The following is a 56485-nucleotide window of genomic DNA, read 5'->3' as shown; positions in this document are numbered from 1 at the left end:
AAGCAGTGGAACATGCCAGTAAAATTGAAGATGAAACCACCAAAAAATTCATCATCAGCATTATTGACGAAGTTTATGCTTTGCCTGAAGCATCAATTAAAGGCGATGTAGAAGCGTCCCGTGAAAAAATCCGCAGCGAATTTACGGAAAAGTGCATAGCGACGCCGCATGATCAAATGCCGGATTACAAACCGTTCTAAGGAACGGTTTTTTTTGCCTGATTAAAAAAATAGCCTAAGCAGTCTTTAAAATACACCTTGTGACAAATCTGTTAATCTTAAATATAGAAAAGCTTATCTTTTTATTGAATAATGAGTGCAGAACAATAGAAGAAGAGAGGAGCAGCAAATGGATGTTGTCGGCTATCTGCATCATGCAGATTTACTCTTGGAAGATGATCAGGGCCTGATCATTATCGGTGGCGGAAATTACGTTTTGAGCATAGGGGATCGCGTATATTTAAAACGTCAGGTCGATGGCATGCCGAATCGGTATATTATCGAAATTTCATTTGCCAGCAACCAGTACCAAGGCTTATTTGAAGACCAGTGCCAGATGAAGTTCAGCGGCAATCGTGCAGAATTAAATCAATATTTAACAGCCACGACTGTCCACTAAGGTGGAATATATTTTTTGATACAAAGAAGGCAGCATGAAGTTGCCTTTTTTATGGTGAGAATTCAGTTAAAAGTTAAAAACTTTCCAAAAATAAGTACTGTAAGCTCAGGATTTGATTATCGATTAATCAAAAAACCATCATTTAGTTGCTAAATAATGGACATCATGAAGAAACACTTTACTTGCATTAACTTTTAACTGGAATTTTAGTAAAATTAAGCAGTCCATATTATTTGCGAAGCCTGAGAATGGCTGGAATTCGCAGGTAATTTTTTAAAAAAGAGGAATAAACCGTGCTAGAAGCTTACCGCCAACACGTTGCAGAACGTGCCGCACTCGGAGTCCCGCCGAAGCCACTTGATGATGTTCAAACAGCAGCATTAGTTGAGTTATTAAAAAATCCACCAGCTGGCGAAGAAGCATTCTTAGTTGATTTGCTTGAAAACCGCGTTCCAGCGGGCGTTGACCAAGCTGCTTATGTTAAAGCTGCATTCTTAGCTGCTTTGGCTAAAGGCGAGGCGGCTTCACCATTAGTTTCTAAAGAACGTGCGGTTTACTTACTGGGCACTATGCTTGGTGGTTATAACGTTGCTCCTTTAGTTGCTCTTCTTGATGATGCAGAGCTTGCTGAATTAGCTGCTGAAGCGCTGAAAAAAACGCTTCTGGTATTTGATGCGTTCCATGACGTTGCTGATAAAGCAAAAGCGGGCAATGCAAATGCACAAGCAGTTATGCAATCTTGGGCTGATGCTGAATGGTTCACTAGCCGTAAAGACGTTCCGGAAGAAATCAAGCTTACTGTTTTCAAAGTAACTGGCGAAACCAATACAGACGACTTGTCACCTGCACAAGACGCATGGAGCCGTCCAGACATTCCATTGCACGCAAATGCAATGCTGAAAAACGTACGTGACGGGATCAACCCAGAAGTTCCTGGTGAAGTTGGTCCGCTTAGCCAAATTAAAGAACTTGTTGCGAAAGGCAACCAAGTTGCTTACGTTGGTGACGTTGTTGGTACGGGTTCATCTCGTAAATCTGCAACAAACTCTGTACTTTGGTTCTTCGGCGACGACATTCCGCACATCCCGAACAAAAAAGACGGCGGTTACTGCTTAGGTTCGAAAATCGCTCCGATTTTCTTCAACACAATGGAAGATGCTGGCGCGCTGCCAATTGAAATCGATGTTCAAAACATGAACATGGGTGACGAAATCGTTCTTAACATTGATCACGCTGCTGCAAAAGTAACTGCATCTAAAGATGGTGCTGTGATTGCTGAAGCTGAACTGAAAACTCCAGTTCTTCTTGACGAAGTTCGCGCAGGCGGCCGTATCAACTTGATCGTTGGCCGTGGTTTGACGACTAAAGCGCGTGAAGCTTTAGGTCTTGCTCCATCGACTTTATTCCGTACTCCAGTTCAACCTGCTGCTACTGGCAAAGGTTTCACTCAAGCACAGAAAATGGTTGGCCGCGCATGTGGTCTTCCTGAAGGTCAAGGTGTACTTCCAGGTACTTACTGCGAACCTAAGATGACAACTGTTGGTTCGCAAGATACAACTGGTCCAATGACTCGTGACGAATTGAAAGACTTAGCTTGCCTAGGCTTCTCTGCTGACCTTGTTATGCAATCTTTCTGTCACACAGCTGCGTATCCAAAACCAGTTGACGTTCAAATGCAGCACACGCTTCCTGATTTCATCATGAACCGTGGCGGTGTATCTTTACGCCCAGGTGACGGTATTATTCACTCTTGGTTAAACCGTATGCTTCTTCCAGATACAGTTGGTACTGGCGGTGACTCGCATACTCGTTTCCCAATCGGTATTTCATTCCCAGCGGGTTCTGGCCTTGTAGCGTTTGCTGCAGCAACTGGTGTTATGCCGCTTGATATGCCTGAATCTGTTCTTGTTAAGTTCAAAGGTAAAATGCAGCCTGGTATCACTCTACGTGACCTAGTGCATGCGATTCCTTACGTTGCGATTCAGCAAGGTGACTTAACTGTAGAGAAGAAAGGTAAGAAAAACATCTTCTCCGGTCGTATCCTTGAGATCGATCTTACAGAAATGGAAACTGACCTGACTGTTGAGCAAGCATTTGAACTTTCTGATGCTTCTGCTGAACGTTCTGCAGCAGGCTGTTCTATTACGCTTTCTGAAGAGAAAGTTGCTGAATACCTGAAATCAAACATCACTATGCTTAAGTGGATGATTTCTGAAGGTTATGGCGATGCTCGTACAATGGCTCGCCGTGTTGAGAACATGGAAAAATGGTTAGCGAACCCATCACTTCTTAAAGCTGATGCTGACGCTGAATACACGAAAGTGTATGAAATTGACCTTGCGACAATTACTGAACCAGTTCTTTGCTGCCCGAATGACCCAGATGATGCGAAATTGCTTTCTGACGTTCAAGGCGTGAAAATTGACGAAGTATTCGTTGGTTCATGTATGACTAACATCGGTCACTTCCGTGCAACTGGTAAGTTACTTGAAAAAGTTCCTGGTGGCGTACTTTCAACTCGTTTGTGGATTGCTCCGCCTACGCGTATGGACGAACGTCAATTGATGGAAGAAGGTTTCTACAATACTTATGGTAAAGCTGGCGCTCGTACAGAAATGCCAGGCTGTTCATTATGTATGGGTAACCAAGCGCGTGTAGCGCCGAACACGACTTGTGTATCGACTTCTACTCGTAACTTCCCGAACCGTTTAGGTCAAGGTGCTAACGTTTACTTAGCTTCTGCTGAACTTGCATCTGTTGCAGCTGTACTTGGTAAATTACCAACTCCAGAAGAATACCAACAGTATGCCGCTCAAATTGATAGCATGTCTGCTGACATCTACCAATACTTAAGCTTCGATAAAATGGGCGACTATACTGACGCTGCTGCGAATGTCGATACCAAGAAAATTGCTGCCGCTCAATTGACTTAATGAGCTAGGATTAAGAGAAGCCGAAAGGCTTTTCCCTAGCGCAAGAGCAAATCTATGATTTGCTTGGAAATTAAGCAATAATTGGTATAAAATAAGGGCTGATTAATCAGCCCTTATTTTATATGAAAAAAACAGAAGCATTTTTGAAGTGGCAAAAAATACACAGGAAATTTTTGATTTTAGTGTTTTAGTACATTACGCAGTTCCTACTTTAAAACAACAAATTTCTTTAGTCGAAAAAAGTGTTGTAACGCAATTATGTAGACCTGATTATTATAGAAGTAATAAAGAAAACTATTATTCCTCACCAAATTTGTTGGATAGTATTAAAAGAAGAACGGCAGGTTATAAATCCCATGTATCGGACTATTTATTGTTATCTTTATTTAGCTACTTTGAAGCATTCGTTATAGATGTGATACAAGAATTTTTAAACTTTCATGGGGGTATTTCTGAATTTCAAAATTTTGCAATCAGAAAATCTAAAAACTCTATGGAAATTTTAAGTAATCAGTCAGAAATACGAAAACATAAGAATAAGCTAAAGCCTACTGATGCAAAAAATCAACCTGACCGAAAACATGCAACACGTGAGTTGAAAAAAACTCAATTTAGATTTCCTAGTGATCATTTCGCATCTTATGGAATATTTATGTTAGGTAAGAAAATTGATGATTTGAAGGCACGAGAAATTCCTGAAGTACTTATAAATGTCTTACTAATAGATTTAAACACAGAAGAAGTTAGAAACTTTCATAATATTAGGGATATACGAAATAAAATAGCTCATGGGCAGATTGTTCATCTTGATATTGAAGCAGTTACAAAACACAATAATATTTTGATGGCTCTTGCTAATAAGGTGAATAAGCATGTTTGTGAATTTTTTAAAATTTACGAAAATAATTATTTTAATTAAATTTATTTAGAGCATACATATATTAACGTATATTTGAAAAAACTATTAACACTATGAGTAATCATAATTAATAAGATCATGGAAATAATTTGATCTGTAAATTCTATTTGAAACAAGGTTAATTTAAACAATAAGTAGACTCTTTACACTTCACCTAATAAATCGTTTAATCCCCACATTAAAAATAATTTACAAAGTTGATGTAGCAATGGCTAAACAGTCGCGTTTTTTATGTATAGGTGGTTTTCTTAACGGAACTCAAGTCAAAGACCAAGGTGATAGTTTTGTCTGTGTCGAAAAAGGTAAGAATGTCACTTACATCAAAAAGGAAATTTTCCATCCAGATGCGTGGGATCATGACTATTACGTCTGTGAAACCACAACGGATAAACAAGCACGAAATTGGGTGTATGACATCGAATAGAGTTGATTGTTTATTAATTGCATTTTAATAAATCAGGCCAAGATTTACTTGGCCTGATTTTTTACATTTAAGATATGTATTTTAGAGAAAATAGTATTTGTATAAATATAGTTTAGAAACTATACATTCATAAATTAGAGCCTATTCATTGCCGACTATTCTGTTTAAAATTAAATAAATAAGCATCTTTGGGTATGACATGAACTATCAATTTGATGCATTCATGACCATAGTTGCTGCAGTTGCAGTGCTATTGGTTGGTTACGTATTTGTTAATAAAGTCAGCATTTTAAAAAAATACAATATTCCAGAGCCTGTTGCAGGCGGCCTCGTTGCGGCTGCCATCACATATATATTGTTTGAAAGCTTAAACATTACGGTCAATTTTGATACCAATATTCAGCAAATTTTTATGCTGATGTTCTTTACTTCTGTCGGTTTAAGCGCGAGCTTGGTCAAGCTTAAAGAAGGTGGTAAATCCTTGCTGGTCTTCTTGGTTTGCGTAGTCATTTTTGTACTGCTGCAAAATGCTGTAGGCGTTAGCTTGGCTAAAGCCCTAGGTTTAGATCCGCTGATTGGCCTAATCACGGGTTCGGTGACCTTAACTGGCGGGCATGGCACAGCAGGGGCATGGGGAACTATTTTTGAGCAGGAACATAGTGTACAAGGCGCTATTGCCTTGGGTATGGCCAGTGCGACATTTGGATTGGTCATCGGCGGCATGATGGGCGGGCCAGTCGCGAAATTCCTGATTCGCCGCTATCAGCTGGCAGAAGAAATATCTCCTGAAACGGGCCGTAATGAAGCGCCGCCAGCAGCGCAAACCGCACCCTTTGAGTACCCGGAAAAGACCCGCCTCATTACTGCAGATGATGCCGTAAAAACCATGGGTATGTTTGCAATTTGCATTAGTTTTGCTTATTTCATGACTGCACTTGCGAAAGGGCAATGGTTCGAGCTTCCAACTTTTGTTTGGGCGCTCATGTGCGGCGTAGTTTTACGGAATCTTTTAGAACACGGCTTGAAGGTTCAAGTGTTTGAACGCTGCATAGATGTCTTTGGCAATGCATCTTTGGCGCTGTTTTTAGCGATGGCGTTAATGTCATTGCAGTTGTGGCTGCTGGCAGATTTGGCTGGGCCGCTGGTGATCATCCTGATTGTTCAGACACTTTTCTTGGCGCTGTATTTATACTTTGTGACCTTTCGCGTTATGGGGAAAAACTATGATGCTGCGGTATTGTGTGCGGGCCAATGTGGTGTCAATTTGGGTGCAACGCCCACAGCCATTGCAAATATTCAAGCGGTGACGAACACTTATGGAGCATCGCACAAAGCTTTTTTAATTATTCCACTGACGGGGGCATTCTTCGTGGATATTGTGAATGCATTTGTGATCCAATTTTCTATTGGCATCTTGAGTTAATTTGCCTGTTTTGCATTTTCCAAAAAAAGCACCATGAGGTGCTTTTTTTTACGGCTTTTATAAAGCCGCTGGAAATGAAATCTATAGATATTAAAAAGCCCCATGGTTAGGGGCTAGTCGTATGCGCATCTAAGGCACATACTGTAAGAGGCTCATCTCATACTGAATGCATTAAAGCACATTTGCAAAAACTTTTCAGCACAAGATTTTTAAAATCACTCAATCATCATCAAATCTGCATTGTTCGCCAGCTTAAGCGGCCGCAAGGCGAAAATAGAACGGGTATGACGCACCCCCTTCATCTTATACAAATTTTTACGCAAAAAGCGTTCATAATGTTCTGAGTTTTTCACTGCAACTTTAACTAAATAATCATAATCACCAGTCACGAGATGTGCTTCAATAACCTCAGGCATATTCGCCAGAGCTTCGCTGAATTGATTTAAAATCTCATCATCATGCCGTTCAAGCGTAATTTCGATAAAGAACAGTTCATTGATGCCAATCGCTTTGGCGTTAATATTGGCCGTATAGCCTTCAATAATATTAAGAGATTCAAGGCGTTTCAGGCGCGTCCAGCAGGGAGAGGAGGATAGGCCGACTTTTTCCGCCAATTGGGTGACAGTCAAACGGCCATCTAGACGCAGCTCAGAAAGAATACGGCGGTCAATCTTATCTAAGCTGTAATTATTTTCGCTCATGAAACAGTCTGCAAAAGAATTTTCTGAATTATGAATATTTATAGCATGATTGTTCTGCACATGAGCCGATTATTCAGAAAAACAGTAAATACATTCAGACAATTGCCGTTAATATAAACACATGCACCTTTGGCTCGTTGGGTTACTTGCCAAGGTTAAATGCACATAGTGGCTGAACAGGGGTACTGTAAAGCTGCTGTGTGCATTTTTATTTCACCTGTATGATCGCAGCAATAAAAAAGCCCGCCTAGCCGGATTACAGGAAAGGCGGGGTAAACTCAAAGTCATTGAGATGAGTATTTTTAAACCGCGAGCTGCTGCTTAATCACGGGCCAAAGGTTCTGGTGTGATTTTTTAAACATCAGCATATGGCCAATGCCTTTGTGTCCATACTCAGACGGTTTCAATTCAATCATTGCTGTAGAAGCATTCGGGTACATGCGAAGCAAATCTTTGACGTTGGCGCGCGTGGCAATTTCATCATCAGAAGACCATAAGGCTGTGATTGGCGCTTGAATCTCATGATGGAAGTCTTTGTGCACGGTTTTGCCAATTGCATTCATCACATAACCCGGCTTGCTGCAGAACTGTGCCCATTCACGCGCAACATCTTTTGGCAGATTCTCGCCCATGCCAATTGCATTGGTTGGCCCATAGCCCAGTGTATAGCGCGCAATCGGAAAGATGCCTTTGAACATAAGCGGCGCAAGAATTTTTGTGCGGCCTTTTAAGCCCTTTACATGTCCTGTAGAGCCAGAAACAGCCACAACTTTTGCGACTTTTTCATAATTGGGAACAATACCCAGCAGTTGGCCGCCAGCACTATGGCCAAGCAAAATGACTTGCGCTGCGCTGGCTTTTTGCAGCAATGTATCGACGGCTGCAGGAATGTCCAGCTGCCCCCATTGCACAATGCTGGCAGTCGATTTGCTTAATGGCCCATGTAAAGAGTCACCAATGCCACGGAAATCAAAGACTAAAACATCGTATCCTTGTTCACTGAGCCAGCTGGCAAAGTTGTTGTAAAATTGCTTGGTAATACCTGTGGCTGGGCAGATGAGTACAGGATACTCATGTTGCTTTGTTTGGGCGGCATAAAAGCGTGCGCTAAGTCTATAGCCATCTTTACAGGTAATATTCAATGCTTCAAATTGCGACATAATTTTGCTGTATAAGTGAGTTCTTTTAACTTTACTTTACACGAGTTCTAAAAAGAAACTTGATTAAAAGAGTGACTAAAAAGTCAGTTCTTGCGGCTCCTGATGGGAAGCATATAGAAGGGAATAATACATATGGGTATTGAATATTTGGATGTTGGGGTGCGCTGGGCGATTGTGTTCAGCGGTATTTTTCTATGGACAGGCATGCTGACAGGGGTGTGGAAGTATTGGCAGATCCGTCATTCAGCACAGGCAAGGGCGCATTATTATGTTGATATCGCGCATAGGAGCAGCCTGCTGTATGCGCCAGCATCACTGATTTTGGCGGTGTTGGCATATTTTTCCAGCTTTTCTGCTGCTGTGAATTTAGTCTGTGTGCTGATTAATCTAGTTTTCTTCAGTTTCTCAATCTTTAGCTATATATTGCACGGCTTTCTCAAAGACACTTCAAATCAATTTAAAAAGCCGCATCAGCTGGGCGCAACATACACACTGCCAAACGGGTTGATGAGTTTGGCAATGCTTCTGCTGATCGCTGGAGAGCTGGGTGCAACAGGGCTGCTGCTGCTGGGTGCGGGATTGAGCTTGTTCACTTAAATTTGGCGAAACTGGATTGAGCATCATGTTTGCTGAAAGTCTAAATCGATGCTGACTGACTGACATCAACCTGAATTTTATTCATTTTTTTTTGTACAGCGAGGCAGTCAAGCTGTCAGGGCATGATGAAGTGCGGGTATCGAAAGCAGTTCAATGAATGTGTAAAAGAATTGTTGTTATTGTAAATATGAGGTGTCTTATTGGGATGGATGACGAATCATCCATCCATCTATTATTCTAGATAATCAGAGCATTTTTGCTTACGGTACTTTGCGTCAATCACAGCCCATAAATAAAAGGCAAATGAGACGATGACCGCATATCCAAAATATTCAAGCCTTAAGTTTCCCTGCATTAAGCCTTGAATCAATAACGTCAGCATCAGCGCAATAGTGGTGCTTAAAAAGGTCACCATATTTTTATTGGCTTTCAGAGCGTTAATGAATAATTCTTTATTGAAATGTATTGATAACATCTCCACCCCTCCTTTTGTTGTTTTTACCAAAACCTGATTGTTTTAGTAAGCTATACATTTACTTTGTACTGTTTATTTAGAAACATTTCAATAGTAAATGTCATGATTTTGTCATATATCTATGTTAGATCATGGCATATAGATTATATGGCTATCAATTTTCTAAATATTGCATATAGGCCTTAGCATATGGCGCTTAGGAAAAAATATGCAGTTATTTAGCCCAGTGTATATAAAGCAATATATATACCAAGCACATAGCAGTGCAGAACAGAAAATTGTATAAGCTATTTATGCAGTAAAAACGGATAAAATGTAAGCAGTTTTTAGACTAAAGTAGTTGAATTTTAATTATTTAAAAATCATGTTTTAGTTTTGTTTTTATTGTAAAAATTTGTTTCTTTTTTTGCATGTGGCATCGATTGCAGAATTTTTAAAGAAGCGCATTGGAACAGTGAGACAAATAAAAGCATATTTGGGTAAAACATGGCAATTATCGGTCGTTTTATAAAATCATCTACTGGGTAAATATCAAATTTTGTATACTGAACATGGCTAGAAATTTATTTTCTAACTTTGTCGATCACTGTCGCAATAACTAAAACAATCAAAGAAGGAATAAACCAAGCGAGGCTTTGTTCATTCAAAGGCAAATTTTGCAGTAACGCGGGCAGTTCAAATCCTGCAACTTTCAAGCCGTCAAAAATACCGAAAATCAGCGCAACCGCAGTAACAGGGGTAATGACCTGTGATGGCTTGTTCCAGAATTTATTGCAGAAGCTGAGTAAGATCACCACAATGGCTGGCGGATAAATCGCGCTTAAAACCGGTACAGATACAGCAATCAGCTTGGTTAAGCCTAAATTTGAAATAATTAAGGAAAAACCCACTAAAATAAAGACAAATGCTTTGTAAGGGATTTTTGTCAATTCTGAGAAATATTCTGCGCAGGCGCATGTCAGGCCAATTGCAGTTACCATGCAGGCAATAAAAATCATGGCGGAAAGGAAGTAAGCACCCATGTTGCCAAAAGCGTGCTGAACGTATGCGTGCAGGATCACTGCGCCGTTCGCTGCATTTGGAGCAAGTTCGTGGCTGCCCATGCCCAGCTTAAACAAGCTGACATATACCAGTGTTAAACCGATGCCTGAAATGATGCTGGCAATTACAGCATATTTAGTGACGAGTTTTTTATCGGTTACGCCGCGGGAATTAATCGCTTTAACAATCACAATGCCAAAGACCAGTGCGCCTAAAGTGTCCATGGTGAGATAGCCATTGACGATGCCTTCAGAAACGGGGCTGGTGACATAGTTGTTGATTGCGGGCTGTATTTGTCCAGCAGGAATAAAAAATGCAGACAAGCCTAAAATGGCTAAGCCTAAAATTTTTAATGGTGACAGGAAGTAGCCGACAGTATCTAAAATTTTGTTTGGATACAGTGAGATAATCGTCACTAACGCAAAATAGATGATGCTGTAGGTGAGCAGGCTGCTGGATGAGTCACCAAAGTATGATGAAAATCCAATTTCATAAGAAACTGTTGCAGTACGGGGTGTTGCGAATAAAGGGCCAACGGCTAAATAGCACACTACAGTCAGCATAATGCTGGCTGCTTTTCCTAGGGGGGAGCTTAATAACTGAATTGAGCCTTCTACACGCGACAACGCAACAATAGTAATCACAGGTAAGCCAACTGCAGTGATTAAAAAACCAAAAGCAGCTAACCACACATGTTCGCCGGCTTGCTGAGCAACAATCGGCGGAAAGATAATATTGCCTGCGCCAATAAAGAGGGCAAAGGTCATAAAACCTAAGGCAACAATATCTCTAGTACGGAGATTTGTCATAAGTAAAAGGGAGATGAAACGGTTGAAGCCGGCAATTTTAGTGCAATTTCAGTGGCTTTTGGGTTTTATTTTATAAATACTATTCATTTTTTTTATAATATTTAAACTCAATATATCCTTGGATAAATTTTTGTTCAATTTATATAACTGATTATCGTTAAAAAATATAAATCATTTTAAAAAATATGCGCTTGCTTTGATTGTTTAATTTAAGCAGCGCAAGCTGTATCCGTTTATAAAGCGGCGGGGCATAGACGCTGTAAAGCCTCATATTTGCCAAGTTTTTACGCATAAAAAACAAAAAAAATTTAAAAGGTCTATAATCGCTGAATCTTATTTGAGGATGTTGCAATGAAAGCTTCCAGTATCACAATTAAAACTGAGCAAGATATCGAAAAGCTGAGAATTTCGGGTCGTTTAGCTGCGCAAGTTTTGGAGATGATTGGGGAGTTTGTCAAGCCGGGTGTCACTACAGAGTATTTGGATGATATCTGCAATGATTTTATTGTGAATACCTTAAAAGTGATCCCTGCCAATGTGGGGTATTACGGCTATACCAAAACCACCTGTATTTCACCAAATGAAGTGGTGTGCCACGGCATCCCATCATCTAAAACCGTATTGAATGATGGCGATATTATCAATATTGATGTGGCGATTATTAAAGACGGCTACTTTGGCGATACCAGCCGCATGTACTATGTAGGCGCAATTAAGCCAGAAGCGAGACGCTTAGTTGAAACGACTTATGAAGCGATGGTGGCCGGGATTCATGCGGTAAAGCCTGGGGCAACCCTGGGCGATGTGGGGCATGCCATTCAGACTGTAGCGCACCGTGAAGGCTATACCATTGTCCGTGAATATTGCGGTCATGGCATAGGCAAGGTTTATCATGAACAGCCAAGCGTTCTGCACTATGGCCAGCCAGGCCAAGGTGTGCAATTAAATAAAGGCATGGTCTTCACCATTGAGCCGATGATTAATGCAGGCAAAGCGCGCACCAAAGAGCTGAAAGACGGCTGGACAGTTGTGACTGCTGACCGGTCATTATCTGCGCAATGGGAACATATGGTGCTGGTAACAGATGACGGTTTTGAATTGCTGTCGCCATGGCCGGAAGGTACGGGCAGTTACGCTGAAATTTAAGTTCAGAATCAAGAAAATGGTCAGAAACAGCGGCTGTTTTTCTATCTTTAAATTAGTTAATATGTTTACGACTTTAGTCTAGTATTGAGGGTGTAAAAAATATACAAATATGATTTATCAATAAGTCATGTTTGATGCGCTCTTTATTTATCAAGCTTTCAGTTAATTTGAAATTTTCAGTTAGAATTAATTTCTATTTATTGAGCCGTTCGGTTTTACGTATGATTACTCCATCAGATTCTGCTGTAGTTTCTGTATTAAGAGTTTCAGCCTATCCAATGTGGATAGGCTTTTTTTTGCCTAAATTTTAGAGTGCGTTAGGTGTTCTACGAGATAGTCAATAAAAACGCGCACAGCCGGCAGCAGTCCGCGGCGTGACGGATAGACTGCATGGAAAATGCCATGCGGCGCTTTCCAGTTCGGCAAGACGCGCACCAATGCGCCTGACGCTAAATGATCCTGCACAATCGTATCGGGCAATAAGGCAATGCCGCAGTTTTGGCATGTCAATTGCGCCAGCATGCTTAAATCGGACCCCATAATGACGGGATTTACACGGACTTTCTTTTGCTGCTGATCATCATGCACCACAATGTGCTGATCAAGGTGTTCATCCGCCATGCTGAGAATCTGATGCTGCGCTAAATCCTCAGGCTGTTTTAAATCTCCATATTGATTCAGGTAGGCTTGGCTGGCAAATAAATGCTGCTCGATCGACGAAAATTTTCGGATGACTAAGTTCGGGTCATCGTCTAAATTGTCACGCACACGCAAGGCTAAATCAAAACCTTCATTGATGATGTCGACACGGCGGTTAGTCACCATCATTTGCACTCTAATTTCAGGGTACATTTTCAAAAATTTTGGCAAAATTTTGGCAATTTCATTTTGCGCAATTGATACAGGCAGGCTGATTTTAATGACGCCGCGCGGTTTGGTACTGAGATGATCAACCAAATCATGTGCGGCTTGGGCGGCATTCATCATCACTTGCGCATGGCGGTAGATATTCATGCCAATGTCTGTAACCGCAAAATGCCGTGAGCTGCGCTGAATCAGGCGCACGCCTAAACGTTCTTCTAGATTGTAGACGCGTCTGCTTAATTTAGATTTTGGAATGTCAGTTGCGCGTTCGGCCGCACTGAATCCGCCATGCTCGACCACTTGGGCAAAACAAAAAAAATCATCCAAATCACTGAGCATTTTTAGTATTCCATATTTGCAACAATATTGAAGAATTAAAAACGATCGTTGCAAATTGTCAATTGCAATTTGTAAAAGATTGAACCGGCGGGTTTCGTATCAGGCACTTTTTCAAGACTAAAGTCTGCTTCGAAATAATATATGTTGTCCGTAGCATAGGGCGCAATTTCGGCGCTTATATCAGCTGTGGCAGCTACATATAGGCGGAGCAACAAGCCCTAAACCATGAGGATATATCATGGAGTTAAGACATTTACGCTATTTTGTTGCGGTCGTAGAAGAACAAAGCTTTACCAAAGCGGCAGAAAAATTATTTATTGCGCAGCCGCCGTTAAGCCGCCAAATTCAAAATTTAGAACAGGAATTGGGCGCGCAATTATTTGAACGGGGCAGCCGCCCATTGCGCACCACGGCGATTGGCCGGTTTTTTTATCAGCAGGCTTTGAAGCTGCTGTCTAATGCAGAAGAAATCAAACTGATTACTCAGCGCGCAGGGATGACTGAGCGTACGATTCAAATTGGTTACGGCAGTTCATTGATGTGCGGTTTGCTGCCGCGGATTGTCTATCTATTCCGCCAGCAGCACCCGCATTTAAATGTAAAGCTGGTAGAACTTAACGGCATGGATCAGATTCAGGCGCTCAAGGAGGGCCGGGTCGATGCTTGTTTTGGCCGGGTGAGAGTCTCCGATCAGGCAGTAAAGCGCGTGATGCTGCGTGAAGAAAGGCTCGTATTGGCAGTGCATTCCAGCCATGCATTTGCAAACTGCAAGCAGCCTATTTCTCTGATGCAGCTGAAAGATGAGCATATTTTCACTTATCCGTCACAGTCAGGTTTGGGCTATGCTGCGCAAATTAAATCTTTGTTTTTAGAGTTTGGTTTAGAGCCTAAGCGCTTTCATGTGCTGGATGGGCTGCAGCAGTCTTTAGGCATGGTGGCTGCGGGTGAAGGCATTTGCATTGTGCCTGAATCGGTCAAGATGATGCAGTTCAGGCATGTGAATTATCTTGCTTTGGCGGATAGCGCCGCGCTAAGCCCAATTTACCTGATGGTCCGTAATGATGACGAGGGGCAATACACGCGCCCTTTATTCGATTGCGTATATCAAGTCTATGATTTAGAGGCCATTGAATATGATCGGCGTGTCTTCTAGTTCGTTCATTATTTAAAAAACAGATTTGAGCCGCTGTGCCTGCGCTGCGAAAGCGCTATGCTTTTGTTTCTTCGCAGTTCTGTAGAAATTTGCCGATTTCTTTACTGAATTTAAAGGGTTCGCTCAGCAAAGGCGTATGCCCGGATTTTTTAAAGATGACCGCTGTTGCGTCATTCAGGCTATTGGCAATAATTTTTTGCCCGTCAGCCGGGTAAAGTTTGGATTGTTCGCCAATAAAGAAAGTGGCGGGTTTATCCAGCTGGGCAATAGCAGTACGGTAATCCTCCTGGTGGTGCAGATAATTGCTGATATACCATGCTAAATAATCTAAGCGCTGAATAGGCAAAATATGAGACTGCAGGCTTGGGTGTTTGAATGCCTGTTTAATTAACAAAGGCGCAACTTGACTGCTGGCTTGCATGTCAATAAAAGCCAGCCAGCTTTGCAATAAGCTTGCGCGGTCTGCGCTATGTAGCTGATCGATAGAAAGGGCGTTGGCATTGCGCGTTAACACCTCAGAGATGCTTTCTAAAATATCAATGAACTCAGGGTGACGTGTACCGAATAATCCATAAGGCCAGTCAGAGTTGGAGCGGATTTTTGGTGTTTGATCAATATGTAAGTAGCTTTGGATTTTATCTGCAAAATTACCGTACTGCATGCCGTGCATAGCCGTTGTTGCCCCCATGGAGTAAGCAATTACACGGTATTGATGAATATTCAGCTGATTCATGAGGCAATGAAGATCTTGCCAATGGCTGGAAATTGCATCCAAGGCAGGAATTTTACATTGGCTGGATCCGCCAAAGCCGCGCCAGTCTGGAATAATAAATTGAAATTTTTTGCGAAAGCGGTATAAAAAAGGGTGCCACTGCCAGCTTTGCATGCCGAGGCCGGACAAAACCAGTACGGGCTGGCCTGTTCCATATTCGCGGACAAAAAGATTTTCGCCATCTGACATGCGGTAATGCGGCATCACGCTTCCTTGTATTTATGTTATTTCAATTTGATTGATGATTCTCATCAAAGGCTTTTAAAGCGGGAATCAGTTTTTCCAGCCACTGAATCCAGCCAATTTCTAAGTCGATCCCCAATTGCAGAATGTGTTTATGAATAAACAGGGTACGGTCTTGCACATCCGCATTGGCAAAGTCTTTGCTGTAAATCGCCTGATAGAGTTTTAAATTATCTTGATGCAGCTGTAAATGGCGTTCCAGCTCAGGCAGCACGGTATTTCCGCCAATTTGCGCTTCTGCGCGCAGCCGCACCATCAGTTCCTCCCGCAGCTGCGCAGGCGGACTTTGCTTGACCATCCAGCTGGCGAGTTCGCTGCGGCCTAATTGTTCAACTTGATAGGTTTTTTTGCGGCTTTGCGCATCATCTTCTTCTATCGGTGAAATCCAGCCCTTTTGCTGCATGGCGCTGAGTTCTCGGTAAATCTGCTGATGCGTTGCATTCCAGAAAAAGCCCATGGAACGGTCAAAACGCCGTGCAAGCTCAATACCGGTACTGGGTTTTTCAATCAAGCTAGTCAGTAAGACATGAGCTAAAGACATAAATAGAGCTGCTTATCAATTTTTTACATGTTTTATTATGCAACATGTTGCATAAAAATCAAATCTCGAATATAAAAGTATGCAACAAGTTGCATTAATGGCTGCGCAGGTTTGATTTCAAAGCGCAGCCATCGTACAAACAGCCAGCGAAAGCACGCCAAGGAGAAAACATGTCTAATTATCCGCACTTACTTGCGCCTTTAGATTTAGGCTTTACTACATTAAAAAACCGCGTATTGATGGGATCAATGCACGTTGGACTTGAAGAAGTTGAAGGTGGCTATGATCGCATGGCGGCATTTTATGCAGAGCGTGCGGCTGGCGGTGTAGGATTAATCGTAACTGGGGGGATTTCACCGAATGATCATGGCGTGACTTTTCACGGCGGTTCTAAATTAGATACCTTAGAAGAAGCTGAAAAGCATAAAGTCATCACACAAGCGGTGCATGATGCGGGCGGTAAAATTGCGCTGCAGATTTTACATACAGGGCGTTATTCTTATCAGGCGGAAAACGTTGCCCCATCTGCAATTCAAGCGCCGATTAACCCGGTAAAACCGCATGCTCTTACTTCTGCTGAAGTGAATCAGACCATTGCTGACTTTGCCAATTGTGCAAAATTGTCGCAAATCGCTGGCTATGATGGCGTTGAAATCATGGGTTCAGAAGGCTACTTAATCAATGAATTCATTGCGGCACGGACCAACCATCGTGATGATGAATGGGGCGGAAGCTATGAAAACCGCATCCGTTTCCCGATTGAAATCGTAAAGCGCACCCGTGCGGAAGTCGGTGAAAACTTTATTATTATTTACCGCCTTTCAATGCTGGATTTGGTTGAAGGCGGGTCGACTTTAGAAGAAGTGATTCAGCTTGCTCAAGAAATTGAAAATGCCGGCGCAACCATTATTAACACAGGGATTGGCTGGCATGAAGCGCGTATTCCAACGATTGCAACCAAAGTGCCGCGTGCGGCATTTACATGGGTAACCAAGAAGCTAAAAGGTTCGGTTCAAATTCCGTTAGTGACGTCTAACCGTATTAATACTCCAGAAATGGCTGAACATGTTTTGGCTCAGGGGGATGCGGATATGGTGTCTATGGCGCGCCCAATGCTTGCAGACGCTGAGTTTGTACTCAAAGCAGAACAAGGCCGCAGTGATGAAATCAATACCTGCATTGGCTGTAATCAAGCCTGCTTAGATCAAATTTTCTCCATGCAAATTGCGACGTGTTTAGTCAATCCGCGTGCATGCTATGAAACTGAACTGATTTTTAAAGAAAGTGCACAAAAGAAAAATATTGCGGTCATTGGTGCAGGGCCTGCAGGCTTAAGCTTTGCCACTTATGCCGCTGACCGCGGACATCAGGTGACTGTTTTTGATGCAGCCAGTCAAATTGGCGGGCAGTTTAATATTGCGAAGACCATTCCCGGTAAAGAAGAGTTTTATGAAACGCTGCGTTATTTTAAGCGCAAAATTGAGCTTCAGCCGCGTATTAAGCTGGTGCTGGATCATACCGCAACTTATGAAGAATTAGCGCAGTCAGATTTTGATGACATCGTGGTGGCAACAGGCGTTACTCCGCGTAAGCTGACCATTGAAGGAATTGATCATCCTAAAGTGCTGAATTACTTAGAAGTGCTGAAAGAGCGTAAGCCTGTAGGCAAGCGTGTTGCGATTATTGGCGCAGGCGGTATTGGTTTTGATACAGCAGAATACTTAAGCCATGAAGGTGAAAGCGGCAGTTTAAACCCACAAAAATTCTATGATGAGTGGGGAATCGATACCAGCTATGCGCATGTTGGCGGCTTAAAACAGCCAGTCTTGGAGCAGTCGGATCGTGAAATTTACCTTCTGCAGCGTAAAGCGAAGGCGGTCGGTGCTAGCTTAGGTAAAACTACGGGCTGGATTCACCGTACAGGGCTAAAACACCGCGATGTAAAAATGATTGCAGGCGCAAGCTATGACACAATTGATGATCAAGGCTTGCACATTACAGTGAATGATCAGCCAGCGGTTTTAGAGGTGGATCACGTGATTATCTGCGCAGGGCAGGAAGAATATACAGCTATGTATGATCAGTTAAAAGCGGACGGTAAAAATGTACACTTGATTGGCGGCGCGAAAGAAGCGGGCGAGCTGGATGCGAAGCGCGCAATCCGTCAGGGCGCTGAATTGGCAGCGGTGATTTAATCTGTTTTTTCATATCAGCAAAAATTGATCTTCTCTAAACGCGATGATAGCGCTTTCTCTCCCTTTGGGAGGGGATTGAAGAGGGATGTTTTGAATAAGGTAATTAAGGAAATAAAATGACCATGCAAACAACAAAATCATCCATTCAGAAATGGCATCACATGCTGGAAAGCCGTGACATGAGCATCTTAGATGAGCTTCTGGCAGATGAGGTGGTGTTCCGTTCACCTGTGGCATATAACGCGTATCCAGGCAAGCAAGTAGTCACCTTTATTTTGACCAATGTGATTCAAATTTTTGAAAACTTTACATATCACCGTGAGTTTTACACTGAAGATGGACAGAGTGTGGTGCTTGAGTTTTCAGCAAATGTGGGTGAGAAAAAGCTGAAAGGCATTGATATGATACAGTTTAATGAGCAGGGACAGATTGTTGATTTTGAAGTGATGATTCGTCCAAAAAGCGGTTTGGAAGCATTGGCTGCGCAAATGGGGCAGCGGATGGCCGCTTTTTTGCCTAAGTAATTTTCAGCCAGCGCCATCGTTAATGTTATGAATGTTGTGTCCATCATTCGGTCTAAGTGTAAAAGGGTAGATCTATGAGTAGTGTGTTGAATCAGGTCAGCCGCCGTGCATTGGCGCTGCTGGATCAGGTGACAGGTGCAGAGCAGCCTAAGCTTTATTTTAATCCGCAGGGTGAATTTAAAGCGATTTTTGACCAGCTTCCTCAGCTTCACCGCAAATATAGGCCGACACCATGGCTGTCCAATACGCATGCGCATTTGCTGTATTTTGACCTGATCAAGAAACGCAGTATTCATTTGAAATATGACCAAATCGATCAACTGACGATGCTGGATGGCGGCATTACGGGCATTGCTTGGTTCGGGATGGATTTGCCGCCGGAAACGGCAACCATTGTAGTGATGCACACGATTACAGGTACGCCTGACAGCATGCGGGAGCTGGTGCAAGATCTGCATCAATACACTGGCTGGCGCATTGCGCTATGCCTGCGCCGCGGTCATGCGGGCCTGCCGATGCCTGTGGCTAAAATCAATTTGTTTGGCTTTACAGCAGACTTGCGCGAACAGCTGGATTACATTCAGGAAAAGTATCCGGTATCACCGCTGTATGGGATGGGTTCTTCTGCCGGTACTGGCTTGCTGGTGCGCTATCTGGGTGAGCAGGGTATTAATACGCCATTGAAAGCAGCATTTGCCTTATGTCCAGGCTATAACACAGAGCTGGGCTTTAAGCACGTACATCCTTTTTACAGCAAAATGATGACCAAAAAACTGTTTCAAAAGTTTGTAGAACCGTATCGGCAGACTTGGCAAAACACAGCGTCATTATCTAAAGTCATGCAGTCAAAGACGTTGCTGGATTTCGAACAGGCCTATTTTGAGATGGCGGGGTTTCAAGATTACGACAGCTATAATCAATCGACTAATCCTATTTATGTTTTTGAAAATATTGAGATACCGCTTTTGGTACTGAATGCTGAAGATGATCCTGTTTGTCATATCCGCAATTTTGAACCCTACAAATCTGTGGTCAGCCAGATGCGCAGTGTCGCAGTTGTGACGACCAAAAAAGGCAGTCATTGCGGTTTTTATGAAGGCTTAAGGGAAACTCATTCTTGGGCGGCCAAATTGGCAGCCGATTTCTTTTTGCTGGACGCTTCAAAAACAGCGGCTTAATGAGATGAAGTAGAGTAGAGGCCCGTCATTTATGAAAATGATGGGCCTCTTGCTGTTTGAGTCGCGCTTTTAGTTATATCTTCGATTTTTTAGCCAGGCTGCGCTGCATTTATAGGGATGGAAACCTTCATTTGCAGAATGACCAGTACCAAGGCCAGAGTGCTCAGGACCGCGCCCGAATAAGATACGGCTTGATAGCTCCATCCTGCATTCAGCACGGCAGCGCCTGCGGCCGCACCGACAGCATTGCCTAAATTAAATGCGCCAATATTGACAGATGATGCAAGCCCCGGCGCTTCGTGTACAACCGACATGACCCGCATTTGCAATGGCGGCACTACCGATCCGATGCCAAAAAATGCGCCGTGATTGAGGCTGGTTATTAGCCGCGCGCCGATTAAGCTCAGATAGCTTGGCGCTGACGCAGCCAGTAAATTGCCAACCGTAAAGATCGCCATCAATAAAATCAGGGCGTTACGCTTTGAATAGCGTGAAAACCATAAAGTCATCAATGGCGCGCCAATCATCACGCCGACTGCATAGGCGCTAATCAGCAGGCCTGCTTGAGGGATTGCAATATGCAGATCATGGGCGATTTCCGGCAGAAAGCCCATAGGTGAAAATTCTGTGGTGCCAATGGCAAAAGCGCCGATCGCAAGTGCAAGCAGAGGAAGATTGATACTCAGTCCGGTGTTTCTCATTTCCAGTTTAGTCCCATTCTGGCGCTAAGTTCTCAGGATCCACTTCGCGGCCATTGCGTTCAAGTCCAGCAATGGCAAGCATATCTTCACTGCTGAGCTGGATGTCCTGTGCGCGCAGATTTGCTGTTAAATGTTCAATTTTTGTAGAAGATGGAATCACGGAATAGCCTTTTTGCAGTGCCCAGGCCAGAGCAATTTGTGCAGCCGATGCCTGATGCCGCTGCGCGATTTGCATTAGAACAGGATCATTCAGCACTTTGCCGTAAGCTAAAGTCATATATGAAGTGACATCAATGTTTTGGGCTTGGAGAAAATCAGCCAGTTTTTCATTTTGCAAATAGGGGCTGAGTTCAATTTGATTGGCCGCAATATGCTCAGCGCCAATGCTCTCAATAGCTTGCTGCGTCAGCGCAATATTGAAATTGGAAATGCCAATATGCTGTGTTAGCCCCTGTTTTTTAGCTTCCAGCAGTGTTTGCATCAATTCAGGAATATCAACATTCATTTGCGGTGCCGGCCAGTGAATAAGCGTGAGATCAACGGCATCAGTGCGCAGTTGGCTTAAACTGTTTTTTAAGCTGGGAATCAGCCGGTCAGGCGCATAATGGTCGACCCAGATTTTAGTGGTTAGGAACAGTTCTGAACGCGGAACGGGGCTTTCAGCAATGGCTTGTCCGACTTCTGCTTCGTTGCCGTAAATTTGCGCCGTATCAATGGCGCGGTAGCCTGCAGAAAGTGCATTTTTAACTGAGTCAATCACCGTTTGACCGCTTAGGCGAAAAGTGCCGACTCCGAATTTTGGAACAATCATGGTTTATTCAACAGTTTTTTGAGATCAACGCTATAGTGCGGAAAAATTTACAGCAGAAAAATACAGTAATTTGCAATATATTATTGATTGAAAATCATGAATAGTTGGCTGACATGAAATCTACTATCGAAGAATTGCAGGCTTTTACGGCGATTGTTGACAGCGGTTCAATTGTGATGGCGGCGGACCGGCTGAAACAGACAGCATCAGGCGTTAGCCGCGCATTGCAGCGGTTAGAGTCGAAGCTGAATGTAACGCTGCTGGAAAGAACGACCCGCAAAATTAAACTGACGCAAGAAGGGCAGCTGTTTTTAGCTAAAGCCAGGCGCATTTTAAATGATCTGGCAGAGGCAGAAGATTCGCTGCTGAAATCAGATGAAGATATTTCGGGCTTAATTCGGGTCGATTCGGCGACGCCTTTTGTACTGCATGTGATTGTGCCTTTAATGCATGAATTTATGCGCAAGTATCCAAATATTGAAATAGAGCTAAATAATCATGATCAGGTGATTGATCTGCTGGAACATCAAACAGATGTTGCGATACGGTTTGGTGAGCTAAATGACTCTACTTTGCACGCAAAGCTGCTGTGCAGAAGCCGTCTGTACATAGTGGCAAGTCCAGAATATTTAGCGCGGAATGGGCAGCCGGAGCAGGCAGCAGACTTGCTGGCGCATGAGCTGATTGGCTTTAGCCAAACGCAGCATTTGAATACGTGGCCTATCCATGTTAATCAAAAAACCTTTACAGCACAGCCTAAAATTAAGGCATCAAATGGAGAAACTGTGAGGCAGCTGGCCTTGGAAGGTATTGGCATTACCTGTTTGTCGCGCTTTTTGGTACAGGAAGATTTGAATGCGGGACGGTTCATTGCATTATTTGAAGATCAAATTGTTATGCATTATCAGGAAATTCATGCGGTGTATTATCTGCAAGAACATTTGCCAAAGCGGGTGAGCCTATTTATTGAATTTTTGGCTGAAAAATTAAAACATTATGTATAGTGAGCTGATATTGCAAAGATAAAAACTCAGGGTAAAAAAAGCTCAGACCAGATGCTGAGCTTTTTTTGACTAAGCGCGTGAATTAATTATCAAGCGCTGGTGTCGCGGCTGCAATGGCTGCAGCAACGGCATCATCTTCAGTCTGAGCAGCGGTGCTGTTTTGCTTAGGCGCAGCCTGTGTCGGCTTGTCTTCAGCTTTCGGCGCTTCGGCCTTAGGCGCAGCAGATTTTGACGCTTCTTCAGCAGGTTTGGTATCGCGGACTTCACGGCGGATTTCAGTGGTTGTATTCGGTGTTTCTTCACGAATGACGTCTTGATGCGCAGGTACTGGTTCAATTGGCTGATTATCAGCAGAGTCTAAACTTTCAAATTTTGCCGGCTCAGCTGGCTGTGCGTCAGAAGCAGAAGTATCAACTTGTTCTTGCTCTTCTTGCTTTGGCTCTTCTTTTTTAACACAGGCAGTAATCAGTAGGGCTGTCGCGATTGCACCGCAAATTAAAAGTTTTTTATTCATAATTGCACAAAATTAAGCGTTAAACGGATATCCATATTATAACCATAAAATAGATTATGAAAATCACCGAAATTTTAGCTAATTTTATATCGGAAATGCTGATAGAATAGCCAATTGTTTATTGTTCTATGAATTGATGCGGAATGACTTTGCTTTATTGGTGCAAGGTAAAGTAAAATTGCGCAACATTGCAGGCCTATTTAGGCTCGATTGTACGAGAAACCCAATGACCCATTTTATTTTCGTGACTGGTGGTGTAGTTTCATCACTAGGTAAAGGTATTTCAGCTGCTTCAGTTGCTGCACTTTTAGAAGCCCGTGGTTTAAAAGTGACCATGGTAAAAATGGATCCATACATTAATGTCGATCCAGGGACAATGAGCCCATTCCAGCATGGTGAAGTTTTTGTCACAGAGGATGGTGCCGAAACTGACTTAGACTTGGGTTATTACGAACGTTTCTTGCGTCGTGCGAAAATGACCAAGCTTAATAACTTTACTTCTGGCCGTGTATACCAAGACGTTTTAAATAAAGAGCGCCGCGGTGACTATCTTGGCGGAACTGTTCAAGTTATTCCACACATTACAGACAATATCAAAGAACGTGTACTTCGCGCAGGCGAAGGCTATGACGTTGCGATTGTTGAAATTGGCGGCACAGTAGGTGACATTGAATCTCTCCCATTCATGGAATCTGTACGTCAGTTGATGGTTGAACTTGGTCATAAGCGCACAATGCTTATGCACTTAACACTGCTTCCATATATCAAATCTGCAGCTGAGCTGAAAACCAAGCCAACACAGCACTCTGTTAAAGAGCTGCTTTCAATTGGTATTCAGCCAGATATCCTGATTTGCCGTACAGAACATGACGTTGATGCGGACACGACACGTAAAATTGCGCTATTTACTAACGTAGAGGCGCGTGCCGTTGTTGTATGTAAAGATGCGCGTTCGATTTACCAAATTCCACGCACGTTCTATGAACAAAACGTAGATGATTTAATCTGTGAACGTTTTGGTTATGACAATCTTCCAGAAGCTGATCTTACAGATTGGGATAATGTGGTTGATGCGTTATTAAATCCAGAGTACACCGTGCGTGTTGCGATGGTCGGCAAATACGTAGAGCTTCCAGATGCTTACAAGTCTGTAAACGAAGCGCTGCTTCATGCGGGCATCCAGAACCGTGTTAAAGTTCAGATTGACTATGTCAATGCTGAAGAACTTGAAAGCCAAGATGTTGCAGACGTATTGAAAGATGCTGATGCAATTTTGGTTCCGGGCGGCTTTGGTGAGCGCGGTACAGAAGGCAAAATGAAAGCGATCCGTTTTGCGCGTGAAAACGGTATTCCATTCCTTGGCATCTGCTTAGGCATGCAGCTGGCTGTGATTGAATATGCGCGCAATGTTGCGGGTATTCCTGATGCAACCTCTACTGAGTTCAACCGTTCAACTAAATCACCGCTTATTGGCTTGATTACAGAATGGCTGGATGAACGCGGTGAAGTGCAGCAGCGCAGTGCAGATTCAGATCTTGGCGGCACTATGCGTCTTGGCGCTCAAAAATCTGAATTGGTTGCAGGAACGAAAACTTGTGATGTGTACGGTTCAGAAGAAATTATTGAACGTCACCGTCACCGCTATGAGATGAACAACCGCTACATTCCAGTTCTTGAAGAAAAAGGCATGAAAATTTCAGGCTATTCTCCAGTACAGCGTTTGGTAGAAACAGTTGAAATTCCTCAACATCCTTGGTTTATTGCTGTACAATTCCATCCAGAATTTACAAGTTCACCACGTGATGGGCACCCATTATTTGCTAGCTTTATTGATGCAGCTAAAAAGCAGCACCAAAAAGCCAAGTAAGCAGGGTATCGGAATCAACTAGGAAGTTTAAATGTCACAATTAAAACCACAAGAAGTTGTACGTTTAGGCGATATACAAATGGCAAACCACTTGCCATTTGTACTATTCGGCGGCATGAACGTATTGGAATCAAAAGACCTCGCTTTTGAAATTGCTGAAACTTATGTGGATATCTGCAAACGCTTGGAGATTCCTTATGTTTTTAAAGCAAGCTTTGATAAAGCCAACCGTTCAAGCTTGAACTCATTCCGCGGCCCAGGCTTGGAAAAAGGCATTGAGTGGCTAGCAGACATTAAAAAACATTTTAATGTGCCGATCATTACCGATGTGCATGAGCCGTATCAAGCTGCGCCTGTGGCGGAAGTTGCTGACATTATTCAGCTTCCTGCATTTTTAAGCCGTCAGACTGACCTAGTTGAAGCGATGGCTAAAACAGATGCCATCATCAATATTAAGAAAGCTCAATTCCTTGCACCGCATGAAATGCGTCATATCATGAACAAGTGCTTGGAAGCCGGGAATGATAAGCTGATTTTATGTGAACGCGGTTCAGCATTTGGCTACAACAACTTAGTTGTAGACATGCTGGGCTTCGACATCATGAAGGAAATGAACGTGCCGGTGTTCTTTGATGTTACTCATGCACTGCAAACACCTGGCGGCCGCGCAGATTCTGCCGGCGGTCGCCGTGCCCAAATTACGACTTTAGCGCGTGCGGGTATGGCGACAGGCCTGGCAGGTTTATTCTTAGAAGCGCATCCAGACCCTGAAAAAGCAAAATGTGACGGGCCGTGTGCGCTTCGCATTTCTCAGCTTGAACCATTTTTGGCGCAGCTGAAAGAATTGGATACTTTGGTGAAAAGCTTCCAGAAGCTGGACACACACTAAATTGGATTTACATTGATGCGTCTTTTAGGCGCATCGTCTTTATTAATTAACTGAGGAACTGTTCATGAGTCAAATCGTTGACATTCGTGCACGTGAAATTTTGGACTCTCGTGGTAACCCTACCATTGAAGCTGACGTAATCTTAGCCTCTGGCGTTGTAGGCCGTGCATGTGCACCTTCTGGTGCTTCAACTGGTTCTCGTGAAGCTTTAGAACTTCGTGACGGCGATAAAGCGCGTTACTTAGGCAAAGGCGTTCGTACAGCAGTTAACAATGTTAATACGCTGATTCGTGATGCTTTATTGGGTAAATCAGTATTCGAGCAAAAAGACATTGATAATACAATGATTGCGCTTGACGGTACTGAAAACAAAGAAAAATTGGGCGCTAATGCAACTTTGGCTGTTTCTTTGGCGGCGGCTCGCGCGGCGGCTGATGAGAAAAAAATTCCATTGTTCCAATATATTGCAGATTTACGCAATAACAAAATCTTGACGATGCCTGTGCCAATGATGAACATCATCAATGGCGGTTCACATGCAGACAACAACGTTGATATTCAAGAATTCATGATTGAGCCAGTTGGCTTTACATCATTTGCTGAAGCACTTCGTGCCGGCGCTGAAATTTTCCATTCTTTAAAATCAGTTTTAAACAAAAAAGGTTTAAACACTGCAGTGGGTGATGAAGGCGGTTTCGCGCCGAACCTGCGTTCGAACGAAGAAGCAATTACTGTAATTCTTGAAGCAATTGGTCAAACTGGCTACAAAGCAGGTTCTGACATCATGCTTGCGCTTGACTGTGCATCTTCAGAATTCTACAAAAATGGTCAATACATTCTTGCGGGTGAAGGCAACAAAGCATTCACAAGCAACCAGTTCTCTGACTATTTAGCGGGTCTTGTAAACCAATACCCAATTATCTCAATTGAAGATGGTCTAGACGAATCTGATTGGGAAGGCTGGTCTTACTTGACGTCTATCCTTGGCGACAAGATTCAGTTGGTGGGTGATGATTTGTTTGTTACAAACCCGAAAATCCTTCAGCGCGGTATTAATGAGAAAGTAGGCAACTCTATCTTAATTAAATACAACCAAATCGGTACGTTGACTGAAACTCTGGATGCGATTTATCTTGCGAAAGAAAATGGTTACTCTACAGTGATTTCACACCGTTCTGGCGAAACTGAAGATTCAACGATTGCGGATCTTGCAGTCGGTACAGCAGCGGGTCAAATCAAGACAGGTTCACTTTGCCGTTCTGACCGTGTAGCAAAATATAATCAATTGCTTCGCATTGAAGAATTGACTAATGCTGCATATCGCGGTAAAGCTGAGTTTAAAGGTTTAAACTAAGCGTAAATGCGATCTATGTTAAATGTATTTGACTCCAAAGCGAGTAAAGCATTGTTGGGCCTTGCGATCTTATTGATCGCAGGGTTTCAATATTTATACTGGTTTGGTGAAGGTGGACATAAAGACCATCAGAAACTGGCACAGAAAGTTCAGCAGCAGATTGAACTGAATGAAGAATTAAAAGAACGCAACCGCGTCTTAGCCGCGGAAGTCTATGATTTAAAAAATGGTGTAGAAGCCATAGAAGAACATGCACGTTTAGATTTAGGTTTGGTGAAACCACACGAAACTTTTGTTCAAATGAGCACGGTCAACACGCAATACAGACCAATTTACGTTAATCCTAATCAAGCAGATTTGCGCACGAATGAAGAACCAGCTGAAGCTCCCCCAGAACCTTAAGTTGTGGGCTGTAATACCTGCAGCTGGGTCGGGCAGCCGCTTTTCAAAATCAGAACTTAAACAATACCAAGCCATTCAAAATAAGACAGTCTTAGAGCATACAGTGCAAAGGCTGAATGACTTGCCTTTGTCCGGTTATGTGCTGGCTATCGGTGAGCGGGACACCTTTGCTGCAACTTTGAACTTTTCAGACTTGCATAAGGCGCATTTCTGTTTGGGCGGCGCAGAGCGGGTTAATTCTGTTTTAAATGCCTTAAATTACCTTTCAGGCTTTGCTTCAGCGGATGATTGGGTGCTGGTGCATGATGCCGCGAGGCCTTGTGTGACAAAGGCCAGTTTGGAGAGCCTGGTGTCTTCGGCTGTTGCATCTCAGCAAAGCGCTATTTTAGCAATACCCGTCCGGGATACCCTGAAATCGGTGGGGCATGGCGCAAAGATTGCAAACACCGTAGACCGTTCCCAGCTTTGGCAAGCGCAAACACCGCAAATGGCAAAACTGGGTGTGCTGAAAAAAGCGATTGAGCAAGCGCTTTCGGTGCAAGTCAATATTACGGATGAAGCCAGTGCGCTGGAATATGCGAATCAAACTGTTCAGGTTGTTCAGGGCCGTGCAGACAATATCAAGATTACATATCCAGATGATTTAGAGCTGGCAAAACTGATTTTGGCCTCACAGCTGCCAGCTGTGAAATAAATCTGGAATAATTTGAGCCGCTGCGATTTATTCTTTGCGGCTTTAACTTATAATTTCTCCACTTTTTTGTTAAGTATGCGCCGCTAATGATTCCTTCACAGCAGTATCGTTTTTTACGCCAGTCCGCACGCGATGGATTGAGTATAAAGCACGATTCGTCACGCTGGGCTAAATTGCATTTAGATCCCTGGCTGCTTGGTTTTCTCCTCCTGAATGCCGTTTTAGGTTTGATGGTGGTTTACAGTGCGACAGCAGGTGATTCAGGGATGGTAATGCGTCAAGCCATCAGTTTTGGCGCAGGCTTTATTATCATGTTTTTGTGCGCGCAAGTGCCGCCAAAAGTTTATCAGGCTATCAGCCCATATTTTTATATTTTTGGATTATTTATGCTGATTCTGGTGCTGGTTGTTGGTGAAACCCGCATGGGCGCCAAGCGCTGGATTACTTTGCCGGGTATCGGCAGCATGCAGCCCAGTGAGGTGATGAAATTTGCAATGCCGCTGATGATGGCGTGGTTTTTTTCAAATCGGGCTTTTCCGCCTAAATTTATCCATATTATTATTGCCTTGATTATTATGATGGTGCCTTTTGTGCTGGTCGCGCTGCAGCCCGATTTGAACATTGGCTTAATCATTCCTGGCATATTTGTACTTTTTCTTAGCGGCATGTCTTGGCGCTTAATTGCCGGCGCTATCGGCGTTTTTGCTATTGCAGCGCCTCTGCTTTGGATGTTTTTTTTGCAGGAATACCAGAAAAAGCGGATTTTAACGCTGTTTGACCCAGAATCTGATGCATTAGGCGCAGGCTGGAACATTATTCAGTCAAAGATTGCGATTGGTTCTGGCGGTATGACGGGCAAGGGATTTACAGAGGGAACGCAGTCTCATTTAGGGTATTTGCCTGAACACCATACGGACTTCATTATGTCGACGTATGCAGAGGAATTTGGCTTTATTGGGGTTTTTCTGCTGTTTAGTTTGTTTGCAGCCATTATCATTCGTTGTTTAATGATAGGAATGAGCAGTTTTCATAATTTTGGCCGTTTGTACGCGGGGGCAACGGGCTTAACATTCTTTTTCTTCGTATTTCTAAATTCAGGCATGGTCAGCGGTATTCTGCCAGTTACAGGTGATCCACTGCCGCTGATGAGTTATGGCGGTACCGCAGTGATTTCGATGCTGGCAGGCATGGGGATTGTAATGTCGATACATACGCACCGTTAAATTGGGATAATGAAAAGCTGGATTGATTCCAGCTTTTTTTATAAGCTAATTCTATATATTTGAAAAAAGCAGGAGCTGTATTTGGCTGATATTTTCTGTGATTCTGCAGATATGTTGAGTGAATTAAATAAGGAATTGCACAACTCGATATTCATGGACGGGATTGTAAGGCTGGATTTAGTTTATGAATGCTGTAAATTGTCTATTGAGCATGGCCGAGCCATTTTGCAATTGTTGCAGACTCATGATGATGTCTCTGCGCTTGCATGATTTAGAGTTTAGTTTGAAACGGTTGTTAGAGCTTATTGACTGTTAATGGCTGCGTCCAATGATGAAATTCAAACTTTTGAAATTAAAAACGCAGATGAATTATTAGAAAAGGTCAAAATTACAACAACATCAGGCATGATTAATAAATTATAAAATGTGGCTGAAACAAAACAGATTGTAAAAAGTTTTAGAGCATTTACATTCAATTATGCATTCAGATCGAATTTCTCTTATTCAAATGAAAGCTGGATTAGCAGTCAATCAGCGGTTGGCTATAGCCAAGCAGGCCAATGGCTTTATTATGATAGGAGCCCAAATTTTTTTAAGACATGCGGCTAAAGAGAAAAACATCCATTATGTCAATAAAAAATACAGGGACTGTTTTCAAATGCAATCGGATATGATAGTTGAGCAAAAGGCTGAAATTGATTGTAAATATAACAAAGCCCTCAATTGAGGGCTTTGTTATATACTGGACTGGTATTGCAAATTAGGCAATAAACCAGGTGTAGTAGCCCCACAGCATGAGTGGCCATGCAACAATTGGGCTAAACAGCCATTTCCAAAGCCAGAAATGTGGCTGAAAACCGACACCATGAATAAAACCGCCTGAAATGCCAATCATGATCATCATTAAAGCACTGTGGCTATAGTGGCCATTGGCATCCAGCATTGCACCAGGGTGAATCAATAATACCGCGGCAAGAGGCAATGCCATCAAAAATGAAACGGCCATTGCAAACTTATTCGGCTTCTTTTTTTCTGCTGTCATTGCGATCTCAGTCATGGCTTATTCCTCATCCAAATCTTGATGATGTTCTATATAAAGTGCACTGAGTACACCTGCAAAACATGCCATCAAAATCCCAAGAATCCAAGCGAAATACCACATAAATATTCTCCTATTTGCTTAGACACAGCCTTAGTACAGGCTGTGTGAGTTGTCTTGAACATGTTTGTTGGTAATAACGCCCCACATTTTGTAATAACACCATGTGGTATAGATTAAAATCAGCGGTACAAATATAGAAGCAACCACAGTCATTACAGTCAAGGTATTTTTACTTGAAACAGCATCCCACATGGTCAAGCTTACAGTTGGGTTGATACTTGATGGCATCAAGAATGGGAACAGTGCAAAACCTGCAGTTAAAATTGAACCAGTCACCGCTAAGGTAGAACCTGTAAAGCTTACACCCGCTTTGTTTTTACCAGCGCCAAAGATAATGAGGATTGCGCCAAGAATTGCAGAAATAGGCGCAAGCATTGTGATTGGGTAAATTGAATAGTTATTCATCCAACCATGGTTGCCTGTAGTTAAAACTTCTTTTGCTAATGGATTTGCAACAGCATTGGTATTAAATGGCTGTACCAAAGTATAGCCTTCGATGCCGCCAAAATATAACCAAGCGCCTGCGCCCAAGAAGCACACTAAGAAGATTGCACCCATCAGCTGAGTCGCTTTTGCAGAGCGCTGACGTAACACACCGTCAGTACGAAGCATCAGCCAAGCGCCGCCATGTGCGCAAAGCATTGATAAACTCACGAGACCGCAAACTAAAGCAAATGGATTAAGCAGCGCAAAGAAGCTGCCTGTATATGTTGATCGTACAGTTTCGTCTAAGGTAAAAGGGACGCCCAGGAACATATTGCCAAAGGCAACACCGAAGACTAGCGCAGGTACAGCGCCGCCAATGCATAAACCCCAATCCCAAGAGTTACGCCATTGGGTATTTTGAAGTTTAGAACGGTAGTCAAAGCCTACGGGTCTCAGGAAGAGTGCAAATAAGACCAATAACAGTGCCCAGTACATGCCAGAGAAGGCTGTTGCGTAAACCATTGGCCAAGCGGCAAAGAGTGCGCCGCCAGCGGTCACGAACCAAACTTGGTTGCCTTCCCAATGCGGTGCAATGGTGTTAATTGCAGCGCGGCGTTCGTCATCAGTTTTACCTACAAATGGCATCAATGCCATTGAGCCCATATCGAAACCATCTGTGAGGGCGAAGCCAATCAGTAAAACGCCGACTAAAACCCACCAGATAATTTTGAGAAGTTCATATTCGATCATGATTGATTCTCCCCAGCTTGAGCTTGCTGAGCTTCAAGTTTCTCGAAGTGATATTTACCAGTATGTAACGAACTTGGTCCTAAGCGTGAGAATTTGATCATTAAATACATTTCAATAATCAACAGCACAGTATAGAACGCTGCCAATGCGATGATTGAGCCCCATACATCGCCAGTGCTCAAACTAGATGCCGAAAGGTGTGTAGGCAGCACTTCACCAATTGTCCATGGCTGACGGCCGCCTTCAGCCACATACCAGCCAGTTTGCGCTGCAATCCAAGGTAAAGGCAGGGCAAATAGTGCAAACTTAAGCAACCATGGTTTATTTTCTGCATTACGTTTTGCCACAGCAAAAGTTGCCAGGATAAACAGAAGGAGCATTAAGAAACCAGAAGCCACCATTGCACGGAAAGAGAAGAACAATGCGGTTACATTTGGAATCGTGTCTTTTGTTGCTGCTTGAATATGCGCTTCAGAAGCATCAGTTACATTCTCAGTATATTTTTTAAGAAGCAAGCCATAGCCTAAATCTTTTTGGTTTTCTTTAAATGACGCCATAAGTTCAGGAGAACGGTCGCCGGCGCGAAGTTTTTCGAGTTCGCTATATGCCACCATACCATTACGGATGCGCGCCTCATGTTGAACCATCAAATCTTTAAGACCTGTGACTTCTTTATCTAATGAGCGTGTGGCAATAATGCCCATGACATATGGGATTTTTATGGCATAGTCAGTGCGTTGTTCTTCCTGATTTGGAATGCCAAATAAGGTAAACGGTGCAGGTGCAGGGTGAGTTTCCCATTCAGATTCAATGGCAGCCAGTTTAGTCTTTTGAACATCACCAAGCTCATAACCAGATTCATCACCAAGTAAGATCACAGAAAGCGTAGACGCTAAACCAAAGATTGCAGCGATGGCAAAAGAGCGGCGCGCAAATGGTAAATCACGTTTTTTCAATAAGTAATAGCTTGAAATGGCTAAAACAAAGATTGCCCCAGTGACATAACCCGCAGACACAGTGTGAACAAATTTCACTTGAGCAACTGGGTTAAAAATCAAAGCGCCAAAATCGACAAGCTCCATACGCATGGTTTCAAAATTAAATTCTGAACCAACTGGGTTTTGCATCCAGCCATTGGCAACTAAAATCCATAATGCAGATAGATTCGAACCCAGTGCAACTAACCATGTCACGCTTAAATGCTGAACTTTTGAAAGGCGATCCCAGCCAAAGAAGAATAAACCAATAAAAGTTGATTCTAGAAAGAATGCCATCAATCCTTCAATGGCAAGCGGCGCACCAAAAATATCACCCACATAGTGAGAGTAGTACGCCCAGTTTGTACCGAACTGGAATTCCATGGTCAGACCAGTGGTTACACCTAAGGCAAAGTTAATACCGAAAAGTTTGCCCCAGAATTTGGTCATGTCTTTATAGATTTCTTTACCGGAAATCACATATGTGGTTTCCATAATGGCAAGAATAAAAGCCAGACCTAGAGTAAGTGGTACAAATATAAAGTGATACATCGCGGTCATTGCAAATTGGAACCGTGATAAATCGACCACGCTTTCAGAAATCATCAACGTGTCTCCTTGATTTGGGAAGGACTGCCAGCGATATGCTCAGCAACTTGGTTATCAAAATCTTTGGGAATTGTCGGCGCATCAAACCAGATGTGTTTGATGGTGAGTAAAATTGCCACTTTAATGATTAAAATAGCGGTGATTTCAATGACTGAACGCCGGTTAATATCTTTGGGGACTAAGCTCATAGTGATAAGCCTATGTTTTAAACTCATGACCTATTATTGACAAAAGTTTACTAAAAATAAATAGGTTAAACAGTTAAAATAAAAATATATTATTAAAGTGATTTAAAACAATAATTTAAAATGCATTTTGGGTAAAATTAAAACTGAATACCGCTGTTTATAATGTTGATTAAAACGCTTGTATATAATAAATAATTCCGACCATTTTACTTATGTTTAATGGCTGGTGTGGATATAAATATATTTAATCCGACTATTTTAATTGGGTATTAATGCTTTCTTGATAATGTATTGATACTTTATAAAATCACAAAATAGTTCAAAAAACAATCAGAGTATTGCAAATAAAAAAAAGGAACATGCGCGCATATTCCTTTGTGTAGGGGGAGTTTGTTTCTAGGCTTAGAAATCGTAACGCAAGCCTAGAGACAGAGCCGTTGAGTTTTCATCTGCAACACCGCTGATTGTGTTGCCAAAACTGCGGCCTTCTTTCCAAGGGTTAAGCTTAGAGTTTTTATCATTCAACACTGTTGCCAGGTTGCCATATACGCGCAAAGTGCTGTCCAGTTTGTGTTCAACACCTACACCGATTAAGCTGGCATTGGCATCATCCGCATCGACATCACGGTAGAAATATTCACCGCGTACTGATGTTTTTGGCGTGATTTTGTATTCACCCGCTAAACCAAATACTTGCGCGTCTGGATTGGCTGTATCGTTATCGTGTTTTGCGATTTGATACATGGCGCCCAGATTGAATGCATCAGTAAATTTATATGCGCCGGCAATACGGAACGCATCACGGCTTGCGCCGCCTGCCGCATTCGCTGCATTTTCATCATATTTTTCATATGCAGCTGCAGCATCGATACGCCCAGCGTTATAAGTGAGCGCTAAGTCATAGGCTTTGTTGTCGTCAACGCCTTCACCATTTGCATCCTGAGCAATTTGAGTGCCCGAATGCATCGACATTGCGGCTAATACGTTAAAACCGCCGCCAAATTTTGGTGATTTATATTCAATGGTGTTTTCATTGCGTTCATCAAACTTCAAGTTGCCAACGCGTGTTACATTGCGCACATCACCGACCATGTCGCCAAAGAAATTGACTGGGCCGCGGGCCGCTTTAAACGGGCTGTCAAAACGGCCTACACGCGCCTGGCCATATGTGCCGCTCTTTAAGCCAACAAAGGTATCACGGGTTGAAAAGTTAACGCCATTGCTGTCTTTAGAGCCGCTGGCAAAGTTAATTTCTTGTTCAATTTGTGCGAAAACATTTAAGTCATCATTAATTTTTTGATCAACTTTAAAGCCGAGTCGTGATGAGTTAGATGATAAACCAACTTCATTGTAGTCTTTGCCATCGTCTAAATAGTCTAAAGAAACATGTGCACGGCCATAAATTTTGACATCAGCAGCAGATGCCATTATCGGTGTAAGGATAGTTGCCCCGATTGCTAATGCACAGAGTGTTTTTTTCATTTGCAGCTCCATAAAGACTTGCGTTTTATCAATTCGATTTATCAGTAGCTTTGCTAAAAATAATTTCGCTATCTAATGGCGCTAAGTATTCATTACAAATAAGTCATTTATATTAAGGAAATATTTCAAAAATATTAAAATTAATCAGTGGGTTATTGAGTATGTTTCATAATGTTTAAAAGAAAAGCTTTTATTAAACGAGCGCTTAGGAAGCGTGCAGAGTGTTTTTTTGCGGCGGCCATGATTATATAAAATGTCAGATTAAGTCTGATCTGTAATTTTCAGTGCAAAAAAAATGGAGCCGAAGCTCCATTTGAATTGCATGCAAAATCAGTTCAATTTCATGCCGCAGCCAAGGCCGCTTTAATGAGTTCTGCCTGCGCTTTAATTTTTTCTTGGTCGCCCATAGTCGCTGCATGCTTGCCAAGTTCATGGACATTGGTTGGAATCAAGTGAAAATGCACATGGGGCACAGTTTGGCCTGCGACAGTGCCAGACAGCTGCATGAGTACAATGCCTTTAACGCCAAGCGCAGTTTCCATGGCTTGCGCAACTTTTTGCACAATTTGAATGGTATAGGCTGCAGCTTCTGGCGCCAAATCGAGCAATGTGACAGCCGGATCTTTTGGAATAACCAGCGTATGGCCTTCTGCCTGCGGCATTATGTCCATAAATGCAAGCACTTGGTCATCTTCATAGACTTTAATTGCCGGAAGTTCACCGCGTAAAATTCTTGCAAAAATGTTTTGGTCATCATAAGCCATGGCTAAATTCCTTAAGCGTGAGTGAATTGAATTGTGTTCAGTTATTTGCAGTTCAATTCTTTCTGACGTTCCTTGATGGCGTCAAGCCGCTGCTGTTCTTTTTCTGAGAATTTAGGCTTGGTTGTATAGCAATTGTCATTGCCAAATTTTGCCTTGGCCTCAGGATCTTTAAAACAGAAGCCTTTAGACGCGTAAATTACATCATGGTCATTCTTCAGCTTTTGGCATTCCTGTTCAGAAGCAAATGCGGTTGAAGATGCCCCAATAAAAGTTACTGCACTGATCAGAGCGGCAACAGTAAATTTGTTCATGCGAGTTTCCTCTGTACCTGTAACAATATGTATGACCATATCATCACAATATTAGGTTTCATTATGATTATTCAATGGCGGCTTATTACTCGATTGTAATTTTACTCCATGATTCGTACATTTTTACAGCAGTGGAAAAATCACTGTTTGGCGCAGCGGTATCGCTGGCAGCCTGAATTAGGCTTTGAGTTAATCCAATGATCGGCGCAGACAGTTTGGCCTGACGGACCAAGTCTACAGCAATCCCTGTATCTTTGGCTAATAGCGGCAGGGCAAAGGTGAGCGGAAATGTGCGGTTGATCACGCGCTGCGGCAAAATAGTTTCTGTGGCATTGCTTTTGCCGCTGGATGCATTGATGCAGTCTAATGCTTCTGTGAGATTTACACCGTGGGCTTTCAATGTCAAAGCGCCTTCGGCGGCGGCACAAAGATTTACAGCCATTAACATGTTGTTTACAGCTTTGACTGCAAAGCCTGCGCCGGATGCACCCACATGCTTAATTAATTTACCCACAGCCTGCATGGCAGGCAGGGCCTTTTCAAAGGCTTCGGCATTACCGCCCGCCATGACGGTTAATGTGGCATTTTCAGCGCCAATAGTTTGCCCGCTGACGGGTGCATCCAGATAATCAATATTTTGCGCTTTGAGCGCGGCTGCCAGCTTCTGAGCTGATTCAGGCACACCGCTGGTGCAGTCTACCCAAATTGCGCCAGATTTGATGCTTAAGGTGCTGATCAGCGCTTCTACGTCGGCGCTGGTCGGCAGGCAGGAAAAAATAACATCGGCCTGTACTGCCTGATTTAACTCTACAGCCTGTGTGCCGTACTCAGCTGCATGCTGTTTCGCCTTGTCGAAATTTCGGTTCCAGACATAAACGCTGTCAAAGTGTTTAGGCAAATGCGCGGCCATGCGGTAGCCCATTGCGCCCAAGCCGATGAATGCAACTGATTGAATCATGATTAAACCCTAATTGTGTGTTTCTAATAATGTCGATCTTTGTACTAGCCAAGCAGTCAGTTTTGGCCAAAATTCAGCGGCGCTTTTCTGACTGGACATTAAGCCCAAATGCCCGCCTGGAATGAGAGTAAACGTGACATCTTGACTGCTTGTCAATTCACCTAAGGGCTGAATAGCTTCGGCTGTTACAATCTGATCGCTGGAGCCTGCGCCAATCAACAAAGAGCAGTTGATATTTTTTAATTTGATAACTTTATCTTTTAATTGAATAACACCTTGTTTTAACGGGTTTTGCAGCCAAAGGTTCAGCACCATGTCCTGATTGATGCCGCCCGGGTAGTCAATCATATTATTCAGAAAATCGCCCATGGTGGCATGTTCATAGACCGTGCGGGTGTCGGACAAGTTGGATAAAAACTGCCTTTGACTGTCAATCCAGCCTTTAGGATCTAAAATTTTAAAACCCAGCGCATTCAGCAGGCCGGGGGTATGGATCATGCGTTTAGGGATTTGCCCAGTGTAAATGGTATCCCGCACAGATTTGCTCCGTGATACAAGCTTATTGACGTTTTGAAAAAGTTTTCCGACACGCCCAGACGCATAACTGTCAATTGGGCTGCCCACCACAATCAGGTTTTTGACATGTTCAGGCTGATGCAGTGCGGTATAGAGCGTGACAAAAACGCCTGCCATGCTCCAGCCGTGCAGGGAAATATATTTGCTGTTGGCATGCTGGCTGATCGTGTCTATGCAATGCGGAATAGCATCATTAATAAAAGACAGGAAATTCAGAAAGCGGTCCTGATAATTCAGCTTAGTCCATTCCAGCAAATACACGTCAAAACCGCTGTGCTGAAAATGCTTAACCAAAGAGCGGTATGGATACAGGTCATAAATCGCCATATTGATAGCCAGCGGTGCAACAAAGACCAGCGGTTCTGCGTATTTTTTATTGGGTGACGCATAAAAGCGGATGCGGCAATATTTATATTCTTCAATTACTTCATAAGGGTTGCTTTGTGACAGCACCAGCGATTTCGCATTGAAAACACGTGTAGACAGGTGTTTCAGCTTTTTTTGCTGGCTTAAAAGTCTTTTTTTTAATGGATGCATGATTGTAATTGACCTATGTTTTTGCAGGTTTGATCGAAGTCTAAGCGATATTTGCTTATTATGCCTTGACCTGAAATAGCTTAGACGCTCAAAATATTGGCAATTATTAACAAAAGGCAGTCATAAGACTGAGTAATGCTGATGAGCCAACAAGACGACATTGAATACCAGCTCGATACTTTAGCGATTCGTACCGGCCATACACGCACTTTTGAAGGCGAGCACAGTGAACCAATTTTCTTAACGTCATCGTTTGTCTGTGAAAGCGCTGCGGATGCGGCTGCTAAGTTTTCAGGACAAATCGAAGGAAATACTTATTCACGCTATACCAATCCAACTGTGCAAGCATTTGAAAAACGTCTTGCTGTATTAGATGGCGCTGAAGCTGCTGTAGCAACCAGTTCGGGCATGGCGGGCGTGCATGCGATTACTTTGGCTTACTTGAAAGCCGGTGACCATGTGGTGTGTTCACGCGCAGTATTTGGTTCGATCATTTCTCTCTTTGAAAAATATGTCATTAAATTTGGCGTAGAGGTCACTTTTGTTGATTTAGAAGATTTAGATGGCTGGAAAAAAGCGGTTCGTCCAAATACACGCCTTTTGTTTATTGAAACACCATCTAATCCTTTGGCTCAGGTGGGCGACATCCAAGCTATTGCGGATATTGCGCATGCGCAGGGCGCATTATTTGCGGTTGATAATACTTTTTGTACCTCCGTTTTGCAGCAGCCGCTTAAATTTGGTGCGGATTTAATCGTGTATTCATCTACAAAATACATCGATGGTCAAGGCCGTGCATTGGGCGGCGCAGTGGTGGGCAGCGCAAAATTGATGGAAGAAATTACCGGTGTAATTCGTACACTCGGCAATTCAATGAGCCCATTCAATGCTTGGATTTTCTTAAAAGGCCTGGAAACGCTGAGCCTGCGCATGAAAGCGCACTGCGCGAGCGCGCAGAAATTGGCAGAATGGCTGGATGCGCATCCAAAAGTGGAAAAAGTTTACTATGCGGGCCTGCCGAATCACGCTGGACATGAGCTGGCGAAAAAACAGCAGTCTGGTTTTGGCGGCGTAGTCTCTTTTGTGGTAAAAGGTGAACGTGAAGGTGCGTGGACAGTGATCGACAATACCCGCTTCCTGTCAATCACCAGTAATTTAGGCGATGTAAAATCAACAATTACCCATCCGGCAACCACATCACACGGCAGAATGTCAGCTGAAGCAAAACAAGCTGCGGGAATTTCTGAAGGTTTAATCCGCGTGTCTGTTGGTTTAGAAGATATTGATGATATTATTCGCGATATTTCCCGCGGTTTAGATTTGATTTAATTCAAATTCATTCAGCTTTAAATGATCCAGCCTGAGTTCATTGCCGTGAGCAGAACTCAGGCACTAAAAGATTTTGTGTTCGGAGTATTTTATGAACATTAACATGTTGATGCAGCAAGCGCAGCGCATGCAGAAAGAAGTCGAAAGCAATGCCAAAAAGGCAAAAGAAGAACTTGCTCAAACTGAAGTGCATGCGGAAGCAGGCGGCGGTTTGGTTAAAGTGACCATGACTTGCCGCAATGTGGTCAAACGCATTGAAATCAGCCCTGAATTGCTTCAAGACGATGCAGACATGATTGAAGATTTGATTGCTGCTGCAATGAATGATGCTGCGCGTCAAGCTGAAGCAATTTCAGAAGAGCGCATGAAGTCAGCAAATTCTGGCATGGGTTTGCCGCCAGGCCTTGCCGGCTTATTCTAAGGAACAGCAGTGCATGTTTAGTGATCGTTTTGATCAGCTGGTTCAAGCATTGCGTATTTTGCCAAGCGTTGGGCCAAAATCGGCTCAGCGTATGGCGCTGCACTTAATCATGAAAAATAAAGAGGGTGCAATTGGTTTAGCGCATGCGCTGAACGAAGCCACCAGCTACATTCATGAATGCTCAATTTGCCATTCATTGACTGAAGATGAGGTCTGCAATATTTGCCTATCACATGAGCGTGATGAGCAAATCCTTTGCTTGGTTGAGTCTCCAGCAGATGTGATGGCCATAGAGCAAAGCGGCAGTTTCCGCGGCAAATATCATGTGCTTGGCGGGCACTTGTCTCCGCTTGATGGCATTGGCCCCGATGAAATCGGCATTCCGTATCTGCTGCAGCGCTTAGCTGACGGCAAGGTCAAAGAAGTCATCCTCGCCACTAATGCAACTGTAGAAGGGCAAGCGACAGCGCATTATATTGTAGAAGCAGCCAAGCATTTGCCCGTGCAGATGACTCGGATTGCGCAAGGTGTTCCGCAGGGCGGAGAGTTGGAGTATGTCGACAGCCATACTTTAAGCCAAGCAGTGCACAACCGCATGCGCATGAAGTAAGATTGAATCTCAAAATATCATTTATTAATAGCTTTTTTATATGACTAAATGGTATTTTGATTTTGAAAAACAACTATAATCGAAAAGATATAGTGAATATATTTTATTTTTTATCGATAATTATAAGATATCGGTTAATATAGCCGAAAAGAGCCTCTAGCAATAGCCTCAAGCATTTATGTATCAATTTATCCATCAGCAGCAAGACCTGCAAAATGTACTCAACCTTATGGATCAAAGCTCCATTTATGGACTGGACACCGAATTTATCAAGGTGGATACATTGTGGCCCAAATTAGGCGTTTTTCAAATAAATATTAGTGGAAAAGTGTATTTGCTTGATGGCGCAGCTTTAGACTTATCCGAGTTTTGGAATAAACTGTTTAATGCGCAGCAAAATATTTTCCATGCTTGCAGTGAAGATATTGATTTAATCTACCATTATGCGCAGCAAAAAACGCTGAAGAATGTCTTTGATACGCAGGTAGGCATGTCTTTCTTGGGACATGGTTTGCAAGTCAGTTATCAAAATGCGCTGAAAACGATGCTGGATGTGGATATTGAAAAAGATCAAACCCGTTCAGACTGGCTGGCGCGTCCATTAAGCCCTGAGCAGCTGATGTATGCAGCGAATGATGTTGAATACATTATGCAGCTGTCAGAAAAGGTAAAAGCTGAATTATCCGGAAAGCATTTGCTTGATTGCGCGCTGGAAGACTGCCGGAATTTAACGCATGAAATTGGTCAGGAAACGCCAATGGCGATGCTTTATCATGATGTCGGCAATTATCGGAATTCACGCAAGCAGCTCATGCAGCTGCAGCAGCTGGCCGTATGGCGTGAACAAATGGTCAAGGCATTGAATCAGCCGCGCAGTTTTATCCTTAAAAATGCAACGATGCTGGATTTAGTTGAAAAAAACCCTCGAAATCATTTCCAGCTCAGCGCGGTAAAAGGCATTCGTCCTAATATTGTGCGGGAACACGGCAAGACTATTTTAGATCTGCTTAAATTCCTGCCTGAGCAGGATGAATGGCCGCTGCGCATGGCGCGCCCAATCCGTCATTCATCTAAAGATATTGCCGATCGGGTGGAATCAGTCATTGCCAATGTTTCAGAGGAAACAGCAGTGCCGAAAGAAGTGCTGATGCGTAAAAAATGGCTGAATGCGCTGTATCAGCATGTGGTGTTTCATAATGATGAGCAGGATTTGCCAGGGTATCTGCTGGGCTGGCGCTATGATTTGCTGTCTAAGCCGCTGATTGACGTGCTGCATTCGGATGAATCCTATTTATCGATGCAAATGAAAGTAGTTGAATAAAAACCGCATTTGATTGATTAAAGATTTAGCATTTATACAAATTCACGACTGATGCGTTAATAAACATTAATGTATCGGTCTTTTTTTTGATGTATCCTTTGCATTGAGTTTTATGAGTACCGATTCAAAATGCATTGTTCTATTTACAAATCGAGCAAAAAAGATGAAATGTATCTTTATGTTGCCCGTCCTGCTGAAAATGAAGCCGAAGATTTCAATCCTTTAGAAGTATTGGCTGAGCCTGTTCGTGTTGCTTTTGGCCGCGCAACATTTGTAATGCATTTGGAACTCAGTGAAGCGCGTAAATTGGCGCGTGTCAACGTTATGCATGTCATTGACTCCTTAGAAACCAAAGGCTTTTTCTTGCAAATGCCGCCGGAAGGCTTGATTAATCCTAATGCAGCTGCGCCAGAAGGCTTGCGCGGTGCATAAATCCTTTCAGGAGTTGTGAAATGAATAGTTTATGGGCTGTATTGGACTCAATTCCTGAAGATAGCATTGCAATCACGGTTTATCTTTTAGGAAGCCTGATTATTTTGGCAAGCTGGTATTCAATAGCGAAACGCTTGCCAAAATTTTTTGGCAGTATTAGCTGGATTATCATTTTTGCTGTTTTATTGACACCAACGGTCTCTGAAGGCAGTAATGCATCGATTGCGCCAGCAATTTTTGGCCTGCTGTTTGGCTTGTTGACCAAGGATCAGCCTTTGGTTTGGACCAATCTGTCTTTAATTCTATTTGTTGTCGGCATTGGTTTTGTTATTGGCTATTTCTGGTCAAAGTTCAATGCAAACAAAGCGCAGATCTCACTTAACAAAAAAAGTTCACCACTTTAAAGTAAAAAAATAAGGGTTCGTATGTCTGTTGATGCTCAACATTTTTCTGGTACAGATCAGTACATTGCGACTGATAGTCTTAAACTTGCTGTGAAAGCAGCCCGCAGCCTGCAAAAACCGCTTTTGGTGAAAGGCGAGCCGGGCACGGGTAAAACGTTATTGGCTGAACAGGTTGCTGAAAGTTTAGGCCTTAAGCTGATTACATGGCACATTAAATCGACAACCAAAGCACAGCAAGGCTTGTATGAATATGATGCCGTATCGCGCCTGCGTGACAGTCAGCTGGGCGATGACCGTGTTTATGATATTAAAAATTACATCAAGCCAGGAAAATTGTGGGAAGCATTTACCAGTGAAGAGCGCTGTGTCTTGCTGATTGATGAAATTGACAAAGCGGACATTGAGTTTCCAAATGACTTGCTGCATGAACTCGACAAAATGTCGTTTTATGTATATGAAACAGGTGAAACGATTACTGCAGTTCAGCGGCCAATTGTGATTATTACTTCAAATAATGAAAAAGAATTGCCGGATGCATTTTTGCGCCGCTGCTTTTTTCATTATATTGAGTTTCCTGATGAAGCGACCATGCGCGAAATTATTAATGTGCATTTTGAAAATATTTCAAATACGCTGGTGTCTGAAGCGTTGCAAATTTTCTTTAAACTGCGCCAGATTCCTGGCTTGAAAAAGCCGCCTTCAACATCTGAGCTGATTGATTGGCTGAGCTTGCTGATGGCGGATGATATGCCGGAAGATATTCTGCGCAATACTGACAAATCCAAATCTATTCCGCCGCTGTATGGCGCATTAATTAAAAATGAGCAGGATGTTCAGCTTCTTGAGCGCTTGGCGTTTATGTCACGCCGTTAAGCGCGTCATCGCAACAAAATAAAAGCTGGCTAGTCCAGCTTTTATTTTGCTTCCATGAATAGCTGTTTTGAATTAAAGGCCACAATTTTGCGTCAAATAAGCAGATTCGCCATGAAATTTATTCAACTGAGGATTATTGTTATGTTGGCGGCACTTTCTTTATCTGGCTATGCACAGGCTGAAGCTGAGTTTGAGAAAGCCTATTTGCAGATAATGAATGACAGTAATTGGGCGCAGGTTGCTGAATATCAGGTGAGGCAGCTGCTTGAAGGAAAAACATTGAATGAAGCGCAGCAATTGTTATTAAAACAAAAGCAATGCCTTTCTTTGGCGCAAGAAAACAGATTCTATGAATTTGTGAATGCCCGACTTCCCGAGTATCAAAGCTATATGCGCAATCAGGGGTTTACCAAGCTGTATACAGCGCAAAAGATAACCCAGGAAGGAAGCGCTGTTCAGGCTAAATATTTGGTGCTGCGGCAAGAATTGCAAATGACGGATTACCCTTGTGAACAGTGAGCTAAACGTGCTGCAGCGTGATAATGCATTAGCCTGAATTCCCAGTAGATGCTTTAGGCTTTACTTGCTGAAATCAATTTCTCATAATGTGGCTAGAAAAGGCATTGCTCAGTTGCAGATGAAATAACAAGATCACATGCAGTCAAACTGATTTGACCTCCCGAATATTTAATTTTTATTGGATTTTATCCGACTATGTTTGTGCGATTGTTTTACACACTTAGAAAATACGGCGTGCCTGTTTCGACACGTGAACTGATTGACTTGAATGAAGCTATAGCGGCGGGTTTGGTCTTTGCTGATCAGGATGAGTTCTATCAGCTGGCCAAGACTGTCATGGTCAAAGATGAGCGCTACTTTGATAAATTTGACCGCGCGATGAAAGACTACTTTGACGGCATTTCAACTTTCGATTTGGATGCGCTGCTGAATCAGGTGCATAAGCTGCCAAAAGACTGGTTTAATTTGGAATTGCTGGAAAAGCATTTGACGCCTGAACAGCGTGAAGAATTAAAAAAAGCGGGTTCGCTGGAAGAGCTGATGAAAATGCTGGAAGAGCGCTTGCGTGAACAGCATAAAAAGCATCAGGGCGGCAACCGCATGATCGGTACCGGCGGCACATCGCCGTTTGGCGCTTATGGCGATCATCCTGAAGGTGTGCGTATTGGCGGGCCGGGCCGTAAAAAATCTGCGGTGAAAGTTTGGGAACAGCGTCAATACCGCAACCTGGATGATGATCAGATTTTGGGAAGCCGTCAAATGCAAATGGCGCTGCGCCGTTTGCGCAAGTTCGCCCGGCAAGGCGCTGCAGACGAGCTGGATATTGATGGAACAATCCGTGAAACAGCCAAGCAGGGTATTTTAGATGTGCAGCTGGTGCCCGAACGCCGCAACCGCATTAAAGTGCTGATGCTGTTTGATGTGGGCGGCTCGATGGATTCACACATTGCGCAGTGCGAAAAACTGTTCAGCGCTGCCAAGACGGAATTTAAAACACTGGAATATTTTTACTTCCATAACTGCCTATATGATTATGTGTGGAAAGATAACGTGCGCCGTTCCAATACGCGTATGAACACATGGGATTTATTCCATACCTATGGCCGCGATTACCGGGTGATTGTGGTCGGTGATGCCAGTATGGCGCCGTATGAAGTCACATCCGCAGGCGGCTCTGTCGAATATATGAATGATGAAGCCGGAAATGTATGGCTGCAGCGCCTGCGTCAGCATTTTGATAAAACCGCGTGGCTGAATCCGGAAGAAGAAAGCTATTGGCATTACACGCAGACCATTGGCTTAATTAAACAGATTTTTGAAGATCATATGTTCCCAATGACGCTTAAAGGCATTGAAGATATGACCAAATATTTAGCGCGCTAACTCCTTGAATATATCCTAAAAGGCTGCTGCCTGAGAAACTGAAATTTGGCTTGTTGTATTTGATTAAAATTCGGTAGTATCAGGGCAGTCTTTTGCATAAGCGCTTATAAACAGGGGAACTAATATGGAACATCAAATTAATGGCATCGCATTGCCAAATCGGGAAGGTTTTTTTGGCGTGTATGGCGGCCAGTTTATTCCACCAGACTTAAAACAGGCGATGGATGACATTAATGCAGCCTATGAGCAGATCCGCCATACAGCAGAATTCCAAGATGAACTTAAAGACTTATTTGCCAACTATGTCGGCCGTCCAAGTCCATTATTTTTTGCTAAGCGTTTAACCGATCAATTAGGCGGTGCGCAAATCTATTTAAAGCGTGAAGACTTAAACCACACGGGCGCACATAAAATTAATCATTGCCTGGGTGAGGCGCTGTTAGCTAAATATATGGGCAAAACCAAAGTTATTGCAGAAACAGGCGCAGGGCAGCATGGCGTAGCTTTGGCAACAGCTTGTGCGCTGGTAGGGATTCCGTGTGAAATTCACATGGGGCAAGTGGATATCGAAAAAGAACATCCGAATGTTGTGAAAATGAAAATTTTGGGTGCCCGCTTAATTTCGGTGACGCGCGGTACAGCAACGCTGAAAGATGCAGTAGACAGTGCCTTTGAAGAATACTTAAAAGATCCGAAAAATTATATTTATGCCATTGGCTCTGTGGTTGGACCTCATCCATTTCCAATGATGGTGCGGGATTTTCAGGCGATTATCGGTGAAGAAATTAAAGTACAAGCCAGTGCGCGTTTTGGTACAAATCCAGATTATGTGGTGGCCTGTGTTGGCGGCGGCTCTAATGCGCTGGGGGCATTTACGGCATTTTTAAATGATCCGGATGTTAAGCTTGTTGGGGTTGAGCCTGCAGGGCATGGTTTGGGTACAGATATGCACTCTGCAACATTGACATTAGGCAAACCTAGCCAAATTCACGGTATGGCATGTTATGTGCTGGAGAATGATCAGGGTGAGCCTTTGCCAGTGCATTCTATTGCTTCTGGGCTGGATTACCCTGGCGTAGGCCCGCAGCATAGCCTGCTGAAAGATTTAGGGCGGGTGGAATATACTACGGCAACGGACCAAGAGTGTTTGGATGCATTTATGACGCTGTCGCGTGTAGAAGGCATTGTGCCGGCACTTGAAAGTTCGCATGCAGTGGCTTGGGCGCTGCGTGAAGCGCCTAAACTTGGCAAAGATATTAAAATCGTAGTCAATGTATCTGGCCGCGGCGATAAAGATGCAGATTATGTAGCGGAAAAACTCGGGTTAAATTGAGTTTGACCTGATAACACAATTTATTTCTAGAAAAATATCCCTTTTATAGGGATATTTTTTTTGCTGTCATTTGGATGTGGCTTAAAAAGTGTAGGGAATTAACCGTTTTAAGCCAAATTTCTGGATATGAAGGCCTTATTTGGAAGTCTTTTGTTTAATTTTGGTGTTGCATTGTCATCTCATTGTAATGATAAAATAGATTTTTATGTCTAATGAAAATCAACGATTTATAGTGTGTCGTTTAACTGTCTAGCCTGAAATATATTGCTGCAGCTGATCAATCAGTTTCTTTTGATCTTCCATGGCTGCCTTAACTAAATCGCCAATGGAAATCAGGCCAATTAAGCGTTCATTTTCAACTACAGGCAAATGGCGCAAATGCTTGTCAGTCATTAATTCTAGACAATCTTCTACAGTTGCTGTGCGGGTAATTGTAAGCACCTTTGCAGTCATAATTTCATTGACAGTGGTATTGAATGAGGTGCGCTCCATCAGGGCTATTTTACGCGTATAGTCGCGTTCTGAAAGAATGCCGACTACTTTATCTTCATGGGTCACGACCAATGCGCCAATCCCTTTATCCGCCATAAGCGAAATCGCTTTTAAAACCGTTTCATCTGGGGCAATGGTATGAATGGCGTGCTGTGGCTTATCTTGTAAAACTTGTGCAACTGTGGTCATTATCGTGTGTCCCTTAAAGTTATTATTTGCTTTAACTTAACGCGAATACAAAAAAAAGCAAATACTTCAGCGTACATTATTTTGACAATTCAATAAATAATGTGAATATTATGCAAAGTGCGCTGTTTTTCCTGAGAAAAAGAAATGGCGCATGAGCTGTGTCGACAGTTTTAACTTCTTGTGATTGTATGCATTATAAAGCGCCGGCGTCACTTTTAACCGTGTGAGTGTCGGCATTAATGACTGTTCAAAATCTGCCGATGTGATTTTCTTCGGCTGATAGTTCGGCCAGTGCTTTTTTGCATATTTATGCGCTTGCAGGCCATTTAGCCAAAATGGAAAAATAAAATCATCCCCATCTTTGCTCATGGCCCAACCTTCATGGTACAAGCCCCATAAAACACCGCAATACATCATGGTCTTTAAAATTGTGATTTTAAAAAAAAGTTCTTTGGAGATAGGCTGCAATTGATTGATTTTTGTCATGGGTACTTTGTTTGATGCGGTTTGATCTATTGTAAAAAAAGCAGATGAAATTACTGTGTAAGCTTTGCTGAAAATCGTAAGCAAATATGTTTGCTTAACAATCTTCAGGCATTAAAAAACGCCACCTAGGTGACGTTTGTTTACGCTTGCAATGTGGCCATCTTCTGCCAGTACTGCGCTTTGAGTGAATCGCGCTCAACGCGGAAACCTTGATAATAAAGTTCCGCGAGAAACAATGCCGCTTTACCATGCCCAGCACGCGCTGCGCTTTCCAGTTCTTCAACTGCATCTACAAAGTTCATTTGAGATTGAATCGTATTTACTGCATTTGCATACACATGCTCTAAGTCATGTTGAGAGATTTGTTGCATCATATTAAAGTTACTCCTTATTCTAATTATGCTTACATCTGCCTACTTCAGATAGGTGCCTATTTCGACCTATCAATAACTACTATAGTTAAGTATTATTAAAGTAATATTACAATTAAGTTGAATTGTCAACAAAACATGTAAATTATTTTCTATGTCTGCTAGTTTACATGATTAAACAATGAACAGTTTGAATTTTTATTAATATAGTTAGATAAGAAGATGTTAATAATAAGGAGAAGTATGATGACTAGAACTTTAGATGGTTTGAATTTTGATATGCCTCCTACGGCAGAACAAATTGTAGCTTTGGCGCATTTGCATCGGCAAAGACTGGATGAAGCTATTTTTCATCAGGAAATTCATTTGGGGGATTTTGGTTTGGCCCAGCGCAAGCGGGTTTATGATTTTACCCGTGAATTAGATGTTGCGCAGCGTGAAGATTTTTACGAGATGTACAATGGCGAGCTGCTGCGGATTGCGGATGATGATGAATTGCATCCGGCCTATGCAGAAGGCGGGGTCAGTATTTTTGCAGTCATTATTGTGATGGCGATCATTGCGCTGATTTTGTACTTCGCGGTTATTCAACGCATCCTGAGCAGTTAATTGTCGGCCCGAGCGTCCTGCCTAAATACTGCAGTATTGAATGGGCGGTTTGGATGAGAAATAAACAGGCTGACTTGAACTTATTGAATAGCGGTCATACACTACTTTGAATTCGAGGTAGTGTATGTCTATTGACCTAAAAAAAATTCTTCAATTCAAATCAAAAATTGGGCTAGAACAGGTCTACAACATATTTGTCAGTTTTATTATCGCGCTCATCCTTGTTTTGGGCTTGCTTGCCTTGAATCGGCCTATTTCCATACAAAAAATGCACAATATTCTAATAATTTCTGAACAGCAAAGCTGTCCAGATTCACAAAATTTAGCCGTGGCCTTGAGTCAGCAGCATGAAGTGACTATGGGGCAGTATCTTAAGCTGATGCATGCTTATCAAGCTGAGACTGCAAGGGCTCATCAGCTTCCGGCACTGGCAGAGGAGCAGCCTTAGAAGGCAAAGGCGCTATGGCAGGTGCTGTATTAACCGGAGTATTTAGCTGCAGGTTGCTTTGCAAAATGCCATTTAATTCTGCTTTATCCAGCGCTTTGCTTACCACAATGATGGTGAGCTGATCAGGGTGTAAATGACGGCGTACCGCGTTTTGTACATCTTCCGCCGTGATTTTCTCAAGCAGTTTAGGATATTGGTCTAAGTAGTCTGCAGGGTGCTGATAAAACCCTAAAAGGCCAAGCTGCGCATTAATGGATGCATTGCTGCTGTAGCTGTTTGGATAGGCCCGCAGCATGCCGGCTTTCACTTCATTTAGCTGATTGATGTTTATGGGCTGCCGCACAAAATCAGTTAATGCTTTGTGAGCAACGCGGATGCTGTCGATCAGCTGGTCTTGGCGCGTTGAATAGCTGAAGCTGAATATGCCTGGCGACTGGCTGAAACTGAATGCGCTGTAAACACTATAAGTATAGCCGCGCTTCACCCGCAGTTCTTGCATAAGCACTGCGTTAAATCCGCCGCCGCCAAACAGCTTATTTCCTATTTCCAGTGCTAAACGGTCAGGATCATTTCTAGTTGTTCCCATTTGTCCAAACATGACATGCGCCTGCGCAGAGTCGTATGGCATATGCACAATATTCAGTGTGTTTTTTTCTTCAGGATTGGGTAAAGCCTGTGCGTGTTCCCCTTGCTGAATATTGCCAGCTATTCTTTCTGACAGTTTTAGCGCTTCTTTCGCAGTAAGTTTGCCAGTAATGGCAATATTCATATTTTGCGCCACAATAAATTTATCTCGAAACTGCTTAAGATTTTCTGATGTTATTTTTTTGAGGCTGCTATTAGTGCCCGTCACAGGTTCCGCATAAGGATGCTGCCCATAAATTTCACGATAAAATCGAATGCCCATTAAACGGCTGGGACTTTCCTGTAGCTGTTTTTGTCCTGTTTGCAAGTTGCTCAGTGACATGTTAATGCTATTTTTTTTGAAAACGGCATTGCTGATGACTTCCATCATCATGGCTAAAGCGGGTTCAAGCTTCTGCGGATCTGAAAGCACTCTTAACTTGACAATAAACATATCTCGATAGGACTGGATGCTGAATTGTGCACCGCTTTGTTCAAAAACACTGGCGATTTGACTGGCTGTAAATTTTTCAGTTCCTTCATCCATTAGGCCCGCAGCCATATTGGAAAGGCCATATAGGCCTTTGCCGATTTCCAAATCCCGCGCGGAACCGGCATTGAAGGTCAATTGAATATCGACCATCGGCAAATCTTGAGATTCGACAAATAAGGTGCGCACCTTATAGCGGTTTTTTAAGTCGTGGACATAAGGCGCATGTGTTTCCAGCTGTTTTAAATTGCGCAGGCTTTGCAGTATGGGAATTGACTGCAGCTGGCTTGGATTATCATGGACATCCGGTTCGGTATTTAAATAGCTGTCTGTCTGTTCAGCAGAAATTGAAGATGAACAGGCAAGCATGGCGATAAAAATGATGACGGTTTTATGCAACATGAGGCTGTCCATTATTTTGATTTATTTTCAGGGGTCAAATACAAAGTGCTTAAATTATCTTTAATAAAGTAAGCATTGGCGACACGCTGAATATCTTGAGGGCTAACGTTTTCATAATGTTTAGGCAGCTCATCCATTAAGCGGTAACTCAAGCCGTTAACCTCTAAATTGCCAATCATTTTGGCTTGGCCTGCAATATCATCCTGACTGTATATTAAGCTGGAAATGAATCGGGTGGAGATGCGGGAAACTTCTGCGGGATCCACCAGTTCATTTCTAAGCAGATCAATTTCTGTCTGAATGGCTTTTTGCGCCTCTTGAAGAGAAACACCGTCTGCCGGCAAAGCTGAGATAGAGAACAAGCTGTCACCGCGGTTGTAAGGGTCATAAGATGCGCTGATAGCGGTCAGCAGCTTTTTGTCGCGCACTAAGCGGTCCTGAAAGCGTGAAGAAATGCCGCTGTCTAAAATGCTGCGGATAATGTTTAAGGCATAGGCATCTTGAGGGTCTTTGGCGGTTGCCAATGAACGGACATTCCATGCCATATATAAATTCGGCACTTGCACGGTGGATTCAATTTCCATGTGCCGGTAGCCCACCCGTTCAAATTCCAGCACATCATTGCGGGGCGGCGCTTTCTTGGCAGGGATATCTCCAAAATATTTTTGCACTTGGTGAAGGGCAGCTTCTGATTCAACGTCACCGACAATCACCAAGACGGCATTATTCGGTGTATACCACTTTCTGTACCATGTCTTTAGATCATCCAGCTGAAGGTTCTGGAGGTTTTTCATGTGCCCAATCACGGGTTGCCGGTAATGGCTGGTAGGATAGGCAATCCATTTGAAGCGTTCAAAAGCTAAAGCGCGGGGGCTGTCATCGGTGCGCAGCCGGCGCTCTTCCATGACGACTTTCATTTCAGGTTCGAAGTCTTGCTGGCGCAGCAGCAGGTTACTCATGCGGTCTGCTTCAAGCTCCAGCGCCATCGGAAAATAGGTTTTAGGGTAGAGCTGGTAATAATTGGTGTAATTGGTGAATGTAGCGGCATTGATGCTGCCGCCGTAAATTCGGCTGAGGCGGGTGAATTCATCATTGGGCACTTTGCTTGTGCCTTTGAACATCATATGCTCAAGTGTGTGAGAAATGCCCAGAAGATTGCCTGACTCATCACTGCTGCCCACTTTGTACCAAATTTGCGTCATCACCATAGGCGAGCGGTGGTCTTCTCGAATAATGACTTTTAAGCCATTGTTCAGGGTGGTTTCAAACGTGGTTCGAGCTAACTGGCCGCGGGTGTCTGCATGTAAATTAGCGCTCAGCATACATAAGCTGAGCAATCCGGCAGATAAAATCTGAAAATTGAACTGTGTGCAGCGCATTATATTTTTGGACATGGAATCCCAAATAAAAGCTCATGATTTTATTCTATTCTTTAGAATCTGCAGTTTGAACGCAAGTTCAGGTTGTTGTTTTTTGGTGTGTTGAGGATAGGGCGGCGGTGAAAGGCTCAAAAATAAAGAACTTATGCTAGAATCAGCTTTTTTAACGCAATGCTTTTCAAGGATTCGGCATGCAACAGCAATCTAATGGGCAGAATAATTTTTTGATTGATGCTGATATCGGAGATGATGATGTCACATTACCGAGTTTACCTGCGGTCAATGTGCCTATTATTGAAACTCCAAAAGAGCAAGCTGCTGTTTCTGAGCCTGTAGCATCAGAAGCGCCGCAGCAGGAAGAAGCGCCATCAAAAGGCGGTTTCTTTGGCCGTATGAAAGATGGCTTGACGAAAACCCGCAAAAACTTTACAGACGGCATGGTGAATATCCTGATCGGCGGTAAAGAAATTGATGATGAATTGCTGGAAGAGGTTGAAGAGCAGCTTTTGGTGGCGGATATCGGTGTAGAAGCCACCAAAACAATTATTGCAAATTTGACTGAACGGACAGCGCGCGGTGATCTGATTTATTCACATTCTCTGTATAAAGCGCTGCAGGAAGAATTGGTTGCCTTGCTTGCACCGCGTGTAAAGCCTTTGCATATCGATCCAAACAAAAATCCATATGTCATTTTGGTTGTCGGTGTAAATGGTGTAGGCAAAACCACCACAATTGGCAAATTGGCTAAGCGTTTGCAGGGCGAAGGTAAGAAAGTCATGCTGGCTGCGGGTGATACATTCCGTGCAGCGGCCACAGAGCAGCTGCAAATTTGGGGTGAGCGCAATAATATTGCTGTGGTTGCGCAAGGTCACGGAGCAGACAGCGCTTCTGTGATTTTTGATGCTTTTGAAAGTGCGCGTGCAAAAGGTATTGATGTATTAATTGCTGATACTGCAGGTCGTTTACACAATAAAAGTCACCTGATGCAGGAGCTGACTAAAGTAAAACGCGTCATGCAAAAAATTGATGCAACTGCGCCCCATGAAGTCATGCTGGTAGTAGATGCGGGTACAGGTCAGAATGCAATTAATCAGGTTGAAATGTTTGATGAAGCAGTAGGCTTAACAGGGATTACTATTACCAAATTAGACGGTACAGCCAAAGGCGGGGTTTTGTTTAATATTGCCAGCCGGACACATGTGCCGATCCGCTTTATTGGTGTTGGTGAAAAAATTGACGATTTGCGTCCATTCTCAGCCAAATCCTTCGTTGCTGCATTATTCGAAACGGATAAATAGAGCAATTGTTTTAAAATGCTGTAGTGTGTGATAAGTCACATAAACTCCGCCAAGTGCGGAGTTTTTTATTTTTAATTATAACTGTTTGATTTAAAAAACATCATAAGAAGGGATTAAGCGAATTAACTGACGGATAATTTTATTAGAATAAAGCAAATAATGAGTTGTTTATTAATTTTGAATATTCGGGGATCATGGTGGAATTATTAAATAAAATAGGTCATGTTCTGACTGCAGATTTGACCAAAGATTTTAAATTTAAAAGAAAGCAGGATGATTCAACCGAAATTACTTTTGTCGATCAGCTGAAGAAAAGACGCAGTATTTACAAACTGGGAAAAAAAGTTCATTTCAGCCAAGCATATATTGCAGAACTTATTCAGGAATCTGTACGAAGCTGCCCATCCGCCTTTAACGCACAGAGTACTCGGATTGTTGTGCTGTTTGGGGAGTCCCATCAGCAGTTTTGGGATATTGCAAAAGAAGCGCAGAAACGCAATGTGCCGAATGCTATTTTTGAAAGTGTTGAAATGAAAATTGATCAGTGTGCGCATGCATTTGGCACGGTGCTGTTTTATGAGGATCAGGAAGTTATTCAGCAGCTTCAGAAAAAAATGCCATTCAATGCTGCCGATTTTCCAGTATGGTCAGAGCAAACCTCAGGCATGGCGCAATTTGCGGTGTGGACGTCATTGGCGGATTCAGGAATGGGGGCATCATTGCAGCACTATAATCCGTTAATTGATAGCGCTATTGCTGATCATTACAGTATTGCACCGCATTGGTTGATGCGCGCTCAGCTGGTCTTTGGGTCAATTGAAGAGAAGGCTGCAGAAAAAGAAGAACAGGAAGATTATGATAAATTCCGTGTTTATGCTTAAGCATAAATCAAATTTTTTTGAAATGAACTGATAGGGCGTTCGTTTTTGGCATTTGGTTTCTATGGGATTATGCTGTAATTTTTACGCCAGCTGTTCTATATATAAGACACTATGTCATAGTTTTAGTCATGTGATTGTCTATGGTTTGGCATATGATGAGTTCATTAGATGAAAACAGTTGAAAACAAGAGCGAGATTTAAATATGTCATTTCTAGACCAAATAAAACAGCGTCGTACCATTTATGCAATTGGCAAAAATGTATCGAAGGATCAAAGCGCAATAGAACAAATCATTCAAGATGCTGTGCGTCATAGCCCTTCTGCATTCAACTCGCAAACATCGCGGGTTGTCACTTTATATGGCGCATCGCACACAAAATTTTGGAATATGGTTCGTGAAGCTTTGCGTAAAGTCGTGCCTGCAGAGGCATTTGCAAATACCGATGCAAAAATCAACAGCTTTGAAGCGGGTTTGGGAACAGCTCTTTTTTACGAAGATCAAGATACGGTAAAAGCATTGCAGGAACAGTTTGCTTTGTATGCTGATAATTTTCCTGTGTGGTCTGAACACTCTACAGGGATAGCTCAATTTGCAGTTTGGACTGCATTGGCGGAGCAAAACATTGGTGCATCTTTGCAGCACTATAATCCTATTATTGATGATGAGGCTGCGGCCGCTTTTGATATTCCAGCAAACTGGAAGCTGCGTGCCCAATTGGTATTTGGTTCAATAGAAGCGCCAACGGGTGAAAAAACGTTTATGGAAAACAGTGAACGTTTTAAAAGTTTTAACTGATTAGAATGCATCAATATTGCTGTAAAGATTTAAAAAGAGCGCTTGGGCGCTCTTTTTTTGTCAGAATGGCATTCAAAATGGATTAATAAAGGTAAAAAATATTCTAACCGCTGCTGTCATCAAAATGTCATGCATGCATAGCAGTATGCATGCAACTTAGCAATGAATGAGTGGGCGTACTATGCCTTTAAGAGTTTCTGCAATAATTTCAGCATTGATGGTCAGCAGCACTGCATTTTCTGCAGTGACAGTAAAAGTTCCAGAGGAAATTAAAATTGTCGCCGTCAATAATCAGGAAGTCAGCAGCGGCCTATTGCAAGCAAAAAGCCAATACAAAATTAAAGCTGGAGAAAATATTATCAATGTGCGCTATTCTGGGTATTTCCAGCATGCCGATAACTCGCACGATATTCTTAAATCGGGCATTGTTACATTAAAAACGCCTGCTTTAGTGGATGGCGAAACCTATCGATTAGCATTGGTGCAGGCGCCACAAGATTTTGATGAAGCGCAAAAATATAAGGATCAGCCTATTTTTGGGCTTTATAACAAGGAAAATATACTGCTTGTACAGCAAGCGGGTATTAAATCAGAGCAAAGAAATTGGTTCAGTGAAGGGCTCTTTAATAATAAATCTGTTGACTTGACCAATGATAAAGCTGCAGCCAATCAAATTGCAGCTGTGCAGCCGGTATCAGCTTCAGAAAATCAGAGCCAGCCGTTGATTCACTTATGGCAGCGGTCTTCTAAGGCTGAACGTCAGAAATTTATGGCTTGGCTCGCCGAACAGTCAAACTAATATAACCGTCAATGCGGTAATGTGAACTTTTAATGAGCCAGCTATTGCTGGCTTTTTTCATGTGAGAGAGAAAGTTCCTAATAATTAAGTGTGAGAAAGTGTAAAAAGACTAGAAAAATAGATGTTTTTAAGCTAAAAATACTCTTTTAGATTAAAAAATAAACATTAGAGCGTTCTTTTCTGAAATTAATGAGGAAAAGGGTTGCGCTAGTTTTTTTTATGTATAGAATAGCCACCATCAACACGGAAAGCGCGATATAAGGTTGCTGTTTTTAAGTGTTGTTCTTGATACTGATGAAGTATTAAGAAGATCATTAAGAGATTATGAAGAACAACTTGTG

The 56485-nt window shown here is 42.8% G+C and carries 61 protein-coding genes (1 of these 61 cut by a window edge); 36 read left to right on the top strand and 25 right to left on the bottom strand.

Features of this window, described 5'->3' with window-relative positions; translation table 11 throughout:
• The 6 genes from OKC24_RS14840 to gltS all read left to right on the top strand — a co-directional run.
• Positions 1-200, top strand: the 3' portion of a protein-coding gene (locus OKC24_RS14840; protein WP_005009248.1) for a hypothetical protein. 160 nt of this gene lie to the left of the window's left edge; the window shows 200 of its 360 coding nt (coding positions 161-360); its start codon lies beyond the left edge, outside the window; it ends in the stop codon at positions 198-200.
• Between the two features lie 148 nt (positions 201-348).
• Complete coding sequence (locus OKC24_RS14835; protein ID WP_130148081.1) at positions 349-618, top strand: hypothetical protein; 270 nt, start codon at positions 349-351, stop codon at positions 616-618.
• A 293-nt stretch (positions 619-911) separates the two neighbouring features.
• Complete coding sequence (locus OKC24_RS14830; protein ID WP_130148083.1) at positions 912-3551, top strand: bifunctional aconitate hydratase 2/2-methylisocitrate dehydratase; 2640 nt, start codon at positions 912-914, stop codon at positions 3549-3551.
• A 148-nt stretch (positions 3552-3699) separates the two neighbouring features.
• Positions 3700-4470, top strand: coding sequence for a hypothetical protein (locus OKC24_RS14825; RefSeq protein ID WP_130148085.1), 771 nt, complete (start codon positions 3700-3702; stop codon positions 4468-4470).
• A 208-nt stretch (positions 4471-4678) separates the two neighbouring features.
• Positions 4679-4894 carry a hypothetical protein gene (locus OKC24_RS14820; protein ID WP_131275817.1) on the top strand — a complete coding sequence of 72 codons (216 nt, stop codon included), beginning with the start codon at positions 4679-4681 and terminating at the stop codon, positions 4892-4894.
• A gap of 199 nt (positions 4895-5093) precedes the next feature.
• Entirely contained in the window at positions 5094-6317 is a 1224-nt protein-coding gene (gene gltS / locus OKC24_RS14815) for a sodium/glutamate symporter (RefSeq protein ID WP_130148089.1), read from the top strand.
• 215 nt (positions 6318-6532) lie between these two features.
• Here gltS and OKC24_RS14810 read toward each other — a convergent pair whose 3' ends face one another.
• Positions 6533-7018: an Lrp/AsnC family transcriptional regulator gene (locus tag OKC24_RS14810; protein ID WP_130148091.1), complete on the bottom strand. Its 486-nt coding sequence runs from the start codon at positions 7016-7018 to the stop codon at positions 6533-6535.
• A gap of 302 nt (positions 7019-7320) precedes the next feature.
• Positions 7321-8178, bottom strand: coding sequence for an alpha/beta hydrolase family protein (locus OKC24_RS14805; RefSeq protein ID WP_131275815.1), 858 nt, complete (start codon positions 8176-8178; stop codon positions 7321-7323).
• A 132-nt stretch (positions 8179-8310) separates the two neighbouring features.
• Between OKC24_RS14805 and OKC24_RS14800 the strand changes: the two genes are divergently transcribed.
• Positions 8311-8775 carry a hypothetical protein gene (locus tag OKC24_RS14800; protein ID WP_131275814.1) on the top strand — a complete coding sequence of 155 codons (465 nt, stop codon included), beginning with the start codon at positions 8311-8313 and terminating at the stop codon, positions 8773-8775.
• A gap of 232 nt (positions 8776-9007) precedes the next feature.
• On the opposite strand, the gene OKC24_RS14795 is transcribed toward OKC24_RS14800, so the two are convergent.
• Complete coding sequence (locus OKC24_RS14795; RefSeq protein WP_130148097.1) at positions 9008-9250, bottom strand: hypothetical protein; 243 nt, start codon at positions 9248-9250, stop codon at positions 9008-9010.
• Between the two features lie 563 nt (positions 9251-9813).
• Positions 9814-11100, bottom strand: a complete 1287-nt coding sequence (gene brnQ / locus OKC24_RS14790; RefSeq protein WP_130148099.1) for a branched-chain amino acid transport system II carrier protein — start codon at positions 11098-11100, stop codon at positions 9814-9816.
• A gap of 351 nt (positions 11101-11451) precedes the next feature.
• On the opposite strand from brnQ, the gene map reads away from it, so the two are divergent.
• Complete coding sequence (gene map / locus OKC24_RS14785) at positions 11452-12246, top strand: type I methionyl aminopeptidase (protein WP_130148101.1); 795 nt, start codon at positions 11452-11454, stop codon at positions 12244-12246.
• 300 nt (positions 12247-12546) lie between these two features.
• Here map and OKC24_RS14780 read toward each other — a convergent pair whose 3' ends face one another.
• Complete coding sequence (locus OKC24_RS14780; protein ID WP_131275812.1) at positions 12547-13449, bottom strand: LysR substrate-binding domain-containing protein; 903 nt, start codon at positions 13447-13449, stop codon at positions 12547-12549.
• A gap of 238 nt (positions 13450-13687) precedes the next feature.
• Here OKC24_RS14780 and OKC24_RS14775 point away from each other — a divergent pair, with 238 nt between their 5' ends.
• Positions 13688-14602, top strand: a complete 915-nt coding sequence (locus OKC24_RS14775) for a LysR family transcriptional regulator (RefSeq protein ID WP_130148103.1) — start codon at positions 13688-13690, stop codon at positions 14600-14602.
• A 55-nt stretch (positions 14603-14657) separates the two neighbouring features.
• Here OKC24_RS14775 and OKC24_RS14770 read toward each other — a convergent pair whose 3' ends face one another.
• A complete protein-coding gene (locus tag OKC24_RS14770) occupies positions 14658-15578 on the bottom strand; it encodes an alpha/beta fold hydrolase (RefSeq protein ID WP_130148105.1) in 921 nt (306 codons plus the stop codon).
• 25 nt (positions 15579-15603) lie between these two features.
• Positions 15604-16158 carry a PadR family transcriptional regulator gene (locus tag OKC24_RS14765; RefSeq protein ID WP_130148106.1) on the bottom strand — a complete coding sequence of 185 codons (555 nt, stop codon included), beginning with the start codon at positions 16156-16158 and terminating at the stop codon, positions 15604-15606.
• Positions 16159-16328: 170 nt separating this feature from the next.
• Between OKC24_RS14765 and OKC24_RS14760 the strand changes: the two genes are divergently transcribed.
• The 3 genes from OKC24_RS14760 to OKC24_RS14750 all read left to right on the top strand — a co-directional run bounded on the left by OKC24_RS14760 (position 16329) and on the right by OKC24_RS14750 (position 20055).
• Entirely contained in the window at positions 16329-18353 is a 2025-nt protein-coding gene (locus OKC24_RS14760) for an NADPH-dependent 2,4-dienoyl-CoA reductase (protein ID WP_131275811.1), read from the top strand.
• A 116-nt stretch (positions 18354-18469) separates the two neighbouring features.
• Complete coding sequence (locus tag OKC24_RS14755; RefSeq protein WP_131275810.1) at positions 18470-18877, top strand: nuclear transport factor 2 family protein; 408 nt, start codon at positions 18470-18472, stop codon at positions 18875-18877.
• A gap of 74 nt (positions 18878-18951) precedes the next feature.
• Positions 18952-20055: a YheT family hydrolase gene (locus tag OKC24_RS14750; RefSeq protein WP_131275809.1), complete on the top strand. Its 1104-nt coding sequence runs from the start codon at positions 18952-18954 to the stop codon at positions 20053-20055.
• 89 nt (positions 20056-20144) lie between these two features.
• Here the strand turns inward: OKC24_RS14750 and OKC24_RS14745 are convergent, their stop codons facing one another.
• Positions 20145-20756, bottom strand: coding sequence for an MFS transporter (locus tag OKC24_RS14745; RefSeq protein ID WP_131275808.1), 612 nt, complete (start codon positions 20754-20756; stop codon positions 20145-20147).
• Positions 20757-20763: 7 nt separating this feature from the next.
• Positions 20764-21567: a 2,5-didehydrogluconate reductase DkgB gene (gene dkgB / locus OKC24_RS14740; RefSeq protein WP_131275807.1), complete on the bottom strand. Its 804-nt coding sequence runs from the start codon at positions 21565-21567 to the stop codon at positions 20764-20766.
• A gap of 113 nt (positions 21568-21680) precedes the next feature.
• Here dkgB and OKC24_RS14735 point away from each other — a divergent pair, with 113 nt between their 5' ends.
• Entirely contained in the window at positions 21681-22571 is an 891-nt protein-coding gene (locus OKC24_RS14735; protein ID WP_131275806.1) for a LysR family transcriptional regulator, read from the top strand.
• Between the two features lie 82 nt (positions 22572-22653).
• Here the strand turns inward: OKC24_RS14735 and OKC24_RS14730 are convergent, their stop codons facing one another.
• Positions 22654-23085, bottom strand: coding sequence for an internalin (locus tag OKC24_RS14730; protein WP_131275805.1), 432 nt, complete (start codon positions 23083-23085; stop codon positions 22654-22656).
• A 226-nt stretch (positions 23086-23311) separates the two neighbouring features.
• Here OKC24_RS14730 and pyrG point away from each other — a divergent pair, with 226 nt between their 5' ends.
• The 8 genes from pyrG to OKC24_RS14690 all read left to right on the top strand — a co-directional run bounded on the left by pyrG (position 23312) and on the right by OKC24_RS14690 (position 30241).
• Positions 23312-24952 (top strand): CTP synthase, encoded by a 1641-nt coding sequence (gene pyrG / locus OKC24_RS14725; RefSeq protein WP_265465850.1) that lies wholly within the window; start codon positions 23312-23314, stop codon positions 24950-24952.
• A 31-nt stretch (positions 24953-24983) separates the two neighbouring features.
• Positions 24984-25841, top strand: a complete 858-nt coding sequence (gene kdsA / locus OKC24_RS14720) for a 3-deoxy-8-phosphooctulonate synthase (RefSeq protein ID WP_130148120.1) — start codon at positions 24984-24986, stop codon at positions 25839-25841.
• Positions 25842-25905: 64 nt separating this feature from the next.
• Positions 25906-27195 (top strand): phosphopyruvate hydratase, encoded by a 1290-nt coding sequence (gene eno / locus OKC24_RS14715; RefSeq protein WP_005009302.1) that lies wholly within the window; start codon positions 25906-25908, stop codon positions 27193-27195.
• 15 nt (positions 27196-27210) lie between these two features.
• Positions 27211-27597, top strand: a complete 387-nt coding sequence (locus OKC24_RS14710) for a septum formation initiator family protein (RefSeq protein ID WP_005009304.1) — start codon at positions 27211-27213, stop codon at positions 27595-27597.
• Positions 27563-28291, top strand: coding sequence for a 2-C-methyl-D-erythritol 4-phosphate cytidylyltransferase (ispD, locus tag OKC24_RS14705; protein WP_130148122.1), 729 nt, complete (start codon positions 27563-27565; stop codon positions 28289-28291). Before OKC24_RS14710 ends, ispD begins: the two co-directional genes overlap by 35 nt.
• 86 nt (positions 28292-28377) lie before the next feature.
• Entirely contained in the window at positions 28378-29514 is a 1137-nt protein-coding gene (gene rodA, locus OKC24_RS14700; protein ID WP_130148124.1) for a rod shape-determining protein RodA, read from the top strand.
• Between the two features lie 81 nt (positions 29515-29595).
• A complete protein-coding gene (locus tag OKC24_RS14695; protein WP_130148126.1) occupies positions 29596-29784 on the top strand; it encodes a hypothetical protein in 189 nt (62 codons plus the stop codon).
• A 208-nt stretch (positions 29785-29992) separates the two neighbouring features.
• On the top strand, positions 29993-30241 hold the full coding sequence (locus OKC24_RS14690; protein WP_131275804.1) for a hypothetical protein: 249 nt from the start codon (positions 29993-29995) through the stop codon (positions 30239-30241).
• Between the two features lie 33 nt (positions 30242-30274).
• Here OKC24_RS14690 and OKC24_RS14685 read toward each other — a convergent pair whose 3' ends face one another.
• The 10 genes from OKC24_RS14685 to OKC24_RS14640 form a co-directional block, all read right to left on the bottom strand.
• Complete coding sequence (locus OKC24_RS14685; protein WP_005009311.1) at positions 30275-30571, bottom strand: cyd operon YbgE family protein; 297 nt, start codon at positions 30569-30571, stop codon at positions 30275-30277.
• Positions 30572-30574: 3 nt separating this feature from the next.
• A complete protein-coding gene (gene cydX, locus OKC24_RS14680) occupies positions 30575-30676 on the bottom strand; it encodes a cytochrome bd-I oxidase subunit CydX (protein WP_002120988.1) in 102 nt (33 codons plus the stop codon).
• A 30-nt stretch (positions 30677-30706) separates the two neighbouring features.
• Positions 30707-31852 carry a cytochrome d ubiquinol oxidase subunit II gene (cydB, locus tag OKC24_RS14675; RefSeq protein WP_005009315.1) on the bottom strand — a complete coding sequence of 382 codons (1146 nt, stop codon included), beginning with the start codon at positions 31850-31852 and terminating at the stop codon, positions 30707-30709.
• Entirely contained in the window at positions 31849-33435 is a 1587-nt protein-coding gene (locus tag OKC24_RS14670; RefSeq protein WP_130148130.1) for a cytochrome ubiquinol oxidase subunit I, read from the bottom strand. The genes cydB and OKC24_RS14670 overlap by 4 nt, the downstream gene beginning before the upstream one ends.
• Positions 33435-33626, bottom strand: a complete 192-nt coding sequence (gene cydP, locus OKC24_RS14665) for a cytochrome oxidase putative small subunit CydP (protein ID WP_005009325.1) — start codon at positions 33624-33626, stop codon at positions 33435-33437. The genes OKC24_RS14670 and cydP overlap by 1 nt, the downstream gene beginning before the upstream one ends.
• A 402-nt stretch (positions 33627-34028) precedes the next feature.
• Positions 34029-35108: a porin gene (locus OKC24_RS14660; RefSeq protein WP_130148132.1), complete on the bottom strand. Its 1080-nt coding sequence runs from the start codon at positions 35106-35108 to the stop codon at positions 34029-34031.
• A gap of 341 nt (positions 35109-35449) precedes the next feature.
• Positions 35450-35872, bottom strand: a complete 423-nt coding sequence (locus OKC24_RS14655) for an HIT family protein (protein WP_130148134.1) — start codon at positions 35870-35872, stop codon at positions 35450-35452.
• Between the two features lie 41 nt (positions 35873-35913).
• Entirely contained in the window at positions 35914-36183 is a 270-nt protein-coding gene (locus OKC24_RS14650) for a YARHG domain-containing protein (protein ID WP_005009332.1), read from the bottom strand.
• Between the two features lie 85 nt (positions 36184-36268).
• On the bottom strand, positions 36269-37141 hold the full coding sequence (locus OKC24_RS14645; RefSeq protein ID WP_130148136.1) for an NAD(P)-dependent oxidoreductase: 873 nt from the start codon (positions 37139-37141) through the stop codon (positions 36269-36271).
• A 9-nt stretch (positions 37142-37150) separates the two neighbouring features.
• Positions 37151-38254, bottom strand: coding sequence for an alpha/beta fold hydrolase (locus tag OKC24_RS14640; protein WP_130148138.1), 1104 nt, complete (start codon positions 38252-38254; stop codon positions 37151-37153).
• Between the two features lie 141 nt (positions 38255-38395).
• On the opposite strand from OKC24_RS14640, the gene OKC24_RS14635 reads away from it, so the two are divergent.
• The 10 genes from OKC24_RS14635 to trpB all read left to right on the top strand — a co-directional run bounded on the left by OKC24_RS14635 (position 38396) and on the right by trpB (position 46879).
• Positions 38396-39583 (top strand): O-succinylhomoserine sulfhydrylase, encoded by a 1188-nt coding sequence (locus OKC24_RS14635; protein ID WP_130148140.1) that lies wholly within the window; start codon positions 38396-38398, stop codon positions 39581-39583.
• A 91-nt stretch (positions 39584-39674) separates the two neighbouring features.
• A complete protein-coding gene (locus tag OKC24_RS14630) occupies positions 39675-40004 on the top strand; it encodes a YbaB/EbfC family nucleoid-associated protein (RefSeq protein ID WP_005009340.1) in 330 nt (109 codons plus the stop codon).
• A gap of 13 nt (positions 40005-40017) precedes the next feature.
• Positions 40018-40614, top strand: coding sequence for a recombination mediator RecR (gene recR / locus OKC24_RS14625; protein WP_130148142.1), 597 nt, complete (start codon positions 40018-40020; stop codon positions 40612-40614).
• Positions 40615-40792: 178 nt separating this feature from the next.
• Positions 40793-41935, top strand: coding sequence for a ribonuclease D (locus OKC24_RS14620; RefSeq protein WP_130148144.1), 1143 nt, complete (start codon positions 40793-40795; stop codon positions 41933-41935).
• A 129-nt stretch (positions 41936-42064) separates the two neighbouring features.
• Positions 42065-42367 (top strand): YcgL domain-containing protein, encoded by a 303-nt coding sequence (locus OKC24_RS14615; RefSeq protein WP_130148146.1) that lies wholly within the window; start codon positions 42065-42067, stop codon positions 42365-42367.
• A 20-nt stretch (positions 42368-42387) separates the two neighbouring features.
• A complete protein-coding gene (locus OKC24_RS14610; protein WP_130148148.1) occupies positions 42388-42771 on the top strand; it encodes a hypothetical protein in 384 nt (127 codons plus the stop codon).
• 21 nt (positions 42772-42792) lie between these two features.
• Positions 42793-43644 carry an AAA family ATPase gene (locus OKC24_RS14605; RefSeq protein ID WP_018572887.1) on the top strand — a complete coding sequence of 284 codons (852 nt, stop codon included), beginning with the start codon at positions 42793-42795 and terminating at the stop codon, positions 43642-43644.
• Between the two features lie 111 nt (positions 43645-43755).
• A complete protein-coding gene (locus OKC24_RS14600) occupies positions 43756-44163 on the top strand; it encodes a hypothetical protein (protein ID WP_130148150.1) in 408 nt (135 codons plus the stop codon).
• Between the two features lie 195 nt (positions 44164-44358).
• Positions 44359-45546, top strand: a complete 1188-nt coding sequence (locus OKC24_RS14595) for a vWA domain-containing protein (RefSeq protein ID WP_130148152.1) — start codon at positions 44359-44361, stop codon at positions 45544-45546.
• A 124-nt stretch (positions 45547-45670) separates the two neighbouring features.
• Complete coding sequence (trpB, locus tag OKC24_RS14590) at positions 45671-46879, top strand: tryptophan synthase subunit beta (RefSeq protein ID WP_131275801.1); 1209 nt, start codon at positions 45671-45673, stop codon at positions 46877-46879.
• 249 nt (positions 46880-47128) lie between these two features.
• On the opposite strand, the gene OKC24_RS14585 is transcribed toward trpB, so the two are convergent.
• The 3 genes from OKC24_RS14585 to OKC24_RS14575 all read right to left on the bottom strand — a co-directional run bounded on the left by OKC24_RS14585 (position 47129) and on the right by OKC24_RS14575 (position 48420).
• Complete coding sequence (locus tag OKC24_RS14585) at positions 47129-47560, bottom strand: CBS domain-containing protein (protein ID WP_005009353.1); 432 nt, start codon at positions 47558-47560, stop codon at positions 47129-47131.
• Between the two features lie 108 nt (positions 47561-47668).
• Positions 47669-48046 (bottom strand): DUF2750 domain-containing protein, encoded by a 378-nt coding sequence (locus OKC24_RS14580; RefSeq protein WP_265465807.1) that lies wholly within the window; start codon positions 48044-48046, stop codon positions 47669-47671.
• Positions 48047-48186: 140 nt separating this feature from the next.
• Positions 48187-48420: an SEL1-like repeat protein gene (locus tag OKC24_RS14575; protein WP_005009355.1), complete on the bottom strand. Its 234-nt coding sequence runs from the start codon at positions 48418-48420 to the stop codon at positions 48187-48189.
• A gap of 243 nt (positions 48421-48663) precedes the next feature.
• On the opposite strand from OKC24_RS14575, the gene OKC24_RS14570 reads away from it, so the two are divergent.
• A complete protein-coding gene (locus tag OKC24_RS14570) occupies positions 48664-49026 on the top strand; it encodes a hypothetical protein (RefSeq protein ID WP_130148156.1) in 363 nt (120 codons plus the stop codon).
• Between the two features lie 371 nt (positions 49027-49397).
• Here OKC24_RS14570 and OKC24_RS14565 read toward each other — a convergent pair whose 3' ends face one another.
• Together OKC24_RS14565 and OKC24_RS14560 are read right to left on the bottom strand one after the other, a co-directional pair.
• Positions 49398-50990, bottom strand: a complete 1593-nt coding sequence (locus OKC24_RS14565) for a M16 family metallopeptidase (protein ID WP_130148160.1) — start codon at positions 50988-50990, stop codon at positions 49398-49400.
• Between the two features lie 11 nt (positions 50991-51001).
• A complete protein-coding gene (locus OKC24_RS14560; RefSeq protein WP_252151867.1) occupies positions 51002-52312 on the bottom strand; it encodes a M16 family metallopeptidase in 1311 nt (436 codons plus the stop codon).
• Between the two features lie 248 nt (positions 52313-52560).
• On the opposite strand from OKC24_RS14560, the gene ftsY reads away from it, so the two are divergent.
• From ftsY to OKC24_RS14540, 4 genes are all read left to right on the top strand, one after another.
• Positions 52561-53667, top strand: a complete 1107-nt coding sequence (gene ftsY, locus OKC24_RS14555; protein ID WP_130148164.1) for a signal recognition particle-docking protein FtsY — start codon at positions 52561-52563, stop codon at positions 53665-53667.
• Between the two features lie 194 nt (positions 53668-53861).
• Positions 53862-54548 (top strand): nitroreductase family protein, encoded by a 687-nt coding sequence (locus OKC24_RS14550; protein WP_416346082.1) that lies wholly within the window; start codon positions 53862-53864, stop codon positions 54546-54548.
• Between the two features lie 203 nt (positions 54549-54751).
• Positions 54752-55345, top strand: a complete 594-nt coding sequence (locus OKC24_RS14545) for a nitroreductase family protein (RefSeq protein WP_130148168.1) — start codon at positions 54752-54754, stop codon at positions 55343-55345.
• Positions 55346-55526: 181 nt separating this feature from the next.
• Positions 55527-56144: a DUF2057 family protein gene (locus tag OKC24_RS14540; protein WP_131275953.1), complete on the top strand. Its 618-nt coding sequence runs from the start codon at positions 55527-55529 to the stop codon at positions 56142-56144.
• Positions 56145-56485 lie beyond the last annotated feature (341 nt).

Source organism: Acinetobacter entericus (genome assembly GCF_026168575.1).
GTDB classification, from domain to species: domain Bacteria; phylum Pseudomonadota; class Gammaproteobacteria; order Pseudomonadales; family Moraxellaceae; genus Acinetobacter; species Acinetobacter bouvetii.
The sequence above is the reverse complement of the archived record's forward strand: the minus strand, read 5'-3'. Positions and strand labels throughout refer to the sequence as shown.

Coding starts and splice junctions, on each gene's coding strand:
- OKC24_RS14835 (WP_130148081.1), top strand. CDS start 349: ATGGATGTTGTCGGCTATCTGCATCATGCAGATTTACTCTTGGAAGAT.
- OKC24_RS14820 (WP_131275817.1), top strand. CDS start 4,679: ATGGCTAAACAGTCGCGTTTTTTATGTATAGGTGGTTTTCTTAACGGA.
- gltS (WP_130148089.1), top strand. CDS start 5,094: ATGAACTATCAATTTGATGCATTCATGACCATAGTTGCTGCAGTTGCA.
- OKC24_RS14810 (WP_130148091.1), bottom strand. CDS start 7,018: ATGAGCGAAAATAATTACAGCTTAGATAAGATTGACCGCCGTATTCTT.
- OKC24_RS14805 (WP_131275815.1), bottom strand. CDS start 8,178: ATGTCGCAATTTGAAGCATTGAATATTACCTGTAAAGATGGCTATAGA.
- OKC24_RS14800 (WP_131275814.1), top strand. CDS start 8,311: ATGGGTATTGAATATTTGGATGTTGGGGTGCGCTGGGCGATTGTGTTC.
- OKC24_RS14795 (WP_130148097.1), bottom strand. CDS start 9,250: ATGTTATCAATACATTTCAATAAAGAATTATTCATTAACGCTCTGAAA.
- brnQ (WP_130148099.1), bottom strand. CDS start 11,100: ATGACAAATCTCCGTACTAGAGATATTGTTGCCTTAGGTTTTATGACC.
- map (WP_130148101.1), top strand. CDS start 11,452: ATGAAAGCTTCCAGTATCACAATTAAAACTGAGCAAGATATCGAAAAG.
- OKC24_RS14780 (WP_131275812.1), bottom strand. CDS start 13,449: ATGCTCAGTGATTTGGATGATTTTTTTTGTTTTGCCCAAGTGGTCGAG.
- OKC24_RS14775 (WP_130148103.1), top strand. CDS start 13,688: ATGGAGTTAAGACATTTACGCTATTTTGTTGCGGTCGTAGAAGAACAA.
- OKC24_RS14770 (WP_130148105.1), bottom strand. CDS start 15,578: ATGCCGCATTACCGCATGTCAGATGGCGAAAATCTTTTTGTCCGCGAA.
- OKC24_RS14765 (WP_130148106.1), bottom strand. CDS start 16,158: ATGTCTTTAGCTCATGTCTTACTGACTAGCTTGATTGAAAAACCCAGT.
- OKC24_RS14760 (WP_131275811.1), top strand. CDS start 16,329: ATGTCTAATTATCCGCACTTACTTGCGCCTTTAGATTTAGGCTTTACT.
- OKC24_RS14755 (WP_131275810.1), top strand. CDS start 18,470: ATGACCATGCAAACAACAAAATCATCCATTCAGAAATGGCATCACATG.
- OKC24_RS14750 (WP_131275809.1), top strand. CDS start 18,952: ATGAGTAGTGTGTTGAATCAGGTCAGCCGCCGTGCATTGGCGCTGCTG.
- OKC24_RS14745 (WP_131275808.1), bottom strand. CDS start 20,756: ATGAGAAACACCGGACTGAGTATCAATCTTCCTCTGCTTGCACTTGCG.
- dkgB (WP_131275807.1), bottom strand. CDS start 21,567: ATGATTGTTCCAAAATTCGGAGTCGGCACTTTTCGCCTAAGCGGTCAA.
- OKC24_RS14735 (WP_131275806.1), top strand. CDS start 21,681: ATGAAATCTACTATCGAAGAATTGCAGGCTTTTACGGCGATTGTTGAC.
- OKC24_RS14730 (WP_131275805.1), bottom strand. CDS start 23,085: ATGAATAAAAAACTTTTAATTTGCGGTGCAATCGCGACAGCCCTACTG.
- pyrG (WP_265465850.1), top strand. CDS start 23,312: ATGACCCATTTTATTTTCGTGACTGGTGGTGTAGTTTCATCACTAGGT.
- kdsA (WP_130148120.1), top strand. CDS start 24,984: ATGTCACAATTAAAACCACAAGAAGTTGTACGTTTAGGCGATATACAA.
- eno (WP_005009302.1), top strand. CDS start 25,906: ATGAGTCAAATCGTTGACATTCGTGCACGTGAAATTTTGGACTCTCGT.
- OKC24_RS14710 (WP_005009304.1), top strand. CDS start 27,211: ATGTTAAATGTATTTGACTCCAAAGCGAGTAAAGCATTGTTGGGCCTT.
- ispD (WP_130148122.1), top strand. CDS start 27,563: ATGAAGAACCAGCTGAAGCTCCCCCAGAACCTTAAGTTGTGGGCTGTA.
- rodA (WP_130148124.1), top strand. CDS start 28,378: ATGATTCCTTCACAGCAGTATCGTTTTTTACGCCAGTCCGCACGCGAT.
- OKC24_RS14690 (WP_131275804.1), top strand. CDS start 29,993: ATGCATTCAGATCGAATTTCTCTTATTCAAATGAAAGCTGGATTAGCA.
- OKC24_RS14685 (WP_005009311.1), bottom strand. CDS start 30,571: ATGACTGAGATCGCAATGACAGCAGAAAAAAAGAAGCCGAATAAGTTT.
- cydX (WP_002120988.1), bottom strand. CDS start 30,676: ATGTGGTATTTCGCTTGGATTCTTGGGATTTTGATGGCATGTTTTGCA.
- cydB (WP_005009315.1), bottom strand. CDS start 31,852: ATGATCGAATATGAACTTCTCAAAATTATCTGGTGGGTTTTAGTCGGC.
- OKC24_RS14670 (WP_130148130.1), bottom strand. CDS start 33,435: ATGATTTCTGAAAGCGTGGTCGATTTATCACGGTTCCAATTTGCAATG.
- cydP (WP_005009325.1), bottom strand. CDS start 33,626: ATGAGCTTAGTCCCCAAAGATATTAACCGGCGTTCAGTCATTGAAATC.
- OKC24_RS14660 (WP_130148132.1), bottom strand. CDS start 35,108: ATGAAAAAAACACTCTGTGCATTAGCAATCGGGGCAACTATCCTTACA.
- OKC24_RS14655 (WP_130148134.1), bottom strand. CDS start 35,872: ATGGCTTATGATGACCAAAACATTTTTGCAAGAATTTTACGCGGTGAA.
- OKC24_RS14650 (WP_005009332.1), bottom strand. CDS start 36,183: ATGAACAAATTTACTGTTGCCGCTCTGATCAGTGCAGTAACTTTTATT.
- OKC24_RS14645 (WP_130148136.1), bottom strand. CDS start 37,141: ATGATTCAATCAGTTGCATTCATCGGCTTGGGCGCAATGGGCTACCGC.
- OKC24_RS14640 (WP_130148138.1), bottom strand. CDS start 38,254: ATGCATCCATTAAAAAAAAGACTTTTAAGCCAGCAAAAAAAGCTGAAA.
- OKC24_RS14635 (WP_130148140.1), top strand. CDS start 38,396: ATGAGCCAACAAGACGACATTGAATACCAGCTCGATACTTTAGCGATT.
- OKC24_RS14630 (WP_005009340.1), top strand. CDS start 39,675: ATGAACATTAACATGTTGATGCAGCAAGCGCAGCGCATGCAGAAAGAA.
- recR (WP_130148142.1), top strand. CDS start 40,018: ATGTTTAGTGATCGTTTTGATCAGCTGGTTCAAGCATTGCGTATTTTG.
- OKC24_RS14620 (WP_130148144.1), top strand. CDS start 40,793: ATGTATCAATTTATCCATCAGCAGCAAGACCTGCAAAATGTACTCAAC.
- OKC24_RS14615 (WP_130148146.1), top strand. CDS start 42,065: ATGCATTGTTCTATTTACAAATCGAGCAAAAAAGATGAAATGTATCTT.
- OKC24_RS14610 (WP_130148148.1), top strand. CDS start 42,388: ATGAATAGTTTATGGGCTGTATTGGACTCAATTCCTGAAGATAGCATT.
- OKC24_RS14605 (WP_018572887.1), top strand. CDS start 42,793: ATGTCTGTTGATGCTCAACATTTTTCTGGTACAGATCAGTACATTGCG.
- OKC24_RS14600 (WP_130148150.1), top strand. CDS start 43,756: ATGAAATTTATTCAACTGAGGATTATTGTTATGTTGGCGGCACTTTCT.
- OKC24_RS14595 (WP_130148152.1), top strand. CDS start 44,359: ATGTTTGTGCGATTGTTTTACACACTTAGAAAATACGGCGTGCCTGTT.
- trpB (WP_131275801.1), top strand. CDS start 45,671: ATGGAACATCAAATTAATGGCATCGCATTGCCAAATCGGGAAGGTTTT.
- OKC24_RS14585 (WP_005009353.1), bottom strand. CDS start 47,560: ATGACCACAGTTGCACAAGTTTTACAAGATAAGCCACAGCACGCCATT.
- OKC24_RS14580 (WP_265465807.1), bottom strand. CDS start 48,046: ATGACAAAAATCAATCAATTGCAGCCTATCTCCAAAGAACTTTTTTTT.
- OKC24_RS14575 (WP_005009355.1), bottom strand. CDS start 48,420: ATGATGCAACAAATCTCTCAACATGACTTAGAGCATGTGTATGCAAAT.
- OKC24_RS14570 (WP_130148156.1), top strand. CDS start 48,664: ATGACTAGAACTTTAGATGGTTTGAATTTTGATATGCCTCCTACGGCA.
- OKC24_RS14565 (WP_130148160.1), bottom strand. CDS start 50,990: ATGTTGCATAAAACCGTCATCATTTTTATCGCCATGCTTGCCTGTTCA.
- OKC24_RS14560 (WP_252151867.1), bottom strand. CDS start 52,312: ATGCTGAGCGCTAATTTACATGCAGACACCCGCGGCCAGTTAGCTCGA.
- ftsY (WP_130148164.1), top strand. CDS start 52,561: ATGCAACAGCAATCTAATGGGCAGAATAATTTTTTGATTGATGCTGAT.
- OKC24_RS14550 (WP_416346082.1), top strand. CDS start 53,862: ATGGTGGAATTATTAAATAAAATAGGTCATGTTCTGACTGCAGATTTG.
- OKC24_RS14545 (WP_130148168.1), top strand. CDS start 54,752: ATGTCATTTCTAGACCAAATAAAACAGCGTCGTACCATTTATGCAATT.
- OKC24_RS14540 (WP_131275953.1), top strand. CDS start 55,527: ATGCCTTTAAGAGTTTCTGCAATAATTTCAGCATTGATGGTCAGCAGC.